Below are 57,671 nucleotides of genomic sequence, written 5' to 3' on the forward strand. Positions count from 1 at the left end.
CAAAGGGAGCTCAAGCCCATAAGGAGGGCCTACGAGGCATGGGTCGAGGCCGGACTTCCGCTCGATTGGGACAGGCAAGCCTTCGAGGCCGAGCGCAAAATGGATTCTAAAAAACACCTTGCCAAATAGGAGCGTCAGGACGCAAAGAGGCTCCGCAGCGCGAAGCGCGATGCGGAGCCTCTTTGCATGTCCGAGGACGTTCCGGAGAGAAGTCCCCGTCCCGCCCCCGGATTCCCGGTGGGAGTTCTAGACCTTGTCGGCCTTAGTACATACCGCCGCCCTGCTGACCAGCGGTAGCAGCAGCGATTGCGTCCTCAAGCTGAGTGTTCTTGGGCACATCGGAGACGGTGGCCTCGGTGATGAGGATCAGGCTGGCGACAGAAGCAGCGTTCTGCAGGGTGACGCGGCTGACCTTGACGGGGTCGAGGACGCCCATCTCGATCATGTCGCCCCACTCGCCGTTGGCAGAGTTGAGACCCTGGCCGGCGGGCAGCTCGGCGACCTTGTCGACCACGACAGCGCCCTCAAAGCCAGCGTTCTTGGCGATGGTGGCGACCGGAGCGGTCAGAGCCTTCTTGACGATGTCGACGCCGATCTTCTCCTCGGGGTCATCGATCTCGACGGCATCGAGCGCAGGAGCAGCGTCCATGAAGGCGACGCCGCCGCCAGCGACAATGCCCTCCTCGACAGCAGCGCGGGTGGCCTGCAGGGCGTCCTCGACGCGATGTTTGATCTCCTTGAGCTCGGACTCGGTAGCAGCGCCGACCTTGATGACGGCAACGCCACCGGAGAGCTTGGCCAGGCGCTCCTGGAGCTTCTCACGGTCGAAGTCAGAGGTGGTGTTCTCCATCTCGCCCTTAATCTGAGCGATACGGGCGTCGATGGCCTCCTTGGAGCCAGCGCCGCCGACGACGACGGTGTTGTCCTTAGAGATGGTGACGGACTTAGCGGTACCGAGCATATCGGCGGTGATGTCAGCGACCTTCACGCCCAACTCGTCCAGGGCAGCCTGGCCACCGGTGAGGACGGCGATGTCCTCGAGAATGCGCTTGCGGCGATCGCCGTAGCCCGGGGCCTTGACGGCGCAGACGTTGAGGGCGCCACGGATCTTGTTGAGGACCAGGGTAGGCAGAGCTTCGCCGTCGATGTCCTCAGCGATGATGAGCAGGCCACGGCCAGCGCGCTGGACAGCCTCGAGAACGGGCATGATGTCCTGAACGCTGGAGATCTTCTGGTCGGTGATGAGGATGTACGGATCCTTCATCACGGCCTCCATGCGGTCGTTATCCGTGACGAAGTAAGCGGAGACATAGCCCTTGTCGAACTGCATGCCCTCGACGGTGTCGATGGTGATGTCGAACGTCTGGGAATCCTCGACGGTGATGACGCCGTCCTTGCCCACGACCTCCATGGCCTCGGCGATCTTCTCGCCGACCTCGGGGTCACCGGCAGAGATGGTGCCGACGGAAGCAATCTGCTCCTTGGTCTCGACCGGCTTAGCCTGCTTCTTCATCTCGGCGACGGCGGCGTTGACGGCCTTGTCGATGCCGCGACGGATGGCCAGCGGGTTGGCGCCAGCGGCGACGTTGCGCAGACCGTCGTTGACGATGGCCTGAGCGAGCAGAGTTGCGGTGGTGGTGCCGTCACCCACGGTGTCGTTGGTCTTGGTGGCGACCTCCTTCACCAGCTGAGCGCCCATGTTCTCGATGTTGTCCTCGAGCTCGATCTCCTTGGCGACGGAAACGCCGTCGTTGGTGATGGTCGGGGCACCGAACGTGCGCTGCAGCGCAACGTAGCGACCCTTGGGGCCCATGGTGACGGTAACGGCGTCGGCCAGAGTGTTGACGCCCTTGGCGAGCTTAGCGCGGGCATCGGTGTTGAACGTAATGTTCTTTGCCATGGTAGGTAATCCTCCAAAAGAAATGTGACTCGCGTCGCCGCTTCCGAGTCCTATGCGGCGGACGCGTTCAAAGACGAATCAGAGATTCTGACGAGACTAGGCCTCGACGACAGCGTAGATGTCGTCGGCGCGCATCAGCAGATACTTCTCGCCGTCGACCTTGACCTCGTTGCCACCGAACTTACCGTAGATGACAACGTCACCGACCTTGACGTCCATGGGGATGCGCTCACCCTTGTCGTTGACCTTGCCGGCGCCAACGGCAACGATGGTGCCGCGCTGCGGCTTCTCCTGAGCGTTGCTGGCGATATACAGACCAGAAGCGGTCTTCTGCTCGGCCTCGTCGGGCTTGACCAGAACACGATCTGCAAGCGGCTTCAAAGACGACATGCTTGTCTCCTCCTTTTTGGGCCGCGCGGTTATACCACGCGAATTAACCCTTTTTTGTTTGCGTACGCGTTGAATGGTACCCACGAATGGCGGGTTATACAACACGGAGTCAAAAAATCTTATTTTTTGGCACTTAGATTTTCTGAATGCCGGGGGATAACTTAGCGGTGGCTCCCGTGTGGCTCCGGAGGGGCGGGGCATAAGGTTTCCTGCTCGGGCAGTCCTGCTCGCACGAAGGCCACATTAAGCGGCTTTCGGCTCGTGCGGAACTCGCGATAAACCTTATGCCCCGCCCCTCCGGAGCCACACGGGAGGCAGGTTAACTAATTCGGGCCCGGCATTCAGAAAAGTCAGTGCAGCAAAATGGCGATGCAGATGTTGCGAACAAGAAAGGGGCACGTTGCTGAAACGTGCCCCCTATGAGTGGGGTATGAGGCCAGCGCTCGTAGATTACGTTACCTGCCAGGTAGGTGGCCTGAACCTTGGTGGCTTGCAGTTCTTGGGGGTCAACGGTGAGCGGGTTTTGGTCCAGGACTACCAGGTCGGCATACTTGCCGGGCTCCAAGCTGCCGAGGTTTTGCTCGTCGCCCGCTGCGTACGCGCTGCCCAGGGTATAGTTGCGCAGAGCTGTGGCCGCATCGATACGCTCGCTCGGTAGCCAGCCGCCCTCGGGCCAGTGGCTTTTGGGGTCCTGGCGCGTGATAGCCGTGTAGAGCACGTTCATGCTGGTAACAGCTGTGATAGGGCTGTCGGTACCGAAGGCTTGGCGAATGCCGCGCTGCTTATAGGTCGCAAACGGCCACATGATGCGGCTGCGCTCCAGGCCCAGATCGCGCTCCGGTCCACCCGGGTCGAGTGTAATGTGACAGGGCTGGCTCGAGGCAACGACGTTAAGCTTGCGTAGACGATCGATGTCCTCGGGCAAGAGGTTCTCCAGGTGCTCGAGCGTGTTATGGCCGTGCTGGGGCAGGCCGTACAGGTCGGCGGCCTCCTCGAAGATATCCAGCGCGGCATGAATCGCACCGTCGCCGATGACGTGGATGCGCACGGTATGGCCGCGCTCCGCGGCCGCCAGAACCAGCTTGCGCATGCGCTCGGCAGGAACCGTCAGGCGACCTTGATCGCCCGGGAAGCGCGGGTTGGTATAGGGCTCGGTGAGATAGGCCGTGTGTTCGCTCGACACGCCGTCGAAGAACTGCTTAAAGCCTGGCGCCGAAAGCAGCGCGTTGTTCGCGTAACGTACCTGCAGCTCTTCCAAGCGCGATTGGTCATCCAGCAGCGTGGGAAACAAATGGGCTCGGATGCCCAACTTGCCGGCTGCCTGCAGTTTGTCGTAGACGTCGTCGCGGATAAAATCGCAGCCCGGCATGGGCATGAGCGACATATCGCATATCGAGGTGATGCCCTGCTCGGCCATCCGCCTCATTTGATCGGCGTAAGCGCTTGCGATGCGATCCTCGCCCAGCCACTCAAGGCAGCGCGGTAGCAGCTGCATGGCAGCCGCCTCGTGAGCAATACCCGTGAGCTCGCCGTTTGCGTCCTTGTCGTAGCTACCGCCCGCTGGTGGCTCGCTGTCGCGCGTGACGCCGAGTGCATCGAGTGCGCGGCTGTTGAGCCACAGCGTGTGCCCGTCGCCCGAATACATAACACAGGGACGATCGGGGAATGCCACATCGAGCGACACCTTGGTAGGATGCTCGGGCGGGTCCCAACGGTAGTCGCGCCAGCCCTGCGTCACAACCCAAGCGTCGTCGGGCAGGTCCTGGGAAAACTCGAGCGCATGTTGCACCAGCGCTGCCTCGGACGTGCCCATATCCATGAGCATGTACGGCGAGGAACCGACCGAGGTATGGAAGAAGTGCAGATGAGCGTCATGGAAACCGGGGCAGACAAACTGCTCGCCGTAGTCGATAACCGACGTAGCGGCAGGAGCGGCGGCGATCACGTCATCGGGCGCACCGACTGCGACGATACGGTCGCCTGCGATGGCAATCGCCAGCTCGCGGGTGGTATCGATGCCGTCTTGCGCGGTAAAGACGTTCTTGGAGCGGATAATCCGATCGATATGTTGCATGGGCATCCCCATCTCTGGCAGGAAATTCAACACCCCCGAGTGTACTCCCCCGCCCTTGTAACAAAACCCCAAGCGGCAAACGGCAACTTTACCAGCCCTAGCGGCAGGTGGCATACTGGAGAGAGCCTGTACGATTTTGCGATCAACCCAGCAAGGAGCAAATCGACCATGACGAAGACCAAGGCACAGCAGATTATGGCGGCGACCGAGGCTCGCGCGGCTGACGACGTCACCGCGGCCATCCAAGATATCGCTACCGAGTTTGAACCATATATCATCAAGCAGCGCCGGCACTTCCATAAGCACCCGGAGCTGAGCCTTGCCGAGGAGCGCACGACCTCCGACATCGCCAACCAGCTCGACGCCATGAATATCCCCTACGAGCGTCCGCTCAAGACCGGCTTGGTGGCAACGCTTCGCGGTACCGCGCCGGATGCCTACCGCGAGGACGGCACGCCACGCCGCCGCATCCTGCTGCGCGCCGACATCGACGCCCTGCCCGTCACCGAGCAGACCGGCGAGGAGTTCGCCAGCGTCAACGAGGGCTGCATGCACGCCTGCGGCCACGACTGCCATATCGCCATGATGCTCGGAACGCTGCAAATCCTGCGCCATATGACCGACGACATCCACGGCGAAGTCCGCATCGTATTCCAGCCCAGCGAGGAAAACGGCCAGGGCGCTAAGCTCATGATCGGCACGGGTGTGCTCGACGGCGTCGATGGCGCCTACGCCGCGCACATCTGGAGTGAGGTCGACGCCGGCACCGTGAGCTGCGAGCCCGGTCCGCGCATGGCCAATACCGACTGGTTCCGCATCGACGTACGCGGCACCTCGTGCCACGGCGCCATGCCCCAGCGCGGTCACGACGCCGTTATGGTGGCCGCCGAGATCGTCAACGCCCTGCAGACCATCGTTTCGCGCGAGATCAGCCCCTACGAGCCGGCTGTCATCACCGTCGGCGAGCTGCACGGCGGCACCGCGCGCAACGTTATCGCCGGCACGGCCTACCTCGCCGGCACGGTGCGCACCTACGGCGATTCGACCCACGAGGAAATGCCGGAGCTTATGCGCCGCATCGTGGAGCATACCGCGGCCGCCTTGGGCGCCGAGGCAGAGCTCACCGACTACACCATCGCCAACTACAAGGTCGAAAACGACGCCGCCTCGAGCGAGCGCTGCCGTCAGGCTGTAATCAAGTGCCTGGGCCCCACCGGCCAAGGCCATTATCGCGGCACGCTTTCGGGCGAGGATTTTTCGGAGTACCTGCGTCGCGTACCGGGCGTGCTCGCCTTTGTAGGCACGCGCAACCCCAAGATTGGCGCCACGTACGCCCAACATTCCTGCTTCTACAAGATCGACGAGACCGTGCTGGCAAAGGGCTCCATGGTGGCCGCCCAGTATGCTATCGACTTTTTGGCCGAGCCCACGCAAGAGGAGCTCGACGGCCCCGCGATTACCGCGGTCGCCGAAACCAACCCCGATCTGGCCGCCAAGTTGCGCTCTGCCAAGGCGACGACCGCCGAGGCTCGCGACGCCATCCATGATGCCCGAACGGCTCGCCATGCCGCGATCAAGGGCATCCACGACGCACGCGCCGCTGCACGCCGCGAGGAGAAGCACGACGAGTAGTCGATTCGCTGGCATCTCGCAGTCATAGCCACATCGCGATGTCAAAGCGGGGGCGGACGTTTCGACACGTCCGCCCCCGCTCATTCTTCAAGCGCTATTTCTACTATTTCTACCCCGTCCCCAAATGGCAGACGGCATGGCTACTCGTCCTGAGGTTCCTCGTCGGAGCTTGGCTCGGACGCCGACTCAGGTGCAGGTGCCGGCTCAGGTGCAGGTGCCGGCTCAGGCTCAGGCGCAGGCTCGGGCTCAGATGCCGTCTCAGGCTCGGGCGCCGGTTCAGACTCGGGCGCCGGCTCAGGCTCGGTCGCGGGAGCGGGTGCAGGTGCCGGCGAAGCATCCGGAGCACCGTAACCCGAAGGAGCGGACTTCTTCTCGAAGGGCAACACAAAAGTCAGGACGTCGTCCTTATCCTCATCGGCCCACTCGCTTGCATAGCGTGCGGCCCAATAGCCAACGGCACGGTGCTTGAGTATCTTGCCAAAGACCGTAAGAAATACGGTGACGAAAGCGACCAGCACCAAGAACAGCGCGAGCGTGACGCCACCGCCGGTAACGATTGCCTCAATACCCGTAGGACGATAGTAGTAGCCATACATACCGACAGAGGCAATGGCGCCAAAGACGACCGTCAAGATCCATGTGACAACGTTGGCGACCAAGCCGGTCAAAAACTCGGGAAGGAACGAAGCACAGAACAGCTTGGTCTTGTTGTGCTTAAAGGCCGCCCAGACCTTATCGAGCGAAAACGCGCTCTCGACGCGCCCGGTCACCGCAAAGTGCATCACGGCAATGTCGGCGAACATCTTAAAGAAGACACCCAGAATCGCCGAGGCAATTAGCGCCAGGACAAGCAGGCCGAGCGAACCGAACAGCGCAGCCTCGAGCGCATAAGAGCCGTAATAAGAATACGAGCCCGCGGCGCCAATTACCACGCCCTCCACCAGCGAAAGCACTACACCGATAACGGGAATGGCAGCGATAACCTCGAGCGCGACCGAGATAACGCTCGAAAAGACTCCGAGACCAAACGACGTGGAACGCATGAGTGGACGGTCCATGCCGTCATCGACCTTGAGCGACAGATCGCGGCCCCACTCGATACCGAAGCCGGAACCGCACACACTCGCAATGCAAGCTGCCAAAAAGCCGATGGCAGCCGCAATGCCGCCAATAACGGGAATAAACAACACGAGCACCGACACAACGCAAATCAGCGCCGGCAAAAACGCGATTTGGCATACACGCTGAAGCACGCCCGGAGTCTTAGTCATATCTTGGAACGCCTGAGCCACACAGCCCTTTGGCGCATTCGCCACGGGCGGTTGCGGAACAAACTGCTGGGGCTGAGGCTGTCCCTGGGGAGCGGGGCCAGCGGCACCGGCATTAGGAGCACCACACACGCCGCAGAACTTGTCGTTATCGCCCATGGGGGCGCCACACTGCGAGCAGAACATAGAATCATCCCTTCGTATCTTGAACAAATCACTTGGATCGCAAACGATGTCTTTAGCATCATTATTGCCCAATGTGGGGTCAAATACTCAAAGATGACCGATTTGCAAGATACACGGCGCCAGCAGGCGGTTCGTTGGATACGTCTGTGCTAGTTCGTTCCGCGGAAGCCCTTGCCGACAATCTCGGAGCTGTCGACGATCGTGATAAAGGCACCTGGATCGACCTCGCGCGCATAACGGCGCAGCTGCACGGCCTCGCGACGGCTCAGCACGCTCATGATCACCGTCACGCACTTGCCCGAGAAGGCACCGTAGCCGCGGCTGATGGTCGCCGTGCGGTTGAGATGCTTGACGATAAACTCCTCGACCTTAAGGGGTTCGGAGCAAATGACCGTGCAGACCTTACGAAGATGGATGCTCTCGATGGCTTTGTCGACCACAAGCGTCTTGGCAAACAGGCCGAGCACGCAATACAGACCGACACGCGGGCCATACAAGAAGGCCGCGATGGTCACGATGCCGATATCGACCAGGAGCAGGGCGCGGCCAATCTCGAGCGTGGTGCGGCGCTTGAGGATCATGGCAAGAATGTCCGTGCCACCTGTCGAGGCGCCAATATCAAAGACGATGGCACTGCCGAGCGCCGGCAGAATCACAGCAAAGCACAGATCGAGCCACATATCGCCCGTCAGAGAGACATCGGTCGGAATAAAGAGCTCAAACAGCGAAACATAGGCCGAAAGCGCAAACGAGGCGAAGACGCTCCACAGGATTGCCTTGCGCTCCAAAAAGATAAAGCCCAAGACGACGAGAACCGCGTTGATAATCCACATAAAAACGCCGACGGGCAGGGTCGGGAACAGCGTGGACAGAATGACCGACACGCCCGAGGTGCCGCCAAAAGCAAAGTGATTAGGGGTTTTAAACGCAACGATGGCGAAGGCCGTAAGAATCAGGCCCAGATTGAGCTCGGCAAAAAAGCGCGGGAAGCCCGGCTCCTGGCTGCGCTTTTGACCGACACGCTCGCCGCGCTCGATATCGGTGCGATCAACCACGCGCTCCATCGGCACCACGGGAGGACGATGCACCTCCTCGGCAGCACGCGATGCCGCCTCTGCCGCGGCGGCCTCAATCGCCCATGCCTTGCTTTCTGTTTCGTGCTCGTCGGCCATTACGGCAACCCCTCGTTAACAATTTGGAAACAATGCGCCCATTAGGGTAACGCGGAACGCGACGATTGCAACCCCTAGTTAGACGAGCGGTATGCCCACATCGGGGGGCATACAAATAACGGCCGGCCACGCTTTTGCTTGCGCGGTCGGCCGTTTAACGTTTTCGCAGATAAAGCCTGCCAAAACAAACCTGTCCCTTTTTGGAAGGTTACTCGTGCTGGCTGGTGCGGTGCTCGTACTCCTCGGGGGTGATGACGTCCTCGATGCGCAGGTTGACGCCCGCCACCTCAAGGCCGGTCATCGCGGCAAGGCGCTCGGTGACACGTGCCTTGACATCGTCGAAGATCGCGGGCGCATAGGCGCCGTACTCGATGATGACGGAGATGTTGACGACCACGCGATTGTCATCGGTGACCTCAACCGTCACGCCCTTGGTCAGATTCTCGGCACCAAACTGCTCCTGCACAAAGTGCATAAGGTTACCCTTCATGCCCAGGACGTGCGGCACCTCGCGGGTGGCCATGGCGACGATCTTCTCGATCACACCGTTGGAATAGGTCAGCGAGTCCTCGGACTCGTCCGCTTCCTCGTCCGCCTCCTCGTCGTCCTCATCAGCATCGGACTCGGCCTCGACGAGCGCCTCGTCCTCGAGCGTCACATCCTCGGCCTCGGCAGCGACGGTCTCGTCTGCCTCGAGCTCGGTATCGGCTACATCGACCTTCGTATTAAAAGCCATGGTTCCTCCTTATGCCTGCCGCAGATGCGACAGTCGAATACATATTAGCGGCCGCTAAACAGACGGCCGAAGAAGTTGACGATCCCGTTCTCGCCGTCGCGAATTTGGCCGATCACGGCGCCGATCAGCACGAAGAATGCAATGACGAGCGTGTCCCACAGGCCGAGCGTGAGCACCAACACGGCGAGGATAAAGCCAGCGACGGCGCCAAGCGTGGTGTTGGGATGACGCACGGCATAGCTCCAGATGGCAGCGCCCGTACCCTTGATGAGACCCATAGCCTCGTCAAAATCCGCGGCTGCCGCGTCTTGTAACTCGGTTGCCTCTGCTTTGGAATCAACAGGTTCGTTCGCCGGCGTGGCGCTCTGGTCAATCGTCAGGCGCGGCGTACGAGCGGTCTTGTCTTGATTGGTATCACTCACCGGAAACCTCCACGGTCTGGACGGTAGTCTTGGACGGCAAAAAACGAACGCGTGCGGTCGTGCCCGGCGTGCCAAGCATGGTGTCGCAAGCTTCCTCGATGCGCCGCTGCATCGCAGTAGCCAGAGATGCCACGTCCTTATCGTCAAGCGCGATAGCCTCGACCTTAAATCGGACGTGCGAATCGTCGGGGCCTTGGACGCGGGCCTCGACATGCTCGACCATCACGCGGTCGTCGCGCTCGGCAGCAGCCCTGGCACACGAAGAAAGCGCCGCAAGGGTAACCTCGATATTGCGCTCCCCCGCCGGATGCACGCAGGACGGCTCGCGACGAGCAAACATCAGGCGAAAGAAGCTTACCAGCACGCCGATCGCCACAACTCCGCCGCATGCCGTCACGACAATGCGCGGCATGGGGTCGCGCATCAGCAGCATAAAGCGATACGTATACGGCCCCCAAAACTGGCAGACAAGCGTACCCAGCGCCACGATGGCGGCGGCAAGATACACAATCGCTAGGGCTCGTTTGAGTACGCGCACGTGGCGCTCCCTTCAAATCTCGGCTCTCGAAATGCAAAACGGTTCGCATCATTATAAAAGAGCCGGGTCCGGTGCTCTACGCACGCGGATCCGGCTCATCTATTCCACGAGGCTTGCATGCTCGCTTCATTATGCCCAGATATGCACGGCTTAACCCGTGCGGGCGCTACTCCTCCTCGAGGGCAGCGATAACCTCGTCGGTCATGTCCATGGTGCTGTAAACATCCTGGACGTCGTCGAGCTCCTCAAGACGGTCGATGAGGCGCTGAACCTTCTTGGCGTCGGCGCCGGAGACCTCGGTCGGGGTGGTCGGGACCATGGTGGTCTCGGAGCCCTTGACCTGGACGCCCTGCTCCTCGAGCGCCTTGGAGACAGCCATGACCTCGTTGGCAGTAGTCCAGACGATCCACTCCTCGCCGGCATCCTCGTAGTCCTCGCCACCGGCCTCGGCGATGGCCATCATGAACTCATCCTCGTCACCGGCAGCACCGTTGGCGATCATGGTCTCCTTCTTGGCGTTCTCGTCCAGGATCTCCTTGGCGACGACGATCTGGCCCTTGCGCTCAAACTGGAAGGCGACGGAGCCGGAGGTGCCCAGGTTGCCACCAGCGTGGGAGAAGGCGGAACGGACATCAGCGGCGGTACGGTTGCGGTTGTCGGTCAGGCAGTCGACGTAGACGGCGACACCGGCGGGACCGTAGCCCTCGTACACGATGTTCTCGTAGACGGCGGCATCGGCACCCGAACCAAAAGCCTTGTCGATAGCGGACTTGATCTTGTCCTTAGGCATGGACTGAGCCTTGGCCTTGGCAACGGCAGCGGCGAGGCTGGCGTTGTTCTCGGGCAGCGGGTCACCGCCGAGACGGGCAGCAACGGTGATGTTGCGGCTGAGCTTGGAGAAGAGGGCGGAACGCTTGGCGTCCTGCGCGCCCTTACGATGCTTGGTTGTGGCCCACTTAGAGTGTCCGGACATACGTGTCTCCTATCGGTTTCGACCTAAAGCCCAGCGCAGATGCTCGGGCAATATAAACAAACGTCGTTATGATATACCTACTGGCCTGCGAGATAAACCCCAAAATGAAGGCGTCGTGATGATGTCCCCTTTGGTGCAAAGAAACCTGACCCTCAATGCACCAAGTTAGAACCAGAAGAAGTCGCTGCGGGTGACGGTGGCGCCGATGGCGAAGGGCATGCAGGCGATGACCGGATACAGGTAGCGCATGTAAGTCGAGCCGTTGCACGGGCCAATCAGGCACACAGCGAGCACGCCCAACAGCGGCACCCAGATCGCCAGCGCACGCCATGAATGACGACGCAGCAAGTAGACCACCACGGCGATCATGATCCACACATAGGTGGCCGAGCTCATGGTGAGCGAGATAAAGGGAACACGCTGCACCGCCACACGGTACAAATTGATCAGGTGGTCGCACCAGCGCACCACGTTGCTGTCAACCGGATGGAAGTCGAAGTACTTGAGGTTGTCGGGACGCGCCATGATCTCGGCACTACGCGCCGTGCTGTAGACCCAGGCATCGCGCGCGCTCGGATAAAAATAACCATAGTAGTTATTGATAAGCGCCGAAATATAGCACTCGGGATCCTTCTTAAACATCTGAGCCCATACCTCAAAATAGGCATCGATGTCCTCCTGCGAGGCGTACTCGTTAAAGCAGTTCTTGACGGCATCGGACTTGTCGGGGTTGTAGCGGCGGCCCAGGTTCTCGTACTTGAGCACCCGGTCGATCACGGCGCGCTCCTCATCGGTTACCAAACCGTCGCAGGGCGCCTCCACGATGGTGCCGTCCTCCTTAACCGTAGGGTTGACGCCCGAGTTGAGGCCGTCGTGCTTTTGGACGAAACGAGCCGTCTGTTGGAACGGAATCGAGAGGATTTCGCGCTTGGAACCAGGCGTGATATCGTGCGCCGGCATAAAGACCTTGGTGAAGTACATATTAGAGGCAAGGCAGAGCGCGAGCACCGCGAGAACGCCAACCCAGCGGAAACGCGAGATGGCGCCCGAAGGCGCAGCACCAGCCTGCTTGGCTGCACGACGAGCCACATGCACGTCCCATGCGCAAAACGTCGCCGCGATTACGCATGCCGCCAGCGGAAACACCAGGCCGCCGTTGCGCAGAAACGTGGAACCCATGGCGCCCAGAGCGAGAAGCAGCCAGTCGTGGCGCGCAAAGAGCACGGGCCTCTGTTCGCCCGCACGCTCGGCATTGGCATCGCGACGGGGCAGGCCACATGCCACGAGCTTGACGGTCTGTACCAGCAGCACCAAGAACGCGTCGGCAAAGAGCACATCTTTGGTGAGCAACGCCGCGTAGTTAGAGAACATCGGCATAAACGCAAAGAACAGCAGGATCGCACCGCGAACCGGCAGACTCACGCCCAGTTTGCGCAGCGACGAAATGGAATACGCCATGCAGGCAGCCGTGATGACAAATTGAGCGCAGGTATAGATGATGAGGCCCGCGTTAGCGCTGTTGAACAGCGAAAGCCCCAGCTGAACGCACGAGCCGATAATGGCCGTGTGCACTACGGGATGATGCCCGTTGAGCAGCACGTTGGGGTTGAGTAGGCGCAGATAGTCGCTCGTGCCGTTGGGATAGTTGAACCACTGGCGAATCTGCGCACCCGTATCTCCCATAAAAAGGCCGGGCAGCGAAGCGATGAGCGTGGGCGCCCAGGCGATCATAAGCACCAGGAAGCGCCCGGCAAAGGGATGGACCGAGAGCACGGCGTGAGCCACACGCCATACGCGGCCAAAGTGCGCTTCCGAAAACGGAATGCGCCGAGAGCTCAGCCAATCTAGACACTCAAAGGCAAGGTAGAAGGCAACGATCGCTAGGAGCATCCAGCCCGCGCCGCCAATCCAGGCGCAGATGATGCGGGCTTTGTCGCCAAGGACAATCTCGGCCGAGTCGGTGAGATCGTAGCTGCGGCCGAACACCATGCAGATGGCAAAGAACAGCGACGGCAGAATGATCGATGGGCGCCAGGTGTCGCCACGGCCAAAGAACACGTAGCGAAACGGCAGCGTGAGCAGGCAGGCAAGCGCAAGCAGCATGACCGCGTCGGTATGGCCGGCAAACGAGAGGAGCACCTCGTAGCACACGTACAGCATGCCCGAGGCTTTGGGGTCAATCGCCAAGACTGCGTTGCTCGACACCGGGGCGGGATCGATGGAAAACGCCGTGGTCGCCAACAGCGCGAGCAAAAATGCGATGAGCGTCTGCTTGGCGGGGTAGCGCTTAAACCAGACGATGCGGGCAGCGTCGCGCGCAGCCGTTGTGGAGAGATCGGAATCCTTCACAGTCCAAAGAGCCTTTCTAGAAACCTGCCAAAAAGGGACAGGTTTATTTTAGCAGGTTTTATCTGGTGAAACGTTACAGTTCTGTCATCGTTGCCCAGCGAACCACCACAAAGGTGCCTGTCCCCTTTGTGGTGGTTCGTGATGGCTAGGCGTCGAGGTAGATGCGCTGGGGCTGGTTGCGGCGACGAGCAAAGATGATGAGCGCCAGGCCCGCGATCACAAGCGGCAAACTCAGCAGCTGACCCATGGTGATGACGCCACCCAGCAGATAGCCCAGCTGCGCATCGGGCACGCGCACAAACTCAATCAAAAAGCGAACGATGCCGTAGCCCATCACAAAGACGCCCATAAACGTGCCTTGGGGCAGTAGCGGCTTTTTGCGGCTGAGCACCTGCAGAATGCAAAAGAGCACGATGCCCTCAAGAAATGCCTCGTAGAGCTGGGAGGGGTGACGCGGCATATCGCCCGCGGTGCCACCGAAGACCACGCCCCAGGGTAGATCGGTCGGCTTGCCCCACAGCTCTCCGTTCACGAAGTTGGCGCAACGTCCCAGGCACAGCGCCAGCGGCGCGCCTATGACGGCAAGGTCCGCCAAAGTCCATGCGTCGAGCTTATACATGCGGCACACGAGCACGCCGCCGATGATGCCGCCCACCAGGCCGCCATGGAAGCTCATGCCGCCTTCATTGGTGGCAAAGATCTCGAGCGGATGCGCCCAGTAGTAGCCGTCGCCGTAAAAGATGACGTAGAACAGGCGCGCACCGATAATGAGGCCAAAGACCACGCCGACCACGACACTCGTCAGGTCGTCGACCGTAATGTCAAAACCCCAACGGCGCTGCGTGCGGTACATGACGACCGCCGTGAGCAGAGCTCCGACCACATAGGCCAAGCCGTACCAGTAGATGGTGATGGGCCCCGCCGAGATGGCGACGGGATCAAGCATATGGTAGAGGTCGTTGAGCATATCGGTCCCCCTGCTCCCTACATACAAATGCGGCCGCGGGCCTTGCGCTCGCAGCCGCATATTCGGGCGTGACGTCTATGCGGAGCATATCGCCCGCAGCTTTCACTTCTTAGAACGGCGCATACTCGTCGTACAGGTCATCGGTCTCGCCGGAGGCATTGACCTGCTCGACACGCGTAACGCCGGGCACGTGCTCCTTGAGGATACGCTCGATGCCCATGGAAAGCGTCAGGGCGCTCATGGGACAACCGGCACAGGCGCCCTGAAGCTCCAGCTTGACGACGCCCTCGTCATCAACGCCTATATACTCCATGTCGCCGCCGTCGGCCTGTAGGTTGGGGCGAATCTCTTCAAGAACCTTCTTAAGCAGCTCTTCGTTAACAGCCACAGGGGCTCCTTTCTCACAATAACGCGGGCGCGCCCGCGGACAGAGCTATGTTACTACAGCCGTGTACCCGCTCACGAGCCGTCCATGCGCGCGGACGCGACTTTCACGAGTAGTCAATTTGGGACGGGGCTCTTTTAGCTGCTTTTGCCGCCAGCTGGCGTTGCCACGCGCTACTGCCGAGCCCGCCCCTCGGTGCCGATGTGAACATCGACGATAACCTGGCGGTAGCTGATGCCACAGGAGTCGAGAATGCGGCGGCTGATACGGCCGTCATCGGTGTCGGCGTACTTGTTGTCCAGGTAGACAACCTCGCCCACGCCCACCTGAGCCAAAATCTTGGCGCAGTCATGGCACGGGAACAGCGTGACATAGACCGTGGAACCCTCGAGGTCCTTGAGCGAACCACGGTAGTTGAGCACGGCGTTGGCCTCGGCATGGACCACGTAGTTGTGCTTGTCCTGCAGCGGGTCGTCGCTCGTACCCCACGGGAAAAAGTCGTCGTTGAGCGCCGAGGGTGTACCGTTGTAGCCCACCGAAAGGATGCGGTGGTTGGTGTTGGCGATGCACGCACCCACCTGCGTGTTGGGGTCCTTGCTGCGGCGCTGCGCGGCGATAGCCACACTCATAAAGAACTCGTCCCAGCTAATGACGTCCAGGCGCTTGCCTGACGAAGTTTGATGAAGATCGTCCGACATGGCAGACACCTCCGTAATCGCAATAGTTTGACCCATTGTAGCAGGTGAAAGGTGGGGGCGTTTGTCCCACCGGCGCCCTCACTTTTACACGCGGCGGGGCTTTTGGTTGATGTGGTAGAGCTCGGCGAGACCCCGCAACGTCAGTGCATCGTCGACCGTCAGGCTATGGCCGACAAGGGCCGCAAGCGCCTCTGCATCGTCGCCGGTAATGACGATGGGCACGCTGCCCTCCCCCGCCGCCTTGGTCGCGCGCATCTCGGCAAGCACCATGTCGAGCATACCGTCGATGCGGGCCACCTCGCCCAAGACCACGCCCGAGCGCATCGCCTCGCGCGTGTTACGGCCGATGACATGCGTAGGTGCCGAGGGCTCGACCTGCGGCAGGCGCGCCGCAGCGGCCGAGAGCGAGCGGGCGCCGAGCGCCAGACCCGGCGCGATAACGCCGCCCACAAAGGTACCGCGCGCGTCGATGACCTCAATATTGGTCGTTGTGCCCAGGTCGATCACGATGCACGGAGAGCCGTAGACGGCACGGGCCGCCACGGCGTCGGCGATGCGGTCGGGGCCGATCTCGGCCGGGTCGTTGTAGTGGACGGGCATGCCGGTCTTGAGGCCCGGCCCCACGGTGAGCACGCGCCCCGTGCAGGTACGGGAAAGTGCTGCCTTCCACGGGCGCTCGAGCGCCGGGACCACACAGCTCAGCACGGCCGCGGCGGGTACGATCACCCCGGGCACACCTGCATCGGCGGCGAGTGCGCCCATGACCTGCACAAGTCGCATGCGCGCTTCGTCGGCCGTAATACGGGTCGGCGTCGTGATTTCGCACGTCGCTAGCGGACATTCCTGCGCCGCGGCCGAATCCTCGGCAAACAGGCCAAAGCGAATGAACGTGTTACCCACGTCGACCGTCAATATATATGCGCACCCATTAAGCATCGTCGGCGCTCCCTTCGTCTGCCCAGCAGTATATCGCCTACCTAAACCAGTCATCCCAAAATGACTAACTTGCGGCTATACTGGTGCGCGGTCGTTTGCGAGCTCACGCGGCGGCCCTTGGTAACCCGACTTCCCGCGCCGTATCCGTAGCGGCGCTTGCGGGGGAAGCGGATATACGCAAAGGAGTTCTATATGAGCAATCCCTCGAACCGCGCCTCGATGCGCGGGCAACTTACGCTGCGCGGCGTCGTCATCGGCGTCCTTGGCTGCGTGATCATCACGGCAAGCTCGGCCTATACCGCCCTCAAGATGGGCGCCCTCCCCTGGCCGATCATTTTCGCTGCCGTCATTTCGCTGTTCTTCCTTAAGCTCATGGGCAACGCCAGTCTCAACGAGGCCAACGTCACCCACACCATCATGTCCGCGGGCGCCATGGTCGCCGGCGGTCTGGCGTTTACCATCCCGGGCGCCTGGATGCTGGGCTATGCCGACCAGATCAGCTGGCTCGACATGTTTATCGTGGCGCTCGCCGGCACCGTCTTGGGCCTTCTGGCGACAGCGCTCATCCACCGTCACTTTATCGTGGACGCCGCGCTTGAGTTCCCCACCGGCAACGCCGCAGCTCAGACCCTGCGTGCTACCGAGGCCGGCGGCAAGACCGGCAAGCAGCTCTTTGGCTCCATGGCCATCGCAGGCATCTACAGCGTGCTTCGCGACGCTCTGGGCGTGGTGCCCAGCATGCTGTGCACGCTCAATATCCCCGGTGTGACCTTTGCCATCTACAACTCGCCCATGTTGCTGTCCATCGGCTTTTTGGTGGGCTTCGCCCCCGTCGCCTTCTGGTTTGCCGGCGCGCTTCTGGGCAACTTTGGCATCATCGTCGGCGGCACCGCTGCCGGTCTGTTCGATGTCGTAACCGCGCAGGGCATCGTCAAGTCCCTGGGCATGGGTCTTATGATGGGCTTTGGCGTCGCCGTCGTCCTTAAGGACATCCTGCCGCAGGTCGCCGGCATCGTCCGCGGTCTTGCCGCCGACAGCTCCACCGACACCGACGAGCAGTCGCTCATCTCGGGCTCCCTTAAGATCGACGCCGGCATCATCGGCCTGGGCACCGCAGCCATCGCCGTGATCATCGCCATCGTGCTTGACCTTGGCCCCGTTCCGGCCGTCATCGTCACGCTGTTCACCTTTGTCACCACCATCATGAGCGCTCAGAGCTGCGGCCAGACGGGCATCGACCCCATGGAGATCTTTGGACTCATCGTCATGCTCATCGTGGCGGCCTTTGCACAGATCGCCCAGGTCAAGCTGTTCTTTATCGCCGGCATCGTGGCCGTGGCGTGCGGCCTTGCGGGCGACGTCATGAACGACTTTAAGGCCGGCGCCGTGCTGGGCACCAACCCGCGTGCACAGTGGGTCGGCCAGGCCATCGGCGGCATCGTGGGTGCCCTGGTCGCTGCCGCCGTCATGGTCGCGCTCGTCACCGCCTATGGTCCGGACGCCTTTGGTCCCGACAAGAGCTTCGTTGCCGCGCAGGCTAGCGTCGTCGCCACCATGGTCTCGGGCATCCCGAGCGTACCGTGGTTCGCAGGCGGCTTTATCGCCGGCATCGTCATGTACTGGCTCGGCATTCCGGCCATGATGATCGGCCTGGGCGTGTACCTGCCGTTCTACATGTCACTCACGGCATTCCTGGGCTCCTGCGTCAAGCTCGCCTACGATAAGTGGTCCGCCCACCGCGACGCCACCGCTGGTCTTTCTGACGAGGAGAGGGCTGCCAAGGATGCCGCCTTCCAGGAACAGGGCCTGGTTGTCGCCAGCGGCCTGCTCGGCGGCGAGTCCATCGTCGGCGTTATCCTGGCGTTTGTCTCCGTGGGCTTAAGCCTGCTGGGCTAAGCTGAGCAGCTGCTCGACAGCAACCATATTGCCTACGGCTTGCCCGGTCGGTAGCTTCTGCGGCTGCTGACCGGGCTTTTTGATATCGAAACAAAGAAAGGCCGGCGCGCTGCGTTTAACAGCGCGCCGGCCTTATCGTTTGGCTAACGAGACGGTCCCGTTATGAATTGAAGTTCGTTGCAGAAACTACGCTCGAAACGCTACATCTGCTTGCGACGACGATCGCTCAGCGTCACGCCCGCAGCCACGAGCGTAATACCGCCGATGACGAACACCTCGCCCGCAAGAGCGGAATTGTCGCCAGTCTGGGCGAGCGCGGCAGGCGCAGCCTGTTTCTTGGCAACGGGGGCCTTTGCGGCGGCCTGCGTAACCTGGGGCTTGGCCTGCGGCTCAGCCTTGGGATGATACTTGTCGTACTCGGCCTGAGCGGCAGCCAAGGCATCCTTGGCATCTCCGAGCTCGGCCAGTGCAGCGGCATAGGCGTCGTTGGCGTCGGACAGCTTGGCATCGGCATCGCTCAGGGCAGCCTTGAGACCAGCGGCAGCATCGACAGCAGCCTTATAGCGAGCGTAGGCAGCGTTCAGCTTGACCAGCTTCTCGTTGCCCGTCGTGCCCGCGGCAAGAGAGGCCTTGTGGTCGACAGCCTCAAGATCGGCCTTGAGCGCCTCGTCGTTGGCAAGCTCGACCTTGGCCTTAAAGATCTCGAAGTTCGCATCGACGACGGCTTCGTTGGCGGCCTCGAGCTGCTTCTGGGCATCGGCGACACTGGCTACGGCAGCGTCATAGGCGGCCTTGGCGTCGTCGACCGCCTTCTGAGCGCCGGCGAAGCGCTCGAAGGCCTTGTTTGCGCCGGTCAGCTCGCCCTCGGCAGCCTTGGCCTTAGCCTGTGCGTCGGACACAGCCTGCGCCTTGGCGGCAACCGCCTGCTTGGCGTCCGAAAGAGCAGTCGCGGCCTGGACATCTGCGGCCTGGGCCTTGTCTACACCAGCCTGGGCGGCATCGTCGGCCTTATTTGCCTCGTCAAGCGAGCCCTGCTTATTCGCAAGGTCCGCCTGGGCGGCATCGCGCTTGGCGGCAAGGTCCTTGACCGAAGCAGTGGCGTTGACATACGCCTTATTGGCCTGTTCGGACTTTGCCTTGGCGGCATCGCGGGCGCTGCGAGCCTTCGCCTTGTGAGCAGCGGCATCGGCTGCGTTCGTCTTGCTGTCAGCAAGCGTGGCGTTTGCTTTATCGAGAGCTGCCTGGGCAGTAGCGGCCTTGCTCTTGGCGGCATCGAGCTTGGTCTGGGGCGTCTTGACGTCGATGCCCTTGAGTTTGGCTTCGGCGGCGTCGTATGTCGTCTTCGCGGCGGCGGTGCCGGACTTAGCCTTCTCGTACTCGCCCTTGGCAGTGTTCATGTTCGTGTCGGCCGCGGTATAGGCGTCGCGTGTGTTTTCTTGCTTATCCAATGCGTTAGAATAAGCCGTTCCAGCAGCCCCGAAGTTCTTCTGCGCCTCTGCCAGCTTATTCTGAAGCTGCTTCAGCTGCTCCTTCTGCTCCTGAGTGCCGCCTGCGTTGTAGGCAGAGTCGATGTAGTCGTTCACGAGCTTCTTGAACTCGGAGACAGTGAAATCCTTCTGCCCCGTGCTCCCGCTATAGTCGAAAACGGTTACCTCGGAATCGGTATTCTTACCGCTACCGGTCGCGATGCCGATAGCCTTCGCGCCGGCATCGATGATGTTTAGATAGTGCCCGCACTCATGGTAAATGCTGTTGTAGTGCTGCCAGATATAGTAGGAATCATATCGATGGCTTCCAAGTGCGTCGCCATACTGTTTGACGTACTTATCGAATGCCTCTTTTTCCTGGGTATAGAGACCGGTATATGGCCATCCGAGAGTATCCTCGGTCTCGCCGCCGGCATATGCACCGCCGCCGCCTGCAAGGTTCTCGCCTTTATCGAAATAGCAGTTCGAGTGATCCCAAATATTCGATGAATATGAGGCGTTGAGTGCAGCTGCTGCGGTCATGCGGAGGCTGACGCTAAGCTCCGACTGGCCGTTCGCCTTGCGGAGGTTGTTCTGGGTATCGAGGTAGGTCAGGGCGTTGCGCATCTGCTCCAAGGAGAGCGGATTGGTGTCTCGAGACATGTCCTGATCGACGTAATTATCATACCAGTCCTGTTTATCTGTCGTCCCCATGAGCATCGACGCGGCAGTGCTTGCATTCGACTTCTGCGTGGCTGTGAACTGGCTGCCGCCGATGATATAGTTCATGAAGCCGAACATGCCCTGGCTGATGACGTTCTGATCCACGGTCATGTTCGACTTGAGGTCGGCAATCTGCTGGTTGAGCTTCTCGACCTCGGCGTTTGCGGCGTCGTATGCATTGTGTGCGTCGGTTACTTCAGCACGAGCCTGATCGAACTCGCTGTGCTTCTGTTGGCGGACCTCGACGAGTCGGTCGTACTCCGCCTTCTTGTCGGCCTCGGTCTGCTGAGCCTGCTCGTATGCCGACTTCGCAGCGTCGCGCTTGCTGGCGGCGGCGTTGTACTCCTTGTTTGCCGCACCGTATGCAGACTGGGCAGATGCCACAGCAGCGTTGGCGGCGTTGGCCTTCTCCTGCGCGGCAGCGACGGCAGCCTGGGCGGCCTGCAGATTTGTCTGTGCGGTGGCGTCGGCATCCGTCGCGGCATTGAGCTCCGCCTGCGCGGTCTTGAGCTCACCAGCAGCAGCCTTCTTGGCGGCCTCAAGCGCACTCAGGTCGACACCTGTACCCGAGACGGCAGCATCGAGCGCGGCCTGCGCCTGGTTGAACTTCTGCTGGGCGTTATCGCGCGCGGTGGTTGCGGCTGCGAGAGCAGCGGCAGTCTCCTGCTTCTTGGCCCGGGCGGAAGTCAAAGCGGCCTCAGTGTCCTTCTTTTCCTGCTGAGCGCTGGCCTCGGCAGCCTTGGCCTGGTCCAGATTGGCCTGTGCAGTAGCAACGGCCTTATTGGCGTCATCGAGCTTTGCCTGCGCGTCCTCGACGGCCTTCTTGGCGGCCTCGTACTCGTCCATACCCATGGCCTCGAGCTTGGCCTGGGCATCGTCGAGGGCCTTCTTGGCCTCATCCTGCTTTGCCTTGGCGTCCTTGAGCGCCTGGGTCTTATCCTCGACACTCTTGTTGGCTTGATCGAGCTGATCGTTCAGGTCGCCCAGCTTCTTCTGCTGCTGCTCGGTCTTTTCGACGGCGGCTTTGAGCTCGTCAATCTTCTCCTGGAGCGCGGCGACTTCTGCTGCGTTCTGCTCGATTTCGTTGTCGCTCACAGCCTGCGAGGCCTGATTCTTTTGCTGCTGCGCCTGCTTTTGAGACTGGCCCGCCGCGTCGGCCTTCTTCTGGGCGGCATCGTAGGCGGCCTGAGCGTCCTTGAGCTGCTTTGCCGACTCCTCGGCCAGCTGGGCAGCCGTCTTTACGACCGCTTGGTTACCGGCGGCAACGGTATTCTCTACAGAACTACCCCCCCCCTGAACAGAATCGCCGTTATCGGTTGACGGTGCGGCGATTGCCGCCAGCGGCGACATGAGCGGCTGAGCGATGAGGCCCGCCGTCAAAACGGTTGCGACGGCGCGGTTGGCAACGCCCTTGACGTTGACAGTCTTGGCCCGAGGCTCAAAGTGTTGTGGACTGTAGTTTGCCATGGCTTTCTCCCTTTGACACGGATGTATCCATACGTATCAAACGGTAGCTGTCGATTTTTGAATTCTGTTGCGCAACATTGGCGACCAGCGTATTTTTTGAAATTCACGCTCTCATGCTTCACAGTTTCGTCACATTTGAAGGAGCTGGTGCATCATATTCTCGCGGGATGGAATTGAGCCTGTGATTTGCATTTGCTCCCGCGTCATCCGCCCTATCGGATTCCACATCCAACAGACACCCCGCCCGCCACGGTGTAGAGTTAGGACAACGGGCGCGTTGCGCGGACCGCGCTGGAACGAGGTGGACATGGAACTCGACAAACAACAGATCAAGCGACTACGCGAACGCCATCACCGGCGCCACGGCATCCGCCCCGCCCATAGTGAGGCCATGGAGAACGCCACCCGCTTCCTAAAGCGCGCATTCAACATTCGCGAGGGTCGCGCGCCCTACCACGTAATTCGCAAGCGTTTTGTAAACGGGGCGCGCCTAACCGGCTCTCACCTGTGCATCCTCATCATCGCCATGCTCATCGCAAGCATCGGCCTCGATATCGACTCGGACATCGCCATCGTGGGCGCCATGCTCATCTGCCCGCTTATGGGCTCGGTCCTTGCCATGGCATACGGTATTGCCACGCTCGACCGCGAGATTACCGTCGAAGCCGTCGCCAGCCTTGCGCTGCAGATGGCCTTTTGCCTGGTCACGTCCACGCTGTACTTTAAGCTCTCGCCCCTTGGCACCACCACGGCCGCCATCATCGACAACTCGACACCCACCGTCTGGGACCTTACCGTCGCACTCGCAGGCGGCTTTGCAGGCGGGCTGGGCAACTCGCGCGACCAGGAACCCGCCACGCTCATCGCCGGCGTGGCCGTGGCGACCGCGCTCATGCCGCCCCTGTGCGCGGCGGGCTACGGCATCGCCATCGCAAGCGGGTCGCTGTTTCTCTCGGCGCTTTACGAGTTTGGCATCAATGTAGTCTTTATCGCACTGGCTGCCGAAGCCGTGCTGCTTCTTTTGCGCGTGCCGCTCAAGCGCGACCTGAACGGCGACGGCATTGTGACCGCAGAAGAAGACGCCGAGGTCGGTGAGCTGTCACGCAAGGTGCGCCGCCGCATTATTGTGGGCACGGCGATCTTTGCCATCCCCTGCATCGTTATGACCGCGGGGTCTATTGGCTCGGCGCAGGCCGGCGTGCAGGACGGCTACGGCGTCACCGAAACTACGCGCGAGCTTGCCGCGGTGCTGCCGGGCTTTAGGGATTACACCGTCGCCGTCGAGACCTCGGCTACCGAAGGGGACGAGGAAGGCATTGTAGAGCGCGAAATCGTCGCCCATGTGACGACAAGCGAGGCGCTCGGGGCACACGACCGTCACGTCGCCCGTAAGCTCATCGACCTCAATGTGCCCGATCTCGACCGCGTGGAGTTCGATGTCAGGTGATGCCGGCGCGGGATGAATGCTCGCACGGACGCAAGCTACGACGAGGCGCAGACGCGATACGGACACGAGCAAATGGCGGGGCGCAGTTCGCACCCGCGCCCCGCTCGCTTTTTTATTGCCGTGAATCAACTGTCCGAATCGACCTCGCCAGACTCCACCGTAAACGCTGGATCGGTGCTCACCAGATAAAATCGGGTCACCTTGCTATCTCTAAATAGATAGAGCTGGCCCTGCTCGCGTCGGCGTGACATATACGCCACGTGGACCGTACCGAATTCTTCGCCGTTTTCCTTCTTTAATATCAGGATGTTGGGGTCATCCGTACGCTTAAACTGCCCGTCAACGCAGCTGCCGTCTTTGTCGACCAGTTGCCACCGATGGTTATCCTCTTCAAGAAAGGCCAGGGTTTCCAGACTCGTCTTGTCGTCCCGATAGTAACCGTCAATGGCAAACCCTTCGGAAGCGCATTCCTGCATATAGGACGTTTCTCGGCTTATAGCAAACAGCCCTGTAGCGCCCAGGAGCACAGCCAGGCAGATCACTGCAAGGGTTATCGAAATAGCACGGCGGTCCATGTTAGCCCAATCGATAGTTGTTTAACGGAGCGCGAAACATACCTGGAGCCTCTGATATCAGGGGGAACGTCGCCAGCAGGCTGGCGACAACTATATGTTTCTGACATCAAACCATATGGCTGCCACTCGCGGAGGGGGCATCGGCGAACGGCGTGTTTTCATACTCCATTGGTCAAACCTAAGCGCGGCCCTACAGCTCGTACTTGTACACGCGGTAGATATACTTTTCGGCTTCCATCTCGTAGGTGGCGATGGGCAGTCCGCAGCGATCATCTCGTCGTTTGGCAGATAGGTCACGCTGTGCTGGCCCGCGTTGAGCGAAAAATCGCCCTGGGCTTGCAGCAGCTTGTCCTCAAAGCCCGAGCCGGCCCAAAAATCGGGCAAGCCCACGGAAGGCTGTAGCAAGGTCATTTGCGCAACATATGTCCAGCAAAAACGGGTAGTAGCCGGCACGGCTACCACCCGTTTGCCTCATATCTAGCCCAAAGCAGGCCAACTACTTCTTAATGCCGCGTCCCAGACGCTTGGCGACCGATGCAACGGCCTCCTCGCTGGCCGGTCCGCAGCTCACGCAGCCATCATGGGCACGCATCTGGCCGGTGACCTCGTCCATCGCGAGCGGCGCCACCTTCTCGAGCTTAAAGCCCTTGCCGGCGCGCATGTTTTCCTTGGCAACGCTGATCATGAGCTTAATACGGTTGAGCTGGTTGACCTCGGACGCACCAGGATCATAGTCCACCGCAACGATGTTGCTCTCGGGATGTTGACGGCGCAGCTCCTTGATCACGGCCTTGCCCACCACATGGTTGGGCAGGCACGCGAAGGGTTGCGTGCAGATGATGTTGGGCGCGCCATGATCAATCAGGTCGAGCATCTCGGCCGTGAGCAGCCAGCCCTCGCCCATGTTGTTGCACACCGAAAGCACCGTGCGGGCCTTGTCGGCCATGGTGCCGATGCGCTCGGGCGCCTCAAAGCGGCGGGACTTTTCGAGCATCTCCTCCACCGGCGTGCGCATCCAGTCCACGAGCTTGATGAGCGCCTGCATACCAGCGCGCGTAGTGGCAGAGCTTCCCAGCTCGTCCTTCTGCAGCTCGGCATTGCTCATGGAGTACAGGAAGAAGTCGAGCAGGCCCGGCACCACGGCCTCGCAGCCCTCGCGCTCGATGACATCGACCACGTGGTTGTTGGCTGTGGGGTGGAACTTGACCAAGATCTCACCGACCACGCCCACGCGCGGCTTGGTACCCTCACCCACGAGCGGCATGGTATCGAACGCGCGGATGGCCTCGCGGCACAGCTTGGTGTAGTTGTGGCGGTTGAACTTGGGCGCCAGCTTGCGGGCGCGCGCCATGTACTCCTCGTAGAGTGCGTTGGCGGCACCGGGCGTGGCCTCGTACGGGCGGCAGCGATAGAGCATCTGCATCATCACGTCGCCAAAGAGTACCGCGTAGACTGCCTGCTTAAGCAGCGCCGGCGTAATCTTAAAGCCGGGGTTGTCCTCGCCCAGCGCCACGGCCGAAAGCGAGATCACCGGGATCTCGGGGTGGCCGCTCTCACGCAGGGCCTTGCGGATGAGTGCGATGTAGTTGGTGGCGCGGCAGCCACCGCCGGTCTGGCTGATGACCACAGCCGTCTTGGACAGGTCGTATCGACCGCTCTCGATGGCCTCCATAATCTGGCCCGTCACCAGGATCGACGGATAGCAGATGTCGTTGTTCACGTAGCGCAGGCCGGCCTCGACGGCATCGTGATCGGTCGAGGGCAGCAGCTCCAAGTTGTAGCCAGCACCACGGAACACCTCTTTGACCAGGTCAAAGTGGATCGGCGCCATCTGCGGGCACAGGATGGTGTAGCCCTCGTCGCGCATCTGCTCGGTAAAGGGCACCTTGGGCCACGCGGTCGAAGCACTCTCGCGCTGCGCCTCGAACGTGTACTTACGGCTCGCGAACGCGGGGGCATCCGTGGAGGGCGCCACCGGCGCGGCGTCGCCCTGCTCGTAGGCCTCGCCCGCTGCCGTGGCCTCGGCCAAGCGCTCGGCCTCCTGGTCCTTAAGCGCGGCCATGAGCGAGCGGATGCGGATGCGCGCGGCACCCAGGTTGGACACCTCGTCGATCTTGAGCACGGTGTAGATCTTGCCGCTGGCCTCCAGGATCTCCTGCACCTGGTCGGTAGTCAGGGCATCGAGACCGCAGCCGAAAGAGTTGAGCTGGATCAGGTCCAGGTCGTTGCGCATCGTCACAAAACGGGCGACGGCGTACAGGCGGCTGTGGTACATCCACTGGTCGACGACGCGAATCGGACGCTCGGGCTTCACCAGATGCGCGAGCGAATCCTCGGTAAAGACCGCAAAGCCAAAGCTCGAGATAAGCTCGGGCAGGGCATGGTTGATCTCGGGGTCGTTATGGTAGGGACGACCGGCGAGCACGATGCCGTGACCGCCGTGGTCCTCGACCCACTTAAGAGCCTCCTCGCCCATAGTCTGGATGTCCTCGTGGAAACGCGCATCGGCCTCAAAGGCAGCGTTGACGGCGGCATCGACCTCGGAGCGCGTGATCTTGGGTCCACGCACGCGACCGCGACCGGCTTGCGCATCGGCCACACGGTCGACGGCGAGCACCTGGTACAGGCGGCGCTTGAGCTCGGTCTTGTCGTGATAGGGCACAAACGGGTACAGGAACTCGATGTTCTGCTCGCGAATCTCGTCGATATTGAGCGCCAGCGCCGTGGGGTAACTCATGACGATGGGGCAGTTATAGCAGTTGCCAGCCGTCGGATCCTCCTTGCGCTCCCAGCGCACGCACGGCATCCAGATAAAGTCGACGTCGCGGTCGATGAGGTTCATCACGTGGCCGTGGCTCATCTTGGCCGGATAGCACACGCTCTCGGACGGCATGGACTCAATGCCCGCCTGATAGGTCTTCTTGCTCGACTGGTCGGACAGCTGCACGCTAAAGCCCAAGCGCGTAAAGAACGCGTGCCAGAAGGGATAGTTCTCGTACATGTTGAGCGCGCGGGGGATGCCGACGGTGCCGCGCGGGGCCTCGTCGGGGCTCAGCACCTCGCGGTTAAAGAGCAGCTCGTTTTTCTTTTTGAAGAGGTTGGGGGCCTCGGTCTTTTGCTTTTTGTGGCCGGCGCCCTTCTCGCAGCGGTTGCCGGTAATGAAGCGCCTACCGCCGCCAAAATCGTTGACGGTGAGCTGGCAGTTGTTGGAGCAACGGCCGCAGCGGACATGCTTTTGCGTCACGGTGAGGTGCGCGATGTCCTCAGCCGAAAGGATGGTCGAGGTGCCGTCGGCGCCGGCGCGATCGCGGGCGAGCAGGGCCGCACCGTAGGCGCCCATGCAGCCGGCGATGTCGGGACGCACGGCATGAACGCCGGTGAGCTGCTCAAACGCGCGCAGCGTGGCATCGGACATAAAGGTGCCGCCCTGAACGATTACCTGGCTGCCGATCTCCTTGGGATCGCGCAGCTTAATGACCTTGAACAGGGCATTCTTGATGACGGAATAGGACAGGCCGGCCGCGATGTCGCCCACCGTGGCGCCTTCCTTTTGCGCCTGCTTGACGCGCGAGTTCATAAAGACCGTGCAGCGGCTGCCCAGGTCGACCGGGGCCTTGGCATGGATGGCGGCATCGGCGAACGCGCGCACGTCCATGTTCATAGAGACGGCGAAGCTCTCGATAAAGCTACCGCAGCCCGACGAACAGGCCTCGTTGAGCATGATGTGCTCGATAACGCCGTCCTTGACGCGCAGGCACTTCATGTCCTGGCCGCCGATGTCCAGGATAAACTCGACGCCGGGCAGGAACGCCTTGGCGCCGCGCAGGTGCGCAACGGTCTCGATCTCGCCCGAGTCGGCCTTGAGGGCCTCGATGAGCAGCGCCTCGCCATAGCCCGTGGTGGTCACGTGGCCGATGGTGCAGCCGGCGGGGATGTGGTTGTAGAAATCGGCCATGATGACCTTGGCCGTGCCCAGGATGTCGCCGTTGTTGTTGCCGTACCAGGTGTGCAACAGCTGGCCGTCCTCGCCCACGAGCGCGGCCTTCATGGTGGTGGAACCGGCGTCGATGCCGATGAACACGCGGCCGGTGTAGCCGTCGAGTTTGCCCTTGGGGACGACTTCCTGGTCGTGGCGGGTTTTGAACTCGGCAAAGTCCTCGTCAGTGGCAAAGAGCGGATCCAGGCGCTCAACCTCGGCGCCCTGCGTGTCGCCCAGGCTGTCGATGGCCTCGATGAGCTGCGGGAACGTGCTGAGCTTGTTGGACTCATGCGCCATGGCGGCGCCGCTCGCCACAAACAGGTGGGCGTTTTGGGGCACGATACGGTGCTCCTCGTTCAGATTGAGCGTGAGGTAGAAGCGGTGGCGCAGCTCGGAGAGATACTGCAGCGGGCCGCCCAGGAAGGCGACGTTGCCGCGGATGGGACGGCCGCACGCCAGGCCCGAGATGGTCTGGGTCACGACAGCCTGGAAGATGGAGGCGGCCACGTCCTCGGGGCGGGCGCCCTCGTTGAGCAGCGGCTGCACGTCGGTCTTGGCAAAAACGCCGCAGCGGCTGGCGATGGGATAGATGGTGGTGGCGTTGGCCGCGAGCTCATTGAGGCCGCTGGCGTCGGTGTGCAGCAGGGTTGCCATCTGGTCGATGAACGCGCCCGTACCGCCAGCGCAGGTGCCGTTCATGCGCTGCTCGATGCCGTTGTCGAAGTAGATGATCTTGGCGTCTTCGCCACCCAACTCGATGGCGACGTCGGTGGCCGGGATAAGGGTCTCGACGGCGCGCTTACTGGCGATGACCTCCTGGACAAACTCCAGGTCGAGCCACTGGGACAGCAGCAGGCCGCCCGAGCCGGTGATGGCGCAGGTCATCTGGGCCGTCGGCAGCACGGTCGCAGCGCCCTCGAACAGGTCGCGGGCGCAGGCACGGACGTCGGTGTGGTGGCGCTGGTACTTGGCGTAGACGATCTGGTTATCGTCGTTGAGCACGGCGAGCTTAACGGTGGTGGAGCCCACGTCGATGCCCAGGTGCAGGTTGCCACGAGCGTTTTCGGGGTTGAAGATCGCGCCTTCGGGGGCGTGGGCGGCGGCTACGGGCTCAGCGGCGGCGGCGGGCTCACTGGCGATGGACGTCTCCCCTGCCGCGTTCTTGGCATCGGCAACTGCCTCGGCGACCTTCTCGGCAGCGGCAGTCGCGGCCTTCTGCGCGGCGTCCACCACGGCGGGCGCGGCCTCGCGTGCGGCAGCGACCATGCGGTCCTTGATGCCCTCGACGAGTTTGCTCATTGTCTCTCCTCTTAGTTGTTGGACTCGACGGTTGCGGCGGTGTCGACCGCGTCCTCGAGCTGCAAGTTCAATAGCTTCATGCCGTATTCCGGAACGTTGATATCGATGGGTTGGCCATACAAGTCACCAGGGCGCACAAAAGCGAGCACCGTCATAATGCGCGCCATGGCCTCGGGCGATTCGGTGAGCCCGCGCTCAAACCAGCGCTGAATCATGCCGACCTCGGCACTCACGATGTAGGTGACGTAGTAGTCAAAGAACGTGCCCAGCGCCAGGCCCAAAATGCCCGTCTGCGCACGCGGCACCACAGCCTCACGAGCGGTGTCGATGATTCTTTTAATGAAAGCTTGGTCGCCGCCCGGACCCAGCAGCGCACCGATTAAGTCGCGGTTGGCCGCAAGATAACGCAGCAGATCAACCGAACCGGGCGCGGGCTCGAGTTCATCGATGTTGTGATAGAGATCGGGCAGCTGAGCTGCGGTGATGAGCTCAATGCGCTCACGGATCTCGGCCAGCAAGCCGTCCTCGATTTGATTGATAAAGTCGGGAATATCGCGGTAGTGCGAATAGAACGTGCGGCGCGTAAGGCCGGCACGCTCGGTGAGCGACGCGACGTTAATGCGCGAAAGGTCACCGCTTTCGGCAAGCTCGCTGGCAAGCGCCTGGCGAAGGGCACGCTGCGAGCGAAGGGACCGGCGATCGCATTTCTCGAGCTGGGACAAGCGTCCTCCTTGTTACTCAGCCTGTGCGCTATTGCACAGTGCGAGTATTATTGCACACCGTGTGCACCAACACGTAAAGGCAATATTTTGGATGTGACAAAGGGCAGCCCCTTTGTCACATCGAGCCGCTGCTTGGTCCCGTTAATGGGACCAACAATCGCCGCACCCGTTGCATCATGTCGGTAACGACCGATAAGGAGGCCGACATGAACAATCAGGCAAGCGATGGCATCACCGATGCCGGCAAAGACCTCGTCCTCAGCTGCATCAAAAGCCAAGAGCTGCGCGACCACATGCGCAAATACTTATACTGGCCGGCGCCAATCATCGCCGGCTCTCTTAAGACGCTTGATGAAAAGCGCACCATGCTCGAGCAACTCCGCATGGAGGTTTCGCCGGAGCTGTTCGAAAATATCGACTCCCATCTCGCCCAGCTCAACAGCGCGCTCGACATGCTCAACAACGTCGAGCGCGACCGTGGAATCCTCCTGCTATACGTCATGTTCTACAACGAGGAGGAGCGTGACGCCGACGCCCTTGACGGCCCCTTCCCCACCGCATCGTGGGACGCCGCACAAACGCTCATGAAGCGTTACATCGAAGAGTATCCTGACGACGACTGGTCCGAATCGTACTGGAAGATCAATCTCTACACCTCGGAAGATCTGCACGAGCACCAAACGGCGCAGCCCTCTCTGTCGTTTGCGGCCACCAAGGACGGCGAGCTCATATTCCTCCGCGATCTGCGCAATCACCGCACTCGCAAATCGCATGTCGAAAGCGCCTGGCAAAACGAAAGCAGGAGGTTCTGCGACAGCAACGAACCCATCTATACGCCGTGGGTCCCAGGCGACATCCTCAAAATCGACGGTCGCCCCTTCGATCACGGGCTTCGCTTTGCCATTGTGCTCGAAAACGACTACGAGCACACGCTCCGGGGGCAGATCTGGTGCGCAGGGCCTAGCAAAGATCACGGCGTTAAGGAGGGTTCACTTTCATCCGGCACCTACAGCGACAGTCTCCTGGACCCCTTCATCCCCTCCGCCCTCTATACCGCCGAGCGCTACACCGGCGAGCTGCCGGACGACTGCGCTTTTATGCTCGAGCTTTCGCAGAAGCTGCACGACAACCCCGACTACGGCAAGCAATGGTCCGAAGGCTCGGTCGGACACGATTGCCTGCAGCCGCACCGCAAGCCTACCAGCCAAAGTGAGCTGGATATTCGTCCGGACATCTTTGAGTTTTTAGACTCGCACAGTATTAAGGAGCATCTTCAACGAATCAACTACGAGCTCACCACGCCCGTAGCGGCTTTTATCGTCGACCGCTCGCATAAAGCGACATTGCAGCAAAAGCTTGAAGGCTGGCAAAAGATCATCGACACCATGCCCAATTGCGCCATGAGCCGCAGAAATGACACGATCAACATCCCGGACTTCCATGCCTTTCTGCGCAATGTCATTAAGCAGGAGCACAGAAAGCTCGCACACTTTAAAAGGACGGACGGTCAAAGCCTGTTTTTCTTTGATGACTACTCATGGGACCGGCGCGGGCAAGGCGGCTGTCTTTACGGCCCGTACAGCAGTTATCAAAAGTGCTTCGATGCAATCTGGAAAGAGTTCGACGGTGACGATCCCAAAGCCATCAGGATCACTCGTCGTCCCATCGACCCAGACGAAGACCACTATGCCGACGACATGGTCTTACTCAATGCGAACGGCGAAGTAATGTCTTGTGATTACCGCAACGAAAACGAGTGGGACGAGGATGGAACCACAAGCGATTTCGAGGACATGTGGTTTGATATCCCAACGCCCTTCCATGCCGGAGACATCGTCTGCAACCTCCAACGCCCCGACGAGCCGATGGTGCTGTTTGACCTGCAAACTTGGGGATCCGAACGAGTCGACAAAGAGCTGGCCTCCTCCGTCTACAAAGAGCGCCTCGTGCAAAAGGCCGACAAGCTATTGCGTTGGCACCGATATGACGGCGACACCAGCGACATGTACGCCTACGGCTGCCAAGTCTCATCCGCCTTGCATTTCCCCTTCTACATTGGGGAGCCTGAGGGCTTTCTTTTGGACATCGACTATTACCGCAAGCCGCTCAAGTCAGAGGAGCGAATCCTTTACGGCGTCAGGGCATATGTCAAAGGCGACCTGGCGGTTGATTCGCTCGCCGCGATGGTCAGCGCATGCGAGCTACAGGCGCTGGCGGAGAAAAAGGCACGCGGCTTCGAGGACGCAGACGGTTGGCTCAAGGACCGCTATCCAGAGCTGTTCGATGCGACGGTTGAGCCTTTCTTAGAGGATGATTGCGGCAGTTGCGCTTAGTTTTGAAACGCCACTACCAATTGTTCATTCAATACGCGCACACCCATGTACCAGTGCGTTTCCAGAAGTATGTTTGACGCGAGATTCATATCAGACCCGTTAATGGGACCACAAAGCACAACCCCTGATGGATGCTAATGGCAACGACCGAATTGGAGATTGCTATGGACAGCCAAGCAGATACCGTGATCACCGATGCCGGCAGGGAGCTCGTTTGCAGTTGCATCAAGGACGATGAGCTGCGTGCTCATATGTTCAAACACATGGGAATGGCAGATGGCTCCCTCTGTAAAATCATCGGCGGCTCCCTCAAGACGCTCGACGAAAAACGGACCATGCTCGAGCAGCTTCGCAAAGAGGCCTCATCGGATTACGCCGAGGCGATCGACTCCGGCCTCGAACAACTCGACACTGCACTCGATATGCTTTACAACGTTGACCGCGACCGCGGTATCTTGCTGGTCTCCGCCGTGTTTTACAGTGAAGAGGAGCGCGGGCACGACACCTTTGATGGCCCCTTCCCCGTTGCCTCTTGGGATGCCGCTCAAACCCTTATGAAGCAATACGTCGATGACGACCCCGATGAAGATTGGTCCGAATCATTCTGGCAGATTAAGCTCTATACCGCCGAAGACTTACACGACCGCCCGCGCGCTCAAGTCTCGCTGATATTCGCCGCGACCATGACGGGCGATTTGGTCTTTTTGAGCGACCGCCGGAATCAGCGGACTTCGCATCAAAGCATCGATCACTTGCCGTGGAACAATAGCAAGCACTTCTGTGCCAATGGTGAGGTTTTCTACACTCCCTGGTCCCCCGGCGACATCATCAAGATCGATAGTCGGCCCTTCGACCACGGTCCCCGTTTCGCCATCGTGCTCGAAGACGACTACGATAGTTCGTTCAAAGGCCAGGTTTGGTGCGCCTATCCGAGCAAAATCTACGGCGTTGAGGAAGGCAATCTCCGCTTGAGGGATTTCACGGACGGCTTCCTCGACGACTTCACACCCTCTGCGCTCTACACCGCCGAACGCTATATCGGCGACTTGCCCGATGATTGTTCCTTTATGCTCGAACTCTCGAAAAAGCTGCACGATGACCCCGGCTGTGGCAAACAATGGTCGGACGGATCGGTCGTACACGACTGCCTGCAGCCATACCGCACATCGGCCGGCTCCGGCGCCAACGCCATACGTTCGGACATTCTCGAGTTTCTCGACTCACCCGACATCAAGGAACACTTAAAGGACATCGGCTACGAGCCCACCACGCCCGAGGCGGCGTTCATCGTCGACCGTTCGAGCGAAAAGACGCTGCAACAGAAGATCGAGACTTGGCAAAAGATTCTCGAAAACATGCCCAATTGTGCGATGAACAGGCGATACGGCACGTTCAATATCCCCAACTTCCACGTCTTTCTCCGCGACGTCATCAAATGGGAGCGCAAGATAATTGCCCGGTTCAAACAACCTGGCAAGCACATGTATTTCTTTGAGGACAAGACGGGAAGTCCCCATGAGAGCGGGTGCAATTATGGCCCCTACACCAGCTACGAAAAATGTTTCAAAGCAATCTGGAATGAACTTGAGGAGGAGAATCCTACCTCGATTGAAATAACACGCCGCCCAATCGATCCGGACGAAGACCACGATGCTGCCGACAGACTCATGCTCAACGCGAAAGGCGAGATCATGGACTGCCAACTGCGCTGCATCGACAAGGAACGCGAGGGCGAAGACCCCACTTTCGCTTTTGTGTTGATGTGGTTTGACATCCCGACGCCATTCCACGCCGGCGACATCATTTGTCGTCACGGCGACCCTGGCGACCCCATGCTGCTTCTCAATATGCAGACATGGACCACGAAGCGGGTCATGGATGAGCTTCCGCCTTCCACTTACAGGGAATGCGCCGCAAAAAAGGCCGACGACCTGCTCAGGCACCATCGGCAAAATGGCGATGCGAGCGACATGTACGCCTACGGCTGCCAGATTGAATATCCCCTGGAGTACCCCGTCTATATCGGAGAGCCGAGTTGTTTTCTTCTCGATATGGAATACTGCCGTACCCCGCTCAAGCCGGAGGCGAGAATTCTGTACGGCGTGCGGGCATATCTCGACGGCTATCTGGGTCTTGACTCACTTATTGCACTATCGAGCCTTTACGAGCTGCAGGCACTGGTCAAGAAAAAAGTCGAGTGGTTTGAAAGGGAAGACGGCAGGCTCAAGAGCTGCTATCCGGAGCTGTTCGATGACACGATAGCCCCGCTGGCACGATTCAAAACAAAGAGGAGCTAACCATGAACATCTTGGATTTTGTCGACTCCCGGGACATTCGGGAACACCTGCGCAGTATCGACTTCCAGCCCAACACCATCGAGGCCGCCTATCTGGTTTGGTTTTCGAAGACCGCCACGCTCGATCAGAAATGCGAAGCTTGGCAGGAGATCGTGCAAACCATGCCCAATTGTTCGCTGGAGGCAACCCATGCCGGTCTTGGAAGGCCGGCCATCCCCGATTTCCATGCTTTTTTGCGCTGGACAATCGATTACAACAAGCGGTGCGTCGATGCGTTTGCGAGTGGGACGGGCTACGTTTATCAGTATGAAGAGGAGATTGTGCCCGACGGGCAACTTTGTGGGGCCTTCGGCGCGCCATTCAGCTGTTATGAGAAATGTGCCGAGGCGTTGCGCGGTGATGATGAACTTGCGAGCCGTCCAGAGGCACGCGTACGCATCACCCGGTACCCACTCGATGCCGACAAAGAACATCGCCAGGAAGATTGGCTCATGGCAAACGGCAAAGGCGAGGCCCTTTCCGTTTATTGCCCTTCAGCCGGCCCCGTTGAGAACGATTGGGAGATCGCATTCGAGTTCATCTGGGTCGATATCCCCACGCCGTTCCACACCGGCGACATCGTCTGGACGCCGCAGGGCAGTGACCGTGAGCCGTTCACGTTGTTCGATCTGCCCACGTGGGACCGGACAAAGCTTGAGGCAGAGCTTCGACAGGCAGACCGTTCTGACGAATGGCTTGATCATGCGCAGCAACGCCTCGAGCACTATCGCCATGCAGGGGATATCAGCAACATGCGTGCCACTGGTTGCTCGATTACCTACAACGAGACGTTTCCCTTCTACATCGGCGAGCCAGACCCGCTTTACCTAAATCTTGAGTACTATCGCAAACCACTCGAAGACGAGCAGCGAATTTTAATCGCCGCCCAGGCCTACCTGCGCGGCGACCTGTATGTCGACTCACTCATCGCGTTTATCGACACCATAAGGATGGAGTCCAAGGCAAAGCGCAACCTGGAAGAACTACGTCTAGATCAGGCACCGCTCAAGGAGAAGTATCCGCAGCTATTTGATTAGAGGCCGCCATGTCCGAATCCACAAGAAGTCGCACCAATAACTCGGAGGCAATCGCGCGCGAAGAAATAATCAACCTTATCGAATCTCCGGAGCTGCGAGAGCATTTGCTGCATAATCCACAGCTACTGAGTGGCGATCATTACTCGCAAATCATCGGTGGCGCGTCGATAGAAATCAACCGCAAACGGGAGATGCTCAGCAGGCTGGTTGCTGCCGAGCGCAGCTCGTCAGACGATATCTTTTCTTGGTACGGACCAGAGATTTGTATCGACTACATCGATGACTGCTTGGACGCGCTAAAGGCCGTCGACGGGAACAGGAAGGTGCTGCTTATTAGCGAAATTAGCTTTGTCGACGACGAAGTGGGATCCGCCATCACGCATGGCCCCTTCCCCGTGGCATCGTGGCAGGCCGCCCTTGCGGCAATGAAGGCATACGCAGACAAGTGGAGCGAAATGACAGACTTATCGTCCTCATACTGGATGATCGAGCTGTTCAACCTTGCCAACGACCCGAGCTGTTCATATCCATACGACGGCTTTCTACAGCCAGACTTCACTTACTACGCAAACGCCTCCGGTGAAATCCAGTACATCTGCAGGGAAGAAGAGGGCGAATGTGGCGAGGTGCTCGACTGCATTGTGGGTGGAATCTTTGGCCCGTGGTTCAAGGGGGCATATGTCGACCTGCCCACGCCGTACAGAAAGGGCGACATTCTTGAGATCGACTGCCGGCCATGGGCGCCGGGACCTTGCTATTGCCTAGTAGCAAACTCGAAATTGGACTGTCTGTATCCCGATGGCGATGGGCAGATCAGATGTGGCTCTATCCCCTACGGCAGCTGCTTTGCCGGATGGGCACACACGAACCTGATGCTGTCGCCCGTGTTTAGAGCGAAGAAAGTAACGCAGCCCTTGCCGGAAGAACGCACGGCATTGCAAGAGATCAAACTGGACCGGATAGATGACTTGCTAGAAACGTGCACCGACAACAAAGAAGAAGAACCCGGCTGGTTGGATATATATCGGCATCGCTCGCGTTGACGGGAGATGCGGAAAACCGCAGCGATCCCCATCAGCAGGTCTTGCCCATATCTCAATTCAGCATTCGAATCTTCATAGATACGAAAAAGGCCGTGCCCAAACCAGGCACGGCCCAAGAACGTGAATCAGAATATCTTTGGGCGAAGTGAAAGCATCTTGAGCCGCCCAAGTTCTGCACATTATGTCGAACTTGAGCGAGGCTTTCCCATTGCCAATCGACGCTAATCTTTGCGACGATTTATTTCATCTTATCCTTTGCCTTGTCAAGACGACTGCCCTTGAAGAAATACCAAATCATCAGGTCGACTTCATGGAAGCCAATATCTGGGGCGGAGCCGTTATTTGAACCAACCGTCTGGTTTTCCTGCTTTCGCCACTCATTGATACCATCAACGATATGGCTGTAAAGGTCGAGGTATCCCAGGTAGCCCCGAGCGACCTGGGCGTCAGCGTTTTCAACATCCTCATCGGGCGTGGCAACCAGTTTATTAATCGTGCCTCTAATCCATGCGTATCGGTTTCCATAGCGGCTCAATGGAGTGTCATTGTATTTTTTACACCATTCGTTAAGCCACTCACTCTCATTGCTACCGTAATCAATATAAGCATCCGCATAATAAGGAAGCATTGTGCCGACAACCGTGTCATAGATGCAGAAGTTGTCCGTATCATAGATATAAGAGCCGTTCACCTCACGCCTGCTTAGATTGCGACAACCATGGTGGCAAAACTTTGTTGCAAAGGAAAAATTACTTCGATTGCACTTAAGGTCGCTAGGGTCCTCTTCCGGCAATAGTTTATAAGTCATATTTGTTGTAGCGCGCGCGATGCTGGCAACGAGATTCGCTCGGAACTCAAAGTCTTTTTCCAACAGGCTAGACCCCAGTTTATTATTATTCGCATACTGGCTCACAAGATATGCGGCAGTTATAAGTGTTCCGCCAGTAAGCTCGGCTTCGCCCTCATCCCCCTTTTCACCACTACCGCCTTGCGGATCCTCTTTGATTTCGCAAAGCCGTTTGAGCTCGGCATTCGTCTTGCCCATTAGCTTATCTTGGTCACCCTTTACCGTCACTGCAGCCAAGTGCGTCGAATTCATTTTATTAGTAAAATAAACAGCCTCCCGGATGGCGCAGGCGTCGCCGTTCGAGGCATCCACATACTTGTCGTGAATTGTGCCCTGATCAATCCATGTGTAATTCGAATCGTTATTTACGAGACCGTTCACAAAGGCGATGTTCTTATCGCTAAAAACCGGAAAACTGTTCTGGTCTAAATCAAACTCGTAATACCTATCCGGATGAAGCGAAGCCTCAATGGAAGGAACGATTCGCCTAACGTTCCGATCTTTACGTGTTGTCATTGGACGTTCCTTTCTGAATCTGGCAGAAGCCCGCTCGCCTTTGTCCTCTATTTGATGGTAATTCTTAACCCGCTTAAACGTATCTTCTTGGCTGTTGAGCGGTCATTTTCTGCTGATAGACGCACTGCTGGCCGAGCAGTTGTTACTTGCTATGACCTCAACCGAAGACTCGTGCGCAGAAAGGCTCCATGCCATCGGCACTCATGCGGACGAGGGCATCTGCGTTGCAGTGGGCCTCGGCGAATTCCGCGTCGTCCTCTCTGCCCTCCGCCGCGAAGCAGCCTACCAGGATGGCGGATGTTGGACTGAGCATGTTGCGCAGGTCGCGCAGGATTGCATTTACCGGGCGGTTGTCATCGAACATTTCGAGTCCGTCGATTACGACTACGATGTCCTTTAGCACTGCTCTGTTCCACGTTTGGTCGCCGAGCAACCAGCTCGTTAAAAGGTCCATGGTCATGTTGTCTTCGGCAAAGATGCCCAAGTTGCGCTGCTTGAGGCGCATCGTTGCGCGGATTGCCTCAACCTGTTGCTCCTCAAGATCCGCCGGCAGCTTGACGCCCATCTCGGCACGAATAAGCCGAGCAATCGCATCCTCTTCACGCTCCCGAATCGGCACGTAAAGCACGGCGCACTGCTCACTCAGGCGCAGCACCGCGTGTGCCAGCACGTTCGAAACGTCTTCATGCGCACCGCCAATCACGCTGAGCTTGCCCAGCCCAACGCCGCCACCTAGGGCGTCATCGGCCGACATGCCGGCTTTCAACAAGCGCGGAGCTGCGAACAGTGACGTTTCCACACCACGGTCGAGTCCAGAAGCCAGTCGATTGTGAAACCCGCTGAGGTCAAAAGCCTCGTCATCACGCTCTCCACGATTCCCGCCGCACCGATTCGCGGACGGCGGCATCACGCCTGGTAGGCCCAGCATCTCGCCCAAACTCGCAGAACGGCCAATTCGGTTGTCCCTGGAGTCCATCTTTCGCGTCATCGCAACCCTCCTAACGCCTACCGCGCTTACCAGTAGCCTTAAAATTCCAAATCGGCTTGAGTCGGTGAATAACATCAACCGTCGGGTCCATGAGTCTCAGTACATCATCCGCAGGTTTATACGCTTCGGGCGACTCATCGAGCGTCGTCTCGCATGCGCTCGGACAGTAGATGCCGGCATCGCGCATCTCGTTAACGAACGACCTGGTATCGAGCGTTTGGAACGCTTTTGTGCGGCTCATCGCGCGACCCGTCCCGTGTGGCGCCGAGCAGTTCCAGTCCTCGTTTCCCTTGCCGCGCGCAATAACGGCACCGTCGCGCATGTTGAACGGAATCAGCACCATCTCGCCCGCATGAGCGCTAATAGCGCCCTTGCGAATCATGCCATCTTCCGAGATGTAGTTGTGCATGGTGGTAAAGCCGTCTCCGTCAAGTCGAATTCCCGTACGCTCAACAATCTGTGCGACAATCGCCTTGCGGTTCTGATTCGAGAAGCGTTGGCAGTTATGCATATCGACGAGATACTCGGCAGAAAGATCTCCCACGAGATACTTAAGCTCGTCGGGGATATCTGCCGCGCACGTCTTCTGCGCCAGTGCCTGATGGTGCTCCGCCGTCTGCTTGCCCATGTTGCGCGAGCCGGTGTGCACGACCAGATATTGGCACCCATCCTCGTCCTCGTCGAGTTCAATGAAGTGGTTGCCGCCGCCCAGCGTACCCATGGAGCGCTCAACCTTGCGTTTATCCTGCAGCCAATCGCGCGACTCCATGTCAAAGTCCGCGAGTGCGCAGGCAGGATCGCGATGAAGGCTAAAGCCCGTGGGCACCGCGCGCTTCACATCGCGATTGAACTGAATGAGGTCGTCGCGCGCGATGGTTTCCGCAAGCGGCACGCAGTACATCCCGCATCCGATGTCGACCCCAACCAGGTTGGGAATCACCTTGTCGCCCAAGTTTGCCGTAAAGCCAATCACGCAGCCCTTGCCCTTATGGGCATCGGGCATGATGCGGATCTTGGCGCCTTCAAACGCCGGGCAGCTGGAAATCTCCTCGATCTGCTCCCTGGTTGAATCCTCAAGATTCTCGGCAAAGACTTTGATGTCTGCCATCGCATTTCTCCTGTTCTGATCCTTGTAAACCGGAACCGGCCCCAAGCCAACAGAGTGCACGTCACACCAACCAGCCAAACCGCCGATTTCCGTTTAACCACCTTTCGCCCTATTCGGGCCCTTATTGCTGCGAATACTACGGTCGCGCGGGCTACAATGAGTCCCAATAACGGGTCTTGTTTTGCATCTCCGGCTGATACCCTGCCGGCGAAAGGAGACAACGTGGCGAACAGACCAAACCAAAAGCTCAGGCTTCTGTTCCTGCTTAAAACCTTGATGGAAAAGACCGACAGCACGCACGGACTCACGACGCAGCAGATCATCGAGGAGCTCGCCTATCACGATCTCGAGGCCGAACGAAAGGCCATCTATCGCGACCTGCAAACGCTTCGCGACTTCGGGCTCGACATCGACCAGCGCGGTGGCAAGGAATGGGCGTTGGTCTCACGCCCGCTCGACCTGCAAGAACTCATCATGCTTGTTGACGCCGTGCAGAGTTCGCCGTTTTTGACCGATGAGCTGACCGACCACCTCATCGGCAAACTACAGAGCCTCGCCAGCCTGGACGAACGCGAGCTGATGCACAAGCGCGTCGACGTGCCTTCGCGTGTGAAGATGCAAAACTCCGATGCTCTGCACAATATCGACTTGATTCAGCAGGCTATGCGCGAAAAACGCAAGATTCGGTTTCGTTACTTCCACTACGACGCCGCCAAGCAAAAGGCCCTTAATCATGACGGAAAGACCTACGAGCTCACACCCGTGCGTCTTATCTACTCCGACGAACTCTATTACATGATTGGGTTTAGAGATAAATGGGCCAACGCCGGCTCGGGCCATCAGCCGTTCACGCCCTACCGCGTCGATCGCATGCTCGACGTTGCGGTGTCCGAAGAGTCCGCGACCAAAGATCCGCGTATCGCGGGCTATGTGCTCGAAGATCACGTCTCTCCATCATTCGGCGTATATGCAGCCAACAAAACCACCATGGTGCTGGAACTCGACGACCGCGCGATGAATCCGCTCATCGATAAGTTCGGATTGGACGCCGTTGTGTTTGAAAACCAGGATGGGCGCCTGTTAGCAACTGTCAAAGCCCCGCTGTCGCCGCAGTTCTTTGGCTGGCTGCTGCAACTCAGCACCTTCATTAAGATCGTTCAGCCCCAAAGCGCCATCGATACGTATCTCAAATATCTCGACGACACTCGGGCACTTTACCAGGAAGACAGGTAATATTTCATGGCTACAACCCCTAAATTCGATGAATCGTTTAAGAACCTGAACCCCGAACAGCGCGAGGCCGTCGAATGCCTAGATGGCCCGCTGCTCGTCATTGCCGGTCCCGGCACCGGCAAGACGCAGCTACTGAGCCTGCGCGCGGCGAACATCCTGGCCAACCGCGATGTCGCCCCGCGCAACATCCTCTGCCTTACCTATACCGAGGCGGGCGCGGAGGCCATGCGCAAACGCCTGATTGAGCTGATTGGGCGCGACGCCTACGGCATCGAAGTCAGCACGTTCCACGGATTTGCAAGCAGCATCAGGTCGCGCTATCCCGAGTTTTTCACACGCCCTGCGACCGACACGCTCGTCACCAGCCTGCACCAGCAAGAGATTTTTGACCGCCTGCTCAAATCGCTTCCCTTTGGTTCTCCGTTAGACGGAGGGTCACCTGATATGCCCGCGCAAAATATCGGCAAGATGATCAGCTTTGTCTCCAAGGCTAAGCGCAGCGGCCTGGACTACGACACGCTGGGCGCCATCGCGCAGCAGAATATCGACGCCGCTGTCTGGCTCACCGAACATTCCGAGCTGCTTACGCTCGCCTGCGAAAGGGCAAGCGCCGCGTTGGCCGAACGCTTTGAGGAAGAGGCCGAGCGTGCCTGCGGCATGGCGCCCACATCGCTCACCCGCCCGATCGACTGTCCCGCCGGTACGTACGTGCCGTACATTCTTGAGTTGCGCGACGCCGTTCGCCGCACCGAACTTATTGACGAGAAGGGAAAGTCGTCGGGATACACCAAGGTGCGCGATGCCTTCTTTGGAGGCAGCAACTCTCAGGGACGCACCTTTAAGATTGCGGAGCAGAGCGAGCGACTTAAGACCGCTTGCGACGTCGCGCGTCGCTACCAGAGCGAGCTCGACCAGCACCATCTCTACGATTACGACGACATGATTGGCGATTTTGTTGACGCCGTCGAACACAATGACGCGTTGCGCCAAGTACTCCAGGACACCTATACCTATATCCAAGTTGACGAGTTCCAGGACACCAATGGTGCCCAGATGCGCATCATCGAGCTGCTCTGCGACGGCGTTGATGCGCCCAATATCATGGCCGTCGGCGATGACGATCAGGCCATCATGCGTTTTCAGGGTGCCACGATCGAGTGCGCCAACCAATTTGCAGCCGAGTTCTCGCCCCGGAGCATCGTGCTCAAGACCAACTATCGCTCCACGCCCGCCATCGTTGAGCTTGGTCAAGCTATCGCACGCCAAATTGAATATCGCCTCGACGCCAGCTCGAATAAGTCAATCGAAGCCTCCAAGCCTCAGGGTGATCAGGTCGGCTTTAGCGAGAACGTCTACGCCGGCAAAGCCGAGGAATACGCCGCTGTCGCTGCGAGCATTAAGCAGCGGCTTGTTAATCACTATCTCGATGAATGCGAAGATCCCAACGAAGGAATTGCAGTCATCTCCGCCAAGCACGCCGCCTTGCGCTCGCTGATTCCCTTCCTCGTTAAGGAGAAGGTACCCTTTTCGTATCGCGAGCGGCAGAATCTCTTTGCTTCCGAGCGTATGCAGACGATGCTGGCACTGTTGCGCTGCGTTACCGCGCTTGCTCGCGGGCAGAAGGAGCTCGCCAGCAGCTATCTTCCGCAGATTGTCTGTGCCGCCGAGCTGGGCGGCGACCATCCATCGTCCGTGACGTTTGCGCTCAGTGCCAAGCGCGAGCATCGCGGCGACTGGATGGCCGCCATGTGCGAGAGTAATAGCGCCCGCGTCAAAGAGCTGTACGACGACCTTATGCAGTGGGCGGCCGAGGCCGGCGCCTCCCCGGTCAGAGCGTTGCTCTTTAAGATTCTCAAACGCAGCCTTGACTATTATCAGGATCATAAGAAACAGGATCCGCTGGGCGCCGCCGAATTCAATGCCGGCATCCGCGCCCTACTCACCTTTGCTGAGGGTGAAATGGGCGACGCGCGCCGCATGGGACGCACGCTTCGCCTGCCCGATATTGTCGACAAACTCGACGCCGCGCAAAAGTTTGGCGTGAGCATCGACGCATCGATCGATCTTGGCACACCGGGAGCCGTTCGACTTACTAGCGCTCACAGCTCGAAAGGTCTGCAGTTCGATTGCGTCTACCTGCTCGACGCCGACGACTCCACCTGGCACAAAGGTGCTGGCGGCATGAGTCTGTACCCGTCCAACCTGCTTATTCGCGACGAAAAGGATGACGACGATGCGCGCCGTCTGCTGTTTGTAGCCATCACACGCGCTAAGCGACACCTCGAGCTCTACCGCGCCGGAGGATCGGCGCTGCAGGAGCTCACGGGGCTTATCGACTCTTGCGAGGTTTCTGCCAAAGCGGACCAGCTCAGTGCCGCCATCGAAACCGAATGGCGCGACAACTACGTGTTTGATACGCCCGAGCTCCGTGCGCTTTTGGATCCTCACACCGACGTAAAACACCTCTCTGCCACGGCACTCAACAACTTTGTGACGTACGAGCCTGGATGCGCAAATAGCCAGCACTTCCCCGAGAAGCAGATTGTGCGCCTACCCACTGCGCCCACGATTCAAACCGAATTCGGCACTATCGTTCACGCGATGTTCGAAGAAATCGTTAATCGGATGGCAACCGATGGCGCGGCGGCAATTGAGACAATTGAGGCCGAGTATCGCCAGCAGATTTCGTGGCTCGATTTTGCCCCCGAGGACGTCCATCGCTATTCGGACCGCTTCGAACGCATTTGTAATGCATTCGTCCCTTGGCTTGTCGAGCACGTACGTGGCTACCGTTGCATCACGGAAGCGAACATGCAGTGTCTAACTGCCGGTGGAACTCCACTCTTTGGTTTTCTTGACCTGCTCCTCGTTGACGATGCAGCTAAGACGGTGCAGATCGTCGACTACAAGACTGGCTTTGGCAAAGAAATCCCTGCAGGCTACCATCGTCAGCTCAAGTTTTACAAACTGCTGGTCGAAGCGTCACCCGAGTTTTATGGCTACACCGTCACCTCCATGGGCGACTACTATGTAGAACCCGACAAGACGACGGGCGAGCTCCGCCCGCCGTTCGCGACAACCGCCAACGCCGTTGACATTGCCGAACTCGAGCAGCTCATCGATGCCACATGGGCTCGCATTGAACACGGTGCTTGGGATACCAGCGCTTTTGAGCAGAGCGATGCCTATGAGCTTGCCATCGAGGAGCAGAAGGGCTGCCGCAAAAAAGCCGATAAAACCGAGGTCATGCAGCGTGCCTACGAGCACTGGCTAATTGAGAACTCTAGAATGTGACAAAGGCGCTGCCCCTTTGCCACATTATTCGATGACGGTGCGGGAGTTTTGCTTGCGCATGGTGGCGAGCATGTGTTTGGGGACGGCGTGGGCCATGCAGCTGCCGATAGTTGCGCTCGCGGCGGCCTTGGCTGCATCGCTTGCGTTTTTGGTCGCGTAGCTGTGGCGGAAGCGTTTGAGCATGGCAATGTCATTGCCGCCGTCGCCATAAACCGCGACCTCGTCCTCGGCAATACCGTAGTAGCCCGCCAGCCAGGCCACGCTCTCGCCCTTGTTGCACGCCACGTCCGTGATCTCAAACATCACCGGATCGAACGGCGCGTTGACAACGCGGTCCGAGCGCTCGGCAAGATATACCTTAAGGTCGCGCTCCAGCTCGGGCGAGGTCACGCGACAGTTGATCTTGCACACATCGTGGCGCAGGATGTCGCCGATCGACTGGTCGAAATACTGCTCCTCGTGGTACCCGCCACGCGCACGCATGCCGCGCATCACGATGCGCTTGATAGGGCTGTCCTTCTTAAAACCCGCCTGGTGCATCTCGAACGATCCGCTCGAAAACATGCCATCGGGCGTGGAGCAGTCAAAACAGATATCCGGAAACTCCTTGAGCAGCTCCTCGGTGATCTGTGGGTCGATGGTCCAGGTTTTGAGTACCTCGCCATGGCTGTCGCGCACGATGGAGCCGTTAGAGCAGCAGGCATCGAGCGCCAGCCCCGTAAAACCATGCTCGCCGATTGGTAACGTCGAGCGTCCGGTCGCGGGAACCACATGCAGACCAGCCTCGGTCAGCTCACGAATGGCACGGCGGATGGTCCCGTCTGCCTCGTGCAGGGCGTTCAGCAGCGTTCCGTCTAAGTCACTCGCAAACATCTTGATCATGGGCATGCCTCTCCTTCGTCTGCACGTTATTGTAGACGAAGGAGAGGCATGCCCAAACAATGCCGTCCCGGCGCGGCGTACCACCGCCTCCACAAATTCACGGTGCCCCAGCGCGTTAAGACAATCGCCACAAGCGATTTTTCAGCCGATAAAACAGCGCCGTCGTCAACGTCAGCACCGCCAGCATGCCTGCGAATACAATCGCCGGTGTCCATCGATCATATGCAACCCCGTACGTCAATTGGCCGATAGGTGTTGCGCAGGAAAGCGTCATATAAACGAGTGCCAGCACTTTTCCGCAGAATTCCTTTGGCACTGACCGCTGAACAAATGAAACGATTTCGACCGATGTAATGCTTGCCCACGCCATGACCCATGCCGAGCCGGCCGCAAGCGCGGCAAACGACAATTCATCAGGACCGCTCAGTAGCATGACAATAATCGGTACGACTCCAAAACAGATCATCGCAACATATCGACATATGCCCTTGAAAGAAAAACGATGCGGCCAAATACCGACCAAACCACTGCCGACAAGACCACCTAAGCCCATAGCCACCTCAATAATCCCAACAAAGGATGACTGCATTCCGAGATGCTTTGCAACAATAACGGGAGCGCCAATCGTTAGCCCAACCAACGCAAGGTTCAAAACTGCCGCAAGCAAAATCACAGCAACCAATGATGCATTTTGCAACAGATACCGAATCGATTCCCGAAAATCGTTTCGGCATGTCGTACGAGTCGCGCCGTCTCCCATCGTTTCAGATGAGGCATTTTGCTTGAGTGCGCCCCCGAACAGCAGGGCTGAAATCGTAAACGTCAACGCCGCGGTTTCGCATAGAGTATCGATACCAAAGCACCCATAGACTGCCGTCCCGACTACAGGCCCCAAGATATTGCTCATCATGATTATCTGCGAGACCAACGCAGTGGCACGCTCAACCTTTTCTTGGCCCGTCATGCGCACCGTCTCAATTTGAAGCATCGGTTTCAGCAGCGATTGGATGCCATATTGGACGCAAAGCATTGCTGCCACGACAACCGCAAGAGGCAGCGAACGCTTCATGGGGATAAACAACAGTGATGCAGCCATCAGAACAATGCCGAGTACCACAAGAACCCCGCGATGTCTTCCCCGATCCGCCAAAATCCCGCCAACCGGAGTCGCGAGCACACCTGGTATGAACGCTATCGCCGCGGCGGCGCCATATAACGTTGACGAGCCGCTGCAATCAAACAAGTAAAGCGGATACGCAAAGCACAGCGCCGACAGCATCGAATACGTGCACAGCTGCGCAACAAGAAGGCCAAAAAGCCTGATAGGTCGCACTGTTTTTCGCGTCAACGAGACGCTACTCCTCCGCATTCCAGCCATAAGCCCACCCCCTATACATACCGCTAGTATGTATTTAATGACTTGAAAAGGGCAGCCGTGGCTACCCTCACAAATCAATTACATACCGTTGGTATCTATATTACCACCCGGCGCGGTCCCATACGTCCCAAATCTGCGCCGTTGTCTGAAGCACTTCTTCCCCCAAATCGAGTCCCACCGCGGCAGCCATCTGCGCCAAACATTGAGCGCGAGCGAGCATTCGATCCTTGGTCTCAAGCGGACGGAACAGCGGCAGCAGCCAAAGATTCGCCAACAACGATACGGCCTCCGCCGCTTCACGCGGGCATTCGCACGCAATGGAGCCGTCGGCGATGCCCTCCTCGATCACTGACAAGAGATAGCCATCGGTCGACTCGTCAAACGAGCCCTGGTACTGCATCGCCAGCAGACGCGAGCTTTTCACCGGATCTGCCGCAGGATGTATGCGTGCCCATAGCTCAATTTGCGGAACAACGGACTCGGGAGCGTACAGCCGCTTGAGCTTTTGGGCTCCGGTCATATTACCGATACCAAGCATTGAGCGACGGTGCTCAACAATCGGAGCCATCGCTCGATCAAACGAGGCGTTGAAAATCTCTTCTTTGCTCTTGAAGTGATGATAGACAGCGCCCTTGGTCATGCCATCGAGACGGTCAACGATATCTTGAATGCTCGTCCCCTCATAACCCTGTGCACAGAATAGCTCCAGTGCCGCGTCGAGAATCTTCGCGACCGTCTCCTCGGGATATTTATTGCGACCCATAATCCGCCCATCCGCAACGCAAGTCTTGTGCCTCATTGCAGCATTTTAACGTTGCGGATGGCAGGCGGTCGATTCTATACCGCGGCGGGGCCGTGTTCGCCGGTGCGAATGCGGATGACCTCCTCGACCGGCTCGACCCAAATCTTACCGTCTCCAACGGCACCGGTGCGAGCAGCGTTGCAGATGATGTCGACAATGCCGTCAACGTGCTCGTCGGCACAGATAAGGGTGAACTGTACCTTGGGAATCGTGTTGACGAGCAACTCGTTGCCGCGCACGTATTCCTTCCAGCCATGCTGTGCGCCGCAGCCCTGCACCTGGTTGATGGTCATACCGCGAACATCAGCAGCAAACAGCGCATCTTTGAGAACCTCAAGCTTTTCCTGGCGCACAATAGCCGTAATTTTCTTCATAGTGAATTTCTCTCTTCAATAAAAGAAATGAATTGTCCTTCACATGGCACGGGTTTTCCAGGTGCCCGAGATTGCCCCGAAAGAGGAGCGCCGCGTACTTCGGTACGCAAGCGACGGTTTGAGGGGCAAGGTCGGGTGCCTGGGAAAGCCGTGCTGCTAATCGAGCCCGGAGAAAGAAGGATACGCGCTCTCGCCGTGCTGACTCGCATCCAAGCCCAGCGCCTCGTCGGCCTCGTCCACACGCAGGCTGCCGTGGAACAGCGCCTTGACCACCGCGGCGATCACCAAGTCGAGCACCAGCACTATAGCGACCGTCACCACAATGCCCAGGACCTGCGAGACGAGCAGCGACACATCGCCCGTGTAGAACAGGCCACCCTTACCGGTCCACGAAAGCTCCGGCACGCAGAACAGGCCCGTGAGCACGCCGCCCAAGATGCCGCCGATACCGTGGCAACCGAACGCATCGAGCGCATCGTCGTAGCCGAACTTGGTCTTAAGATGGCTGATAGCCAGGTAGCAGACAGGCGAGACGATCAGGCCCATGACCAGTGCCGCCCGCGGCTCGACAAAGCCTGCGCCGGGCGTGACCACCACGAGGCCCGCAACCAGACCGGTGCTGGCGCCCACCAGCGTGGGGCGACCGGTATGCACACGCTCAACGGCAAGCCACGAGACCATGCCCGCCGCGCTGGCCGTCACGGTGTTGAGGATGGCAAGCGCGGCCACGGCATCGGCCTTAAACTCACTGCCGCCGTTAAAGCCAAACCATCCAAACCAAAGCAGGCCGGCGCCGAGCGCCACAAACGGCACGTTATGCGGGCGATAGCTCACCATGCCAAAACCGCGACGACGGCCGAGCATTAAGCAGAGAATCAGGCCCGTAAGACCGGACGAAATGTGCACCACGTCGCCGCCGGCAAAGTCGAGCGCGCCGATGATGTCGCCGATAAAGGAGCCCTCGCCGCCCCAGACCATGTGGGCGAGCGGCGCATAGACCACGAGCAGCCAAATGCCCAGGAAGGCCGTCATGGCACCAAACTTAACGCGGCCGGCCAGGCTGCCCGTGACGATAGCGGCCGTGATCATGGCAAACGCCATCTGGAAGGCGATGTTGATGATCTGAGGGTAGACGGCACCGTCCGCGGTATTGCCCTCGGCCGCCTGCAGCACCTGGTTGAGTACCGGCAGGCACAGCAGCTGGTCAAGGCCTCCAATAAACGGGCTGGAACCGTCGCCGCCGTAGGCCAGCGACCAGCCGGCAACAATCCACAGCACACCAACCAGGCCAATGGCGCCAAAGCACATAAGCATGGTGTTGATGACATTTTTGCGCCTGGACAGGCCGCCATAGAAAAACGCCAGGCCCGGTGTCATTAAAAACACGAGCATGGTGCAGATGAGCATAAACGTTGTCGATCCCGTATCGTACATTCGCTCCCCCTTGGTCGCATGAACGTTGTCGGCGCCCATAATGCGGCCGAGGGGCAACTGGTGTAGACCAGATACGGCGTTGTTAAACGCCGCGTTGTCGAATGGAAACGGTGCCGCAATCTTGGAAACGGCGCGGCAACGGGCGCGAAACCAATGGGAAACGCGTAAATCAAGAGGCCATCTATGCCCGCATTTCAAATCAGCTATATGCAGAGGTAAGGCAATCCCAAGGCAGACTCCGCATCAGATTCGTCCGTGATTCCCCTAGGGAAAACACGGCCAGGCGCTCTTTAGCGTGTTTTCCCTAGGGGAATCACAGTCGGTGTCGGCAGTAACGTGTTTTCCCTAGGGAGATCACAACTGGGCGGAGCAGGGTAACGCCCCCTTAAGAAGCTGACGACCATATCAAAAGCCATACCACGCAAAAACCCTTATCAGCATCTCCTCCACTGCCCAACACTACATATGAGGAGCGACTTTTGGCACGCCGAAACGCCTCAGTAGATGTTCGAGATAACCGTCCTCGTACACTCGACTAAATTGCACCCTCATGACCGGAATGCCCAGAGCCGTAATGTGCGACTCTCGTTGACGCTCTGCAACCAAGCGCCTTTGCATCTCTTTTCCCAGGCCGTCCGCACCAACGTATTTGCCAAAACCATCGACTTCAATAATTAAGCGAAGCCCATTCGGCAACTCGTAGTACATATCGGCACGGATCGCACCGCCATCGATCGGGTCAACAAACTCGGCTTGCAGCATGGTCGGAGGAAGGTAACCCAGCGCGACAATCAATCCGCGCACGATGGATTCGCCGCCGCTCTCCGAAGCGCCATCGGCATAGCGTGCTACCATCTCAGCGCACAAGGCCCCAGAGCGACATCGCGCCAGCGCTTCAACATAGTCGCGATACTTTTGGATATCAAGCTTGCAGAACCGCAGGGCGCTATCAGCTATAGCCAGACCGTCTTCAAAAGAAGCAACAAGTGAGCAGTCGAGCACCGTCCGTTCTAGCGTCGTTCGTTTCACGGTGCCGTTTAGCTCGATCTCATTTAGAGGGCACTCATGCCGATGGATTCCCGTGCCGCACCTACCATGCGAGCGTCCGCTAGCTACAAGATGAATTGTGTCCAGATATTTCTTCGAAACCCAAAGTCCATGGTCAAGCGCAGCGGAAAAGGAGCAGACGGCCTCGTCAGGGTGCTCGTCGAGAAACGTATTTTGAACATAGCGCCAACGAACGCGCGGACTCGTCTTGAGCGCATTCCACGTGGAAGCGCGCATGAACATCCCGCTAAACGGACGCACGGCCACCCCTGCCGCTACGGCGCGACGAAGTGCTTCGCGATCCGCCCTGGTTTTGGGCACTAGACAACGCTGCAAGCGCTCCGCCCCATCAAGCTGTTCTTCAATCCTTTGCCGTGCGCTGGTATTCCTCACGAAAGCCACCTCCCAATAGAGGCAGCATAGCCAAAAAGCACCTTGCCAATCTCTTGCCATTAACTGACCAAAAGCTTGACGTACTGCTTGACGCCGCAGGTCAAAGACGTCATCCCGGTGCGCACCACAACTACGTCGCTCGGTGAACGGTTGTCCTCGAGGTGCAGGCGGCAGTTTCCTTGCCCCCTCTAGACCCTCTGGCATCAAAGACGCCTCGTAGCCTCAGTTCAAACGTGATTCCCCTAGGGAAAACACGGCTAGGAGCTCTTTAGCGTGTTTTCCCTAAGGGAATCACAGTCGGCGACGGCAGCAGCGTGTTTTCCCTAGGGGAATCACGATTGGGCAGAGCGACAAGGTGACTTCCCTAGGAAACACGCGCTTGCAAGGCGCCTCTACGACTCCAGCTCTTAGCGCCGAAACAGCTCGTGAGCGCGGTCGCGGAGATTAGTTGCTCGAATGACACCCTCGTAGCGGTTGATGCGCAAGCGCGGGAAGGCATTAAAGAAGCGCAGATCGCGACGACTGAGCGACACACTCGGCACCGGACGGTTCGCGCGCCTGCCGGCACGGAGACGGGCGAGCGATGGATGGGGCACGCTCGGCGCGGCATCGGCCACGCGGCGGGCGGCAAGCGCCAGGCCATGAGCGCCGTCCGAGATAAACGTCGGCATCGAAGCCTTCTCACGCAGGGCATCGAGCGTTGCGTCGCCCAGCTCGGCCAGCCACGCGTTAACGGCACGGCTGCGGATATGCGTCTGCGCCACCGAGTCGATCGCCGAATCGGGAATACGTTCGAGCATGGAGTCAGACGCGTCGGCAAGCGACTCGTTGATGCGGTCGGCAAGGTCGGCGCGCACACGCTCCAGCTGATCGGACAAACGGCGCCAGCTGGCCAAAGAGCACACCGCATCGACCATCATCGCGACCGCAACGATAAAGGCCGCCAGCCGCACAATCAGCACCGGCAGATGGCCGAGCAGCCCCAGCAATGCCGGCTCCACTAAACGGCAAATGCACAGCGCACCCAGGCCAAACGCGCAGGCCCAGTACAGACAGATGCGTCCATGCAAATTAAACGGCAGGTGCGAGTAATCCCAAAAGCGCGCACCTGTTGTCTTTTCCAATAGAAGGCCCACGCTGTACTCGATTACGCTGCATACAAGCGCCGCCGCGACAAACTGGCCCGAGGCATCCGGAATCCCGCGCAGCAAAAGCCAGCAGGCGATGCCGCCCACACCATAGATAGGACAACACGGCCCCAGCAAGAATCCGCTGTTGGCGAAGCGTCCTTGGTTAAGCATGGCGCATACTGTCGACTCCCATGCCCAGCCGCAAAACCCGTAAAAGGCAAACGAGAGCACCAGTGCCGAGAGTGGACAGGCGGCAAGCGTCGCGCCGCCAAACGCCATATCAATCGCGGTTTCCACCGTCTACCCTCTCCTCTTTTCGCTCGATGCTTTACTCATGCCATCGTCAGCCTCGTCCTTGCGCGGCAGACGGCCGGCGACCGTCTCGCGCAGCGCGCACCACTTATCAGCCAGGCACACAATCCATGCCTCGCGACACGTCGGCGGCACTGGCACCAGCGGAAACATATGTCGCGCGATAATATTCCGTTCGCGCGGCGTCAGCTCAAAATCCTCTTCGGCACGTGCCAGGGCAAAAAATGGATGCCGAAAGCCATGCAGCCGATGGCTCGGATCGGGGTCATGCCAATCGTAGAGAAAGTAATCGTGTAACAAGGCTCCGCGCAACAGCGATGCACGGTCGACCGAAATGCCAGCACGGCCCAAGCGCTCGGCAAAGGACAGGCTCGCCCGCGCTACCGAAGTCACATGTGCATAGACTGTCACGTCGCCATGCTGGATAAACTCGTGCGTCAGGTCCAAGCGGCCCGCCTGGGCCAGCTGGTGGGCGGCATAGTCGACCTCGTGCGCGATTTTCTCGGCACGAACGGCATCAGACATGCTGCCTCCTTCCAGCGGCTCACGGCGGCAAGCCACGGCCTGCACGCATTGAATAAAATCATCATCGAATCTACCAGTATGGCATCGGACAAAACGTTTTGCCCCGCCAGTTGGCGAATTACCGCGCCGCCGTCACATATCAAACGCCAAAATGTGCGAGACTGTTCTGTGCAATTGTGCCGGCCGAGGGAGCGCCGGCGCTCGATTCGCATGGAGTAACCCACAACGATGCTGCTTACGCAAACGACAACGCCCGAGGACGTCAAGGCTCTTAATCGCGCCGAGCTCCCGCAGCTCTGCGACGAGATTCGCCACGCCATCCTCGAAAGCTCCGCCGCTGTCGGCGGACACGTTGCCCCCAACCTAGGCGTCGTTGAACTCACGGTCGCACTCCATCGCGTGTTTAACTCCCCCATCGACAAGCTTGTCTTTGACGTTTCGCACCAGACCTACGCCCACAAGGCGCTGACCGGGCGCGCGTACACCTATATCGATCCGGAGCGTTATGGCGAGGCCTCTGGCTTTGCCAATCCCGACGAGTCCGAGCATGACCTGTTTGCCATGGGTCACACCTCGACCTCGGTGAGCTTGGGCTGCGGTCTTGCCCACGCGCGCGACCTGGCGGGTGACACGTATAACGTCATTACCGTTATTGGCGACGGCTCGCTTTCGGGCGGTCTGGCGTTTGAGGGCTTTAACAATGCCGCCGATCTCGACAGCAACTTGATCATTATCGTCAACGATAACGACCAGTCCATTGCCGAAAACCACGGTGGTCTGTATCGCAATCTGGCCGAGCTGCGCGCCAGCAACGGCACCTGCGAGCGCAACGTTTTCCGCGCGCTGGGGCTCGACTATCGCTACCTGGACGCCGGTAACGATGTCCAAGCGCTGGTCGATACGCTGCAGGAGCTGCGCGATATCGATCATCCCATCGTACTGCACGTCTCCACCGCCAAGGGCAAGGGCTTTGAGCCAGCCCAGAGCGACCCCGAGCACTGGCATCATGTGGGGCCCTTCGATATGGCAACCGGTCGCAAACTTTGCCCGGGCCACCCGAGCGAGCCCGCACCGCGCACCTATGCCGATATTACGAGCGAGGCACTCAACGCCGCTATCGCGAACGACCCGCAGGTTGTCGCTATCACGGCTGCCACGCCCTATATCATGGGCTTTACGCCCGAGCTTCGCGCCGCGGCAGGCAAGCAGTTTGTCGACGTGGGCATTGCCGAAGAGCACGCCGTCACCTTTGCCACCGCGCTCGCCAGCGCCGGCGCCAAGCCGGTCTTTGGCGCATACGGCACGTTTTTGCAGCGCGCCTACGATGAACTGTGGCACGACCTGTGCCTCAACGACGCCCCCGCAACCATCCTGGTGTTTGGCGCTTCGGTCTTTGGCACAACGTCCGAGACGCACCTCTCGTTCTTTGATATTTCCATGCTGGGCGGACTTCCCAACATGCGCTACCTGGCACCGGCCTGCATGGAAGAATACCTGTCCATGCTGAGCTGGTCGCTCGACCACCGCGAGCATCCCGTGGCAATCCGCGTACCGGGCATCGGCCTGGTAAGCCGTCCCGATCTGGCGCCCGCCGAGGGCGCCGATTACAGCGTCGTGCGCTACAACGTCGCGCGTCAGGGCCGCGATGTAGCCGTGCTTGCGCTTGGCGACTTCTTTGAACTGGGCGAGCACGTGGCAAACCGCTTGGCTGCCGAGTACGGCATCGAGGCCACGCTCGTCAACCCGCGCTTTGCAACCGAGCTTGACCGCAAGTTTCTCGACAGCCTTGCCGCCGAGCATCGCGTTGTCGTCACCCTCGAGGACGGCATCTTGGACGGTGGGTGGGGCGAGCGTGTCGCGTGCTACTTGGCCTGCACGCCTGTGCGCACGCACACCTTTGGTATCGCCAAGGGCTTCCCCGACCGCTACGACCCCAACGAGCTGCTCGCTCAGAACGGCATGACGGTCGAGAACATGGCCGCCGAAGCCGTAAGGCTACTCAACGAGTAAATAACCTCCGCAAGGGAAGCACCCCTGCGGAGGTTTTTATTTTCGCGACGCGATTATCTCAATCTGTAACATCTAGGGCCCGAATTCCCGTCTAACTGTTACAGATCTAGACAAGACGTCTTAGTCCCAGACCTTTGTCTCAATCTGTAACAGATAGAGACCTTTTGTCCGTCCAGATGTTACAGATCGAGACATTCGAATCCCCTGAAGAGATAATCTCGATCTGTAACAGCTAGAACCCATTTCCTCGTCTACCTGTTACAGATTGAGACAAAACAGAGAGGCAGGCCGCCACATCTGCAAGAACCACCACAAAGGTGCCTGTCCCCTTTGTGGTGGTTCTAAGTCATGGTCGGTGCGAAAAACGAATAGCCGTTCATACGCGATCTCCTTACTTATATATGCGTCGCGTTGCCGCCATTATAACGACCGCAGCGAGCGACCACGACGTCCGCAAAACGCTTTCTTAACTACAATAATCAACGTTTGCCCAGATAAAACCTACCATAATAAACCTGTCCCTTTTTGGTAGGCAGAATTACCCATAAGACAAGTATGTTTCTGAGTTATTTCGTGTTGACCCATTTGAGCGGGATAGGGTATAACTCTACTCAACCGCTAGGGATTTTATTAAGAAAGGTGTTCTACCATGAGCAAGAACCTCTCCCAGCAGGTCGTTCTCGACCGCCGCGGCTTCGTTGCCGCCACCTTCGCAACCCTCGCCGGCCTTGGTCTTGCCGGCTGCTCCGACACCAGCGCCGAGGCCGACAAGGGTTCCGCCGCCGGCTCCTCCAAGAGCTCCAAGGATACCGAAGTTTCCGCCACGCTCGACGCTAAGGCATTCGACAAGCTCGTCGACAACGGCCCCAAGGCCGATGACGACGCCATCGCCGCCAGCACCTGGGCCACGGCCGTCAAGGACGCCGGCGTCTTTAAGATCGGTGGCGTTCAGACCTCCACGCTCTTCTCCCTCCTCAACGAGAAAGACGGTCAGACCCGCGGCTTCGACGCCGGTATCGCACAGCTCCTGTCCAACTACATTCTGGGCGAGAACAAGGTCGAGATCACCCAGGTGACCTCGGACACGCGCGAGTCCGTCCTGCAGAACGGCCAGGTCGACGCTGTCTTTGCCACCTACACCATTACCGACGAGCGCAAGAAACTCGTTTCCTTTGCCGGTCCCTATTACTACACGCAGCAGGCTATCCTGGTGCTCGCCGACAACGACGACATCAAGAGCGTCGACGACCTGGTCGACAAGAACGTCGCCGTCCAGTCCGGCTCCAACGGCCCCGCCATCCTGGAGGAGTTCGCCCCCAAGGCTAGCCAGCAGGAGTTCAAGACCGACGAGGAGGCCCGCCAGGCACTCCAGCAGGGCCGCGTTGACGCCTACGTCATCGATAACAACATGCAGCAGAGCGCCCTGGTCCGCGAGCCCGGTAAGTACAAGATCGCCGGCAAGCCCTTCGGCAGCAAAGAGCCCTATGGCATCGGTCTGCCGCTCGATTCCGACGGCGTCGCCTTTGTCAACGACTTCCTTAAGAAGATCGAGGACGACGGCACCTGGACTGAGCTGTGGCAGATCTGCATCGGCGACCGTACGGGCGACACCAATGTTCCCGAGCTGCCCGAGATCGGCGCCTAGGCAGCGAGCCTGGTAACGGCCGCAACGAAACCATATGGAAACGCATGATGCGCTTTATTGCGGTAAACTGTTTCCTCACTGAGTTGTCGGGGCTTCCGTACACACGGGAGCCCCTTTCCTTATCGGCGGGAGGTCCGCATGAGTCTCTCCGAGCTCTGGTCGCTCTATGGCCAGAACTATATCGACGCGCTGCTAGCAACCTGGGGCATGACGCTTGAGTCGTTTGCCATCGCCATGGTGCTGGCCGTCGCCGTCACCGTGATGCGCGTGTCGCCGCTCAAGCCGCTGCGCGTCTTTGGCGACCTGTATGTCCAGGTCTTCCGTAACATCCCCGGCATCGCACTGCTCATCATCGTCGTCTATGCGCTGCCGCCGCTCAAGGTCGTCCTACCCTACCGCACCTGCGTTATCGTCGCCACGGTTCTTTTGGGCTCGGCCTTTGGCTCCGAGAACTTTATGAGCGGCATCAACACCGTCGGCGTCGGCCAGGTCGAAGCCGCCCGTTCGCTCGGCATGAGCTTTAACCGTATCCTCGCCAAGATCGTGATTCCGCAGGCGTTGCGCTCGAGCGTGCTGCCCATGACCAACCTCTTTATCGCCGTCATGCTCACCACCGCGCTCGGCAGTCAGGTGCCGCTTAAGCCGCAGGAGCTCACCGGCGTGGTGAGCTATATCAACACGCGCTCGCTCGGCGGCGTCGCCGCGTTCTTTATCTCGGCGCTCGGCTACCTGGGCACTGCCTTTGTGGTGAGCCACATTGGCAACTACATTGATAAGAAGGTGAGGATCCTCCGATGAGCAAGC

At 59.3% G+C, this 57,671-nt stretch carries 42 protein-coding genes (1 of these 42 running past the window's edge); 13 read left to right on the top strand and 29 right to left on the bottom strand.

Annotated elements, in window-relative coordinates; genetic code table 11:
• Positions 1-262 precede the first annotated feature (262 nt).
• The 3 genes from groL to I4W09_RS03860 form a co-directional block, all read right to left on the bottom strand.
• Entirely contained in the window at positions 263-1,900 is a 1,638-nt protein-coding gene (groL, locus tag I4W09_RS03850; protein WP_006234938.1) for a chaperonin GroEL, read from the bottom strand.
• A gap of 96 nt (positions 1,901-1,996) precedes the next feature.
• A complete protein-coding gene (gene groES / locus I4W09_RS03855; protein WP_022094351.1) occupies positions 1,997-2,290 on the bottom strand; it encodes a co-chaperone GroES in 294 nt (97 codons plus the stop codon).
• A 319-nt stretch (positions 2,291-2,609) separates the two neighbouring features.
• A complete protein-coding gene (locus I4W09_RS03860) occupies positions 2,610-4,370 on the bottom strand; it encodes an amidohydrolase (RefSeq protein ID WP_230318668.1) in 1,761 nt (586 codons plus the stop codon).
• Positions 4,371-4,532: 162 nt separating this feature from the next.
• On the opposite strand from I4W09_RS03860, the gene I4W09_RS03865 reads away from it, so the two are divergent.
• Complete coding sequence (locus I4W09_RS03865) at positions 4,533-5,996, top strand: M20 family metallopeptidase (protein WP_196032028.1); 1,464 nt, start codon at positions 4,533-4,535, stop codon at positions 5,994-5,996.
• Positions 5,997-6,136: 140 nt separating this feature from the next.
• On the opposite strand, the gene I4W09_RS03870 is transcribed toward I4W09_RS03865, so the two are convergent.
• The 11 genes from I4W09_RS03870 to I4W09_RS03920 all read right to left on the bottom strand — a co-directional run bounded on the left by I4W09_RS03870 (position 6,137) and on the right by I4W09_RS03920 (position 16,626).
• Positions 6,137-7,450 (bottom strand): zinc-ribbon domain-containing protein, encoded by a 1,314-nt coding sequence (locus I4W09_RS03870; RefSeq protein WP_196032148.1) that lies wholly within the window; start codon positions 7,448-7,450, stop codon positions 6,137-6,139.
• 149 nt (positions 7,451-7,599) lie between these two features.
• The gene (locus I4W09_RS03875) at positions 7,600-8,622 is read right to left on the bottom strand and encodes a YitT family protein (protein ID WP_196032031.1); all 1,023 of its coding nucleotides are present in this window, start codon (positions 8,620-8,622) and stop codon (positions 7,600-7,602) included.
• A gap of 208 nt (positions 8,623-8,830) precedes the next feature.
• Positions 8,831-9,358 carry an Asp23/Gls24 family envelope stress response protein gene (locus I4W09_RS03880; RefSeq protein WP_196022449.1) on the bottom strand — a complete coding sequence of 176 codons (528 nt, stop codon included), beginning with the start codon at positions 9,356-9,358 and terminating at the stop codon, positions 8,831-8,833.
• 44 nt (positions 9,359-9,402) lie between these two features.
• Positions 9,403-9,780: a DUF2273 domain-containing protein gene (locus I4W09_RS03885; protein WP_233540326.1), complete on the bottom strand. Its 378-nt coding sequence runs from the start codon at positions 9,778-9,780 to the stop codon at positions 9,403-9,405.
• Positions 9,773-10,318: an Asp23/Gls24 family envelope stress response protein gene (locus tag I4W09_RS03890; protein ID WP_196032034.1), complete on the bottom strand. Its 546-nt coding sequence runs from the start codon at positions 10,316-10,318 to the stop codon at positions 9,773-9,775. The genes I4W09_RS03885 and I4W09_RS03890 overlap by 8 nt, the downstream gene beginning before the upstream one ends.
• A gap of 166 nt (positions 10,319-10,484) precedes the next feature.
• Complete coding sequence (locus I4W09_RS03895; RefSeq protein WP_006234926.1) at positions 10,485-11,291, bottom strand: YebC/PmpR family DNA-binding transcriptional regulator; 807 nt, start codon at positions 11,289-11,291, stop codon at positions 10,485-10,487.
• 165 nt (positions 11,292-11,456) lie between these two features.
• A complete protein-coding gene (locus tag I4W09_RS03900; protein ID WP_271756707.1) occupies positions 11,457-13,640 on the bottom strand; it encodes a DUF6020 family protein in 2,184 nt (727 codons plus the stop codon).
• A 145-nt stretch (positions 13,641-13,785) separates the two neighbouring features.
• Positions 13,786-14,607: a prolipoprotein diacylglyceryl transferase gene (gene lgt / locus I4W09_RS03905; RefSeq protein WP_196032037.1), complete on the bottom strand. Its 822-nt coding sequence runs from the start codon at positions 14,605-14,607 to the stop codon at positions 13,786-13,788.
• 109 nt (positions 14,608-14,716) lie between these two features.
• Positions 14,717-14,995, bottom strand: a complete 279-nt coding sequence (locus I4W09_RS03910; protein WP_022094472.1) for a NifU family protein — start codon at positions 14,993-14,995, stop codon at positions 14,717-14,719.
• Positions 14,996-15,165: 170 nt separating this feature from the next.
• Entirely contained in the window at positions 15,166-15,690 is a 525-nt protein-coding gene (locus tag I4W09_RS03915; RefSeq protein WP_196032040.1) for a deoxycytidylate deaminase, read from the bottom strand.
• Positions 15,691-15,774: 84 nt separating this feature from the next.
• Positions 15,775-16,626 (bottom strand): type III pantothenate kinase, encoded by an 852-nt coding sequence (locus tag I4W09_RS03920; protein WP_196032043.1) that lies wholly within the window; start codon positions 16,624-16,626, stop codon positions 15,775-15,777.
• Between the two features lie 192 nt (positions 16,627-16,818).
• Between I4W09_RS03920 and I4W09_RS03925 the strand changes: the two genes are divergently transcribed.
• On the top strand, positions 16,819-18,522 hold the full coding sequence (locus I4W09_RS03925) for an OPT/YSL family transporter (protein ID WP_196032046.1): 1,704 nt from the start codon (positions 16,819-16,821) through the stop codon (positions 18,520-18,522).
• Between the two features lie 200 nt (positions 18,523-18,722).
• On the opposite strand, the gene I4W09_RS03930 is transcribed toward I4W09_RS03925, so the two are convergent.
• On the bottom strand, positions 18,723-22,178 hold the full coding sequence (locus tag I4W09_RS03930) for a CAP domain-containing protein (RefSeq protein ID WP_196032048.1): 3,456 nt from the start codon (positions 22,176-22,178) through the stop codon (positions 18,723-18,725).
• A 307-nt stretch (positions 22,179-22,485) separates the two neighbouring features.
• Here I4W09_RS03930 and I4W09_RS03935 point away from each other — a divergent pair, with 307 nt between their 5' ends.
• A complete protein-coding gene (locus I4W09_RS03935; protein WP_196032051.1) occupies positions 22,486-23,625 on the top strand; it encodes a DUF389 domain-containing protein in 1,140 nt (379 codons plus the stop codon).
• Positions 23,626-23,750: 125 nt separating this feature from the next.
• Here the strand turns inward: I4W09_RS03935 and I4W09_RS03940 are convergent, their stop codons facing one another.
• The 3 genes from I4W09_RS03940 to I4W09_RS03950 form a co-directional block, all read right to left on the bottom strand.
• Positions 23,751-24,200 (bottom strand): hypothetical protein, encoded by a 450-nt coding sequence (locus I4W09_RS03940; protein ID WP_196032054.1) that lies wholly within the window; start codon positions 24,198-24,200, stop codon positions 23,751-23,753.
• Positions 24,201-24,696: 496 nt separating this feature from the next.
• The gene (locus I4W09_RS03945; RefSeq protein WP_196032057.1) at positions 24,697-29,478 is read right to left on the bottom strand and encodes a 2-hydroxyacyl-CoA dehydratase; all 4,782 of its coding nucleotides are present in this window, start codon (positions 29,476-29,478) and stop codon (positions 24,697-24,699) included.
• A gap of 11 nt (positions 29,479-29,489) precedes the next feature.
• Positions 29,490-30,200 (bottom strand): TetR/AcrR family transcriptional regulator, encoded by a 711-nt coding sequence (locus tag I4W09_RS03950; protein ID WP_196032060.1) that lies wholly within the window; start codon positions 30,198-30,200, stop codon positions 29,490-29,492.
• 206 nt (positions 30,201-30,406) lie between these two features.
• Here I4W09_RS03950 and I4W09_RS03955 point away from each other — a divergent pair, with 206 nt between their 5' ends.
• The 4 genes from I4W09_RS03955 to I4W09_RS03970 all read left to right on the top strand — a co-directional run bounded on the left by I4W09_RS03955 (position 30,407) and on the right by I4W09_RS03970 (position 36,949).
• On the top strand, positions 30,407-32,533 hold the full coding sequence (locus I4W09_RS03955; RefSeq protein WP_196032064.1) for a hypothetical protein: 2,127 nt from the start codon (positions 30,407-30,409) through the stop codon (positions 32,531-32,533).
• Positions 32,534-32,670: 137 nt separating this feature from the next.
• A complete protein-coding gene (locus tag I4W09_RS03960) occupies positions 32,671-34,830 on the top strand; it encodes a hypothetical protein (RefSeq protein WP_196032067.1) in 2,160 nt (719 codons plus the stop codon).
• 2 nt (positions 34,831-34,832) lie between these two features.
• The gene (locus tag I4W09_RS03965) at positions 34,833-35,906 is read left to right on the top strand and encodes a hypothetical protein (RefSeq protein WP_196032070.1); all 1,074 of its coding nucleotides are present in this window, start codon (positions 34,833-34,835) and stop codon (positions 35,904-35,906) included.
• Positions 35,907-35,914: 8 nt separating this feature from the next.
• Positions 35,915-36,949, top strand: coding sequence for a hypothetical protein (locus tag I4W09_RS03970; protein WP_196032073.1), 1,035 nt, complete (start codon positions 35,915-35,917; stop codon positions 36,947-36,949).
• A gap of 238 nt (positions 36,950-37,187) precedes the next feature.
• Here I4W09_RS03970 and I4W09_RS03975 read toward each other — a convergent pair whose 3' ends face one another.
• From I4W09_RS03975 to I4W09_RS03985, 3 genes are all read right to left on the bottom strand, one after another.
• Complete coding sequence (locus tag I4W09_RS03975; RefSeq protein ID WP_196032076.1) at positions 37,188-38,312, bottom strand: hypothetical protein; 1,125 nt, start codon at positions 38,310-38,312, stop codon at positions 37,188-37,190.
• A gap of 157 nt (positions 38,313-38,469) precedes the next feature.
• Positions 38,470-39,300: a hypothetical protein gene (locus I4W09_RS03980; protein WP_196032079.1), complete on the bottom strand. Its 831-nt coding sequence runs from the start codon at positions 39,298-39,300 to the stop codon at positions 38,470-38,472.
• A gap of 10 nt (positions 39,301-39,310) precedes the next feature.
• Positions 39,311-40,408: an RtcB family protein gene (locus I4W09_RS03985; RefSeq protein WP_196032083.1), complete on the bottom strand. Its 1,098-nt coding sequence runs from the start codon at positions 40,406-40,408 to the stop codon at positions 39,311-39,313.
• 222 nt (positions 40,409-40,630) lie between these two features.
• Between I4W09_RS03985 and I4W09_RS10665 the strand changes: the two genes are divergently transcribed.
• Positions 40,631-41,641, top strand: coding sequence for a helix-turn-helix transcriptional regulator (locus tag I4W09_RS10665; protein WP_196032086.1), 1,011 nt, complete (start codon positions 40,631-40,633; stop codon positions 41,639-41,641).
• Positions 41,642-41,647: 6 nt separating this feature from the next.
• The gene (locus I4W09_RS03995) at positions 41,648-44,935 is read left to right on the top strand and encodes an ATP-dependent helicase (protein WP_196032089.1); all 3,288 of its coding nucleotides are present in this window, start codon (positions 41,648-41,650) and stop codon (positions 44,933-44,935) included.
• A gap of 24 nt (positions 44,936-44,959) precedes the next feature.
• Here the strand turns inward: I4W09_RS03995 and I4W09_RS04000 are convergent, their stop codons facing one another.
• The 8 genes from I4W09_RS04000 to I4W09_RS04035 form a co-directional block, all read right to left on the bottom strand.
• Positions 44,960-45,817 carry an HAD family hydrolase gene (locus tag I4W09_RS04000; protein ID WP_196032092.1) on the bottom strand — a complete coding sequence of 286 codons (858 nt, stop codon included), beginning with the start codon at positions 45,815-45,817 and terminating at the stop codon, positions 44,960-44,962.
• Between the two features lie 115 nt (positions 45,818-45,932).
• A complete protein-coding gene (locus tag I4W09_RS04005) occupies positions 45,933-47,165 on the bottom strand; it encodes an MFS transporter (RefSeq protein ID WP_196032095.1) in 1,233 nt (410 codons plus the stop codon).
• A 130-nt stretch (positions 47,166-47,295) separates the two neighbouring features.
• A complete protein-coding gene (locus I4W09_RS04010) occupies positions 47,296-47,958 on the bottom strand; it encodes a TetR/AcrR family transcriptional regulator (protein WP_196032098.1) in 663 nt (220 codons plus the stop codon).
• Positions 47,959-48,032: 74 nt separating this feature from the next.
• Positions 48,033-48,371 carry a P-II family nitrogen regulator gene (locus I4W09_RS04015; protein ID WP_099432138.1) on the bottom strand — a complete coding sequence of 113 codons (339 nt, stop codon included), beginning with the start codon at positions 48,369-48,371 and terminating at the stop codon, positions 48,033-48,035.
• A gap of 156 nt (positions 48,372-48,527) precedes the next feature.
• A complete protein-coding gene (locus I4W09_RS04020; protein ID WP_196032101.1) occupies positions 48,528-49,805 on the bottom strand; it encodes an ammonium transporter in 1,278 nt (425 codons plus the stop codon).
• Between the two features lie 459 nt (positions 49,806-50,264).
• Positions 50,265-51,245 (bottom strand): hypothetical protein, encoded by a 981-nt coding sequence (locus I4W09_RS04025; protein ID WP_196032104.1) that lies wholly within the window; start codon positions 51,243-51,245, stop codon positions 50,265-50,267.
• A 407-nt stretch (positions 51,246-51,652) separates the two neighbouring features.
• On the bottom strand, positions 51,653-52,672 hold the full coding sequence (locus tag I4W09_RS04030) for a putative ABC transporter permease (RefSeq protein ID WP_271756706.1): 1,020 nt from the start codon (positions 52,670-52,672) through the stop codon (positions 51,653-51,655).
• 3 nt (positions 52,673-52,675) lie between these two features.
• A complete protein-coding gene (locus I4W09_RS04035; RefSeq protein WP_196032107.1) occupies positions 52,676-53,212 on the bottom strand; it encodes an HD domain-containing protein in 537 nt (178 codons plus the stop codon).
• Positions 53,213-53,440: 228 nt separating this feature from the next.
• Between I4W09_RS04035 and I4W09_RS04040 the strand changes: the two genes are divergently transcribed.
• The 4 genes from I4W09_RS04040 to I4W09_RS04055 form a co-directional block, all read left to right on the top strand.
• Positions 53,441-55,222, top strand: a complete 1,782-nt coding sequence (locus tag I4W09_RS04040) for a 1-deoxy-D-xylulose-5-phosphate synthase (protein WP_196032111.1) — start codon at positions 53,441-53,443, stop codon at positions 55,220-55,222.
• A gap of 649 nt (positions 55,223-55,871) precedes the next feature.
• Entirely contained in the window at positions 55,872-56,867 is a 996-nt protein-coding gene (locus I4W09_RS04045) for a glutamate ABC transporter substrate-binding protein (RefSeq protein WP_196032114.1), read from the top strand.
• A 138-nt stretch (positions 56,868-57,005) separates the two neighbouring features.
• Positions 57,006-57,665 carry an amino acid ABC transporter permease gene (locus tag I4W09_RS04050; RefSeq protein ID WP_006234894.1) on the top strand — a complete coding sequence of 220 codons (660 nt, stop codon included), beginning with the start codon at positions 57,006-57,008 and terminating at the stop codon, positions 57,663-57,665.
• Positions 57,662-57,671, top strand: the 5' end (the start) of a protein-coding gene (locus I4W09_RS04055) for an amino acid ABC transporter permease (protein ID WP_195445706.1). The gene runs 824 nt beyond the window's last position; only the first 10 of its 834 coding nucleotides appear in the window; its start codon is at positions 57,662-57,664; its stop codon lies beyond the right edge, outside the window. Before I4W09_RS04050 ends, I4W09_RS04055 begins: the two co-directional genes overlap by 4 nt.

Source organism: Collinsella aerofaciens, assembly GCF_015670795.1.
GTDB lineage: Bacteria > Actinomycetota > Coriobacteriia > Coriobacteriales > Coriobacteriaceae > Collinsella > Collinsella aerofaciens_Q.

Excerpts from the sequence above, each read along its gene's own strand:
- groL (WP_006234938.1), bottom strand. The coding sequence starts at position 1,900 with ATGGCAAAGAACATTACGTTCAACACCGATGCCCGCGCTAAGCTCGCC.
- groES (WP_022094351.1), bottom strand. The coding sequence starts at position 2,290 with ATGTCGTCTTTGAAGCCGCTTGCAGATCGTGTTCTGGTCAAGCCCGAC.
- I4W09_RS03860 (WP_230318668.1), bottom strand. The coding sequence starts at position 4,370 with ATGCCCATGCAACATATCGATCGGATTATCCGCTCCAAGAACGTCTTT.
- I4W09_RS03865 (WP_196032028.1), top strand. The coding sequence starts at position 4,533 with ATGACGAAGACCAAGGCACAGCAGATTATGGCGGCGACCGAGGCTCGC.
- I4W09_RS03870 (WP_196032148.1), bottom strand. The coding sequence starts at position 7,450 with ATGTTCTGCTCGCAGTGTGGCGCCCCCATGGGCGATAACGACAAGTTC.
- I4W09_RS03875 (WP_196032031.1), bottom strand. The coding sequence starts at position 8,622 with ATGGCCGACGAGCACGAAACAGAAAGCAAGGCATGGGCGATTGAGGCC.
- I4W09_RS03880 (WP_196022449.1), bottom strand. The coding sequence starts at position 9,358 with ATGGCTTTTAATACGAAGGTCGATGTAGCCGATACCGAGCTCGAGGCA.
- I4W09_RS03895 (WP_006234926.1), bottom strand. The coding sequence starts at position 11,291 with ATGTCCGGACACTCTAAGTGGGCCACAACCAAGCATCGTAAGGGCGCG.
- lgt (WP_196032037.1), bottom strand. The coding sequence starts at position 14,607 with ATGCTCAACGACCTCTACCATATGCTTGATCCCGTCGCCATCTCGGCG.
- I4W09_RS03915 (WP_196032040.1), bottom strand. The coding sequence starts at position 15,690 with ATGTCGGACGATCTTCATCAAACTTCGTCAGGCAAGCGCCTGGACGTC.
- I4W09_RS03920 (WP_196032043.1), bottom strand. The coding sequence starts at position 16,626 with ATGCTTAATGGGTGCGCATATATATTGACGGTCGACGTGGGTAACACG.
- I4W09_RS03925 (WP_196032046.1), top strand. The coding sequence starts at position 16,819 with ATGAGCAATCCCTCGAACCGCGCCTCGATGCGCGGGCAACTTACGCTG.
- I4W09_RS03930 (WP_196032048.1), bottom strand. The coding sequence starts at position 22,178 with ATGGCAAACTACAGTCCACAACACTTTGAGCCTCGGGCCAAGACTGTC.
- I4W09_RS03935 (WP_196032051.1), top strand. The coding sequence starts at position 22,486 with ATGGAACTCGACAAACAACAGATCAAGCGACTACGCGAACGCCATCAC.
- I4W09_RS03940 (WP_196032054.1), bottom strand. The coding sequence starts at position 24,200 with ATGGACCGCCGTGCTATTTCGATAACCCTTGCAGTGATCTGCCTGGCT.
- I4W09_RS03945 (WP_196032057.1), bottom strand. The coding sequence starts at position 29,478 with ATGAGCAAACTCGTCGAGGGCATCAAGGACCGCATGGTCGCTGCCGCA.
- I4W09_RS03955 (WP_196032064.1), top strand. The coding sequence starts at position 30,407 with ATGAACAATCAGGCAAGCGATGGCATCACCGATGCCGGCAAAGACCTC.
- I4W09_RS03960 (WP_196032067.1), top strand. The coding sequence starts at position 32,671 with ATGGCAACGACCGAATTGGAGATTGCTATGGACAGCCAAGCAGATACC.
- I4W09_RS03965 (WP_196032070.1), top strand. The coding sequence starts at position 34,833 with ATGAACATCTTGGATTTTGTCGACTCCCGGGACATTCGGGAACACCTG.
- I4W09_RS03970 (WP_196032073.1), top strand. The coding sequence starts at position 35,915 with ATGTCCGAATCCACAAGAAGTCGCACCAATAACTCGGAGGCAATCGCG.
- I4W09_RS03975 (WP_196032076.1), bottom strand. The coding sequence starts at position 38,312 with ATGACAACACGTAAAGATCGGAACGTTAGGCGAATCGTTCCTTCCATT.
- I4W09_RS03980 (WP_196032079.1), bottom strand. The coding sequence starts at position 39,300 with ATGACGCGAAAGATGGACTCCAGGGACAACCGAATTGGCCGTTCTGCG.
- I4W09_RS03985 (WP_196032083.1), bottom strand. The coding sequence starts at position 40,408 with ATGGCAGACATCAAAGTCTTTGCCGAGAATCTTGAGGATTCAACCAGG.
- I4W09_RS03995 (WP_196032089.1), top strand. The coding sequence starts at position 41,648 with ATGGCTACAACCCCTAAATTCGATGAATCGTTTAAGAACCTGAACCCC.
- I4W09_RS04000 (WP_196032092.1), bottom strand. The coding sequence starts at position 45,817 with ATGATCAAGATGTTTGCGAGTGACTTAGACGGAACGCTGCTGAACGCC.
- I4W09_RS04010 (WP_196032098.1), bottom strand. The coding sequence starts at position 47,958 with ATGGGTCGCAATAAATATCCCGAGGAGACGGTCGCGAAGATTCTCGAC.
- I4W09_RS04015 (WP_099432138.1), bottom strand. The coding sequence starts at position 48,371 with ATGAAGAAAATTACGGCTATTGTGCGCCAGGAAAAGCTTGAGGTTCTC.
- I4W09_RS04020 (WP_196032101.1), bottom strand. The coding sequence starts at position 49,805 with ATGTACGATACGGGATCGACAACGTTTATGCTCATCTGCACCATGCTC.
- I4W09_RS04035 (WP_196032107.1), bottom strand. The coding sequence starts at position 53,212 with ATGTCTGATGCCGTTCGTGCCGAGAAAATCGCGCACGAGGTCGACTAT.
- I4W09_RS04040 (WP_196032111.1), top strand. The coding sequence starts at position 53,441 with ATGCTGCTTACGCAAACGACAACGCCCGAGGACGTCAAGGCTCTTAAT.
- I4W09_RS04045 (WP_196032114.1), top strand. The coding sequence starts at position 55,872 with ATGAGCAAGAACCTCTCCCAGCAGGTCGTTCTCGACCGCCGCGGCTTC.
- I4W09_RS04050 (WP_006234894.1), top strand. The coding sequence starts at position 57,006 with ATGAGTCTCTCCGAGCTCTGGTCGCTCTATGGCCAGAACTATATCGAC.